The 55,450-nt window shown below is 60.9% G+C and carries 58 protein-coding genes, 1 tRNA gene and 1 pseudogene (2 of these 60 running past the window's edge); 43 read left to right on the plus strand and 17 right to left on the minus strand.

Translation table 11 applies throughout. From position 1 onward, the window contains the following. Positions 1-995, plus strand: the 3' portion of a protein-coding gene (locus ATY75_RS11710) for an LLM class flavin-dependent oxidoreductase (protein WP_088937655.1). 7 nt of this gene lie to the left of the window's left edge; 995 of the gene's 1,002 nt are visible here — the last part of the coding sequence; its start codon lies off the left edge, out of view; its stop codon occupies positions 993-995. Between the two features lie 76 nt (positions 996-1,071). Here ATY75_RS11710 and ATY75_RS11715 read toward each other — a convergent pair whose 3' ends face one another. Both ATY75_RS11715 and ATY75_RS11720 read right to left on the minus strand, forming a co-directional pair. After that, positions 1,072-1,818 carry a YebC/PmpR family DNA-binding transcriptional regulator gene (locus tag ATY75_RS11715; RefSeq protein ID WP_088937656.1) on the minus strand — a complete coding sequence of 249 codons (747 nt, stop codon included), beginning with the start codon at positions 1,816-1,818 and terminating at the stop codon, positions 1,072-1,074. 116 nt (positions 1,819-1,934) lie between these two features. Continuing rightward, on the minus strand, positions 1,935-2,477 hold the full coding sequence (locus ATY75_RS11720; RefSeq protein ID WP_245317557.1) for a DUF6636 domain-containing protein: 543 nt from the start codon (positions 2,475-2,477) through the stop codon (positions 1,935-1,937). A gap of 28 nt (positions 2,478-2,505) precedes the next feature. Here ATY75_RS11720 and ATY75_RS11725 point away from each other — a divergent pair, with 28 nt between their 5' ends. Beyond that, a complete protein-coding gene (locus ATY75_RS11725) occupies positions 2,506-3,009 on the plus strand; it encodes a pyridoxamine 5'-phosphate oxidase family protein (RefSeq protein ID WP_064840614.1) in 504 nt (167 codons plus the stop codon). A 31-nt stretch (positions 3,010-3,040) separates the two neighbouring features. On the opposite strand, the gene ATY75_RS11730 is transcribed toward ATY75_RS11725, so the two are convergent. The 7 genes from ATY75_RS11730 to ATY75_RS11760 form a co-directional block, all read right to left on the minus strand. Next, positions 3,041-3,886: an MBL fold metallo-hydrolase gene (locus ATY75_RS11730; protein ID WP_088937658.1), complete on the minus strand. Its 846-nt coding sequence runs from the start codon at positions 3,884-3,886 to the stop codon at positions 3,041-3,043. Positions 3,887-3,997: 111 nt separating this feature from the next. Beyond that, positions 3,998-4,822: a TIGR00282 family metallophosphoesterase gene (locus ATY75_RS11735; protein WP_088937659.1), complete on the minus strand. Its 825-nt coding sequence runs from the start codon at positions 4,820-4,822 to the stop codon at positions 3,998-4,000. Positions 4,823-4,825: 3 nt separating this feature from the next. Next, positions 4,826-5,413: a 5-formyltetrahydrofolate cyclo-ligase gene (locus tag ATY75_RS11740; RefSeq protein WP_088937660.1), complete on the minus strand. Its 588-nt coding sequence runs from the start codon at positions 5,411-5,413 to the stop codon at positions 4,826-4,828. 116 nt (positions 5,414-5,529) lie between these two features. Continuing rightward, positions 5,530-6,228 carry a hypothetical protein gene (locus tag ATY75_RS11745; protein ID WP_088937661.1) on the minus strand — a complete coding sequence of 233 codons (699 nt, stop codon included), beginning with the start codon at positions 6,226-6,228 and terminating at the stop codon, positions 5,530-5,532. A gap of 55 nt (positions 6,229-6,283) precedes the next feature. Next, the gene (locus tag ATY75_RS11750) at positions 6,284-7,201 is read right to left on the minus strand and encodes an NAD(P)-dependent oxidoreductase (RefSeq protein ID WP_088937662.1); all 918 of its coding nucleotides are present in this window, start codon (positions 7,199-7,201) and stop codon (positions 6,284-6,286) included. Further along, positions 7,198-8,022 carry a glycosyltransferase gene (locus ATY75_RS11755; RefSeq protein ID WP_088937755.1) on the minus strand — a complete coding sequence of 275 codons (825 nt, stop codon included), beginning with the start codon at positions 8,020-8,022 and terminating at the stop codon, positions 7,198-7,200. Before ATY75_RS11755 ends, ATY75_RS11750 begins: the two co-directional genes overlap by 4 nt. A gap of 267 nt (positions 8,023-8,289) precedes the next feature. Then, on the minus strand, positions 8,290-9,510 hold the full coding sequence (locus tag ATY75_RS11760) for an NAD-dependent epimerase/dehydratase family protein (RefSeq protein WP_088937663.1): 1,221 nt from the start codon (positions 9,508-9,510) through the stop codon (positions 8,290-8,292). A 164-nt stretch (positions 9,511-9,674) separates the two neighbouring features. Here ATY75_RS11760 and ybgC point away from each other — a divergent pair, with 164 nt between their 5' ends. The 14 genes from ybgC to serA all read left to right on the plus strand — a co-directional run bounded on the left by ybgC (position 9,675) and on the right by serA (position 26,186). Further along, positions 9,675-10,130 (plus strand): tol-pal system-associated acyl-CoA thioesterase, encoded by a 456-nt coding sequence (ybgC, locus tag ATY75_RS11765; protein ID WP_088937664.1) that lies wholly within the window; start codon positions 9,675-9,677, stop codon positions 10,128-10,130. 375 nt (positions 10,131-10,505) lie between these two features. After that, positions 10,506-11,225: a protein TolQ gene (gene tolQ / locus ATY75_RS11770; protein WP_003582115.1), complete on the plus strand. Its 720-nt coding sequence runs from the start codon at positions 10,506-10,508 to the stop codon at positions 11,223-11,225. A gap of 18 nt (positions 11,226-11,243) precedes the next feature. Next, the gene (tolR, locus tag ATY75_RS11775; protein WP_003566333.1) at positions 11,244-11,699 is read left to right on the plus strand and encodes a protein TolR; all 456 of its coding nucleotides are present in this window, start codon (positions 11,244-11,246) and stop codon (positions 11,697-11,699) included. Between the two features lie 8 nt (positions 11,700-11,707). Next, complete coding sequence (locus ATY75_RS11780) at positions 11,708-12,853, plus strand: hypothetical protein (protein ID WP_088937665.1); 1,146 nt, start codon at positions 11,708-11,710, stop codon at positions 12,851-12,853. After that, entirely contained in the window at positions 12,854-13,300 is a 447-nt protein-coding gene (locus ATY75_RS11785; protein WP_088937666.1) for a cell envelope integrity protein TolA, read from the plus strand. A 21-nt stretch (positions 13,301-13,321) separates the two neighbouring features. After that, entirely contained in the window at positions 13,322-14,629 is a 1,308-nt protein-coding gene (gene tolB / locus ATY75_RS11790; RefSeq protein WP_088937756.1) for a Tol-Pal system beta propeller repeat protein TolB, read from the plus strand. Between the two features lie 152 nt (positions 14,630-14,781). Then, complete coding sequence (gene pal, locus ATY75_RS11795) at positions 14,782-15,318, plus strand: peptidoglycan-associated lipoprotein Pal (RefSeq protein ID WP_064840603.1); 537 nt, start codon at positions 14,782-14,784, stop codon at positions 15,316-15,318. Between the two features lie 160 nt (positions 15,319-15,478). Then, positions 15,479-16,468 carry a tol-pal system protein YbgF gene (ybgF, locus tag ATY75_RS11800; protein WP_088937667.1) on the plus strand — a complete coding sequence of 330 codons (990 nt, stop codon included), beginning with the start codon at positions 15,479-15,481 and terminating at the stop codon, positions 16,466-16,468. 11 nt (positions 16,469-16,479) lie between these two features. Next, complete coding sequence (gene tilS, locus ATY75_RS11805; protein ID WP_088937668.1) at positions 16,480-17,940, plus strand: tRNA lysidine(34) synthetase TilS; 1,461 nt, start codon at positions 16,480-16,482, stop codon at positions 17,938-17,940. Positions 17,941-18,037: 97 nt separating this feature from the next. Further along, on the plus strand, positions 18,038-19,969 hold the full coding sequence (gene ftsH / locus ATY75_RS11810) for an ATP-dependent zinc metalloprotease FtsH (RefSeq protein ID WP_003590353.1): 1,932 nt from the start codon (positions 18,038-18,040) through the stop codon (positions 19,967-19,969). Between the two features lie 242 nt (positions 19,970-20,211). After that, positions 20,212-21,564 (plus strand): phosphoglucosamine mutase, encoded by a 1,353-nt coding sequence (gene glmM, locus ATY75_RS11815; protein WP_003582103.1) that lies wholly within the window; start codon positions 20,212-20,214, stop codon positions 21,562-21,564. A 745-nt stretch (positions 21,565-22,309) separates the two neighbouring features. Continuing rightward, positions 22,310-23,146 carry an outer membrane protein gene (locus ATY75_RS11820; RefSeq protein WP_088937669.1) on the plus strand — a complete coding sequence of 279 codons (837 nt, stop codon included), beginning with the start codon at positions 22,310-22,312 and terminating at the stop codon, positions 23,144-23,146. A 183-nt stretch (positions 23,147-23,329) separates the two neighbouring features. Continuing rightward, positions 23,330-24,508: a phosphoserine transaminase gene (locus ATY75_RS11830; protein ID WP_088937670.1), complete on the plus strand. Its 1,179-nt coding sequence runs from the start codon at positions 23,330-23,332 to the stop codon at positions 24,506-24,508. An 82-nt stretch (positions 24,509-24,590) separates the two neighbouring features. Then, on the plus strand, positions 24,591-26,186 hold the full coding sequence (serA, locus tag ATY75_RS11835) for a phosphoglycerate dehydrogenase (protein WP_088937671.1): 1,596 nt from the start codon (positions 24,591-24,593) through the stop codon (positions 26,184-26,186). 181 nt (positions 26,187-26,367) lie between these two features. On the opposite strand, the gene ATY75_RS11840 is transcribed toward serA, so the two are convergent. Further along, the gene (locus ATY75_RS11840; protein ID WP_088937672.1) at positions 26,368-26,631 is read right to left on the minus strand and encodes a hypothetical protein; all 264 of its coding nucleotides are present in this window, start codon (positions 26,629-26,631) and stop codon (positions 26,368-26,370) included. 510 nt (positions 26,632-27,141) lie between these two features. Here ATY75_RS11840 and mnmA point away from each other — a divergent pair. Both mnmA and ATY75_RS11850 read left to right on the plus strand, forming a co-directional pair. Beyond that, entirely contained in the window at positions 27,142-28,341 is a 1,200-nt protein-coding gene (gene mnmA / locus ATY75_RS11845; protein WP_088937673.1) for a tRNA 2-thiouridine(34) synthase MnmA, read from the plus strand. Between the two features lie 136 nt (positions 28,342-28,477). Continuing rightward, positions 28,478-28,554, plus strand: a tRNA-Met gene (locus tag ATY75_RS11850). On the opposite strand, the gene ATY75_RS11855 is transcribed toward ATY75_RS11850, so the two are convergent. The 5 genes from ATY75_RS11855 to ATY75_RS35450 form a co-directional block, all read right to left on the minus strand. Next, entirely contained in the window at positions 28,511-30,109 is a 1,599-nt protein-coding gene (locus ATY75_RS11855; RefSeq protein WP_088937757.1) for a recombinase family protein, read from the minus strand. The genes ATY75_RS11850 and ATY75_RS11855 overlap by 44 nt on opposite strands. A gap of 128 nt (positions 30,110-30,237) precedes the next feature. Continuing rightward, entirely contained in the window at positions 30,238-30,603 is a 366-nt protein-coding gene (locus tag ATY75_RS11860) for a S24 family peptidase (protein ID WP_088937674.1), read from the minus strand. After that, positions 30,600-31,073, minus strand: a complete 474-nt coding sequence (locus tag ATY75_RS11865) for a hypothetical protein (protein ID WP_088937675.1) — start codon at positions 31,071-31,073, stop codon at positions 30,600-30,602. The genes ATY75_RS11860 and ATY75_RS11865 overlap by 4 nt, the downstream gene beginning before the upstream one ends. Then, on the minus strand, positions 31,073-31,630 hold the full coding sequence (locus tag ATY75_RS11870) for a hypothetical protein (RefSeq protein ID WP_190241349.1): 558 nt from the start codon (positions 31,628-31,630) through the stop codon (positions 31,073-31,075). The genes ATY75_RS11865 and ATY75_RS11870 overlap by 1 nt, the downstream gene beginning before the upstream one ends. Further along, positions 31,593-31,736 carry an Arc family DNA-binding protein gene (locus tag ATY75_RS35450; RefSeq protein WP_088937758.1) on the minus strand — a complete coding sequence of 48 codons (144 nt, stop codon included), beginning with the start codon at positions 31,734-31,736 and terminating at the stop codon, positions 31,593-31,595. Before ATY75_RS35450 ends, ATY75_RS11870 begins: the two co-directional genes overlap by 38 nt. Before the next feature lie 143 nt (positions 31,737-31,879). Here ATY75_RS35450 and ATY75_RS35455 point away from each other — a divergent pair, with 143 nt between their 5' ends. From ATY75_RS35455 to ATY75_RS11915, 8 genes are all read left to right on the plus strand, one after another. Beyond that, positions 31,880-32,215, plus strand: coding sequence for an Arc family DNA-binding protein (locus tag ATY75_RS35455; RefSeq protein ID WP_280950587.1), 336 nt, complete (start codon positions 31,880-31,882; stop codon positions 32,213-32,215). A gap of 163 nt (positions 32,216-32,378) precedes the next feature. Continuing rightward, complete coding sequence (locus tag ATY75_RS11885) at positions 32,379-33,239, plus strand: helix-turn-helix domain-containing protein (protein ID WP_088937677.1); 861 nt, start codon at positions 32,379-32,381, stop codon at positions 33,237-33,239. After that, entirely contained in the window at positions 33,236-33,514 is a 279-nt protein-coding gene (locus ATY75_RS11890) for a DUF6074 family protein (protein ID WP_088937678.1), read from the plus strand. Before ATY75_RS11885 ends, ATY75_RS11890 begins: the two co-directional genes overlap by 4 nt. Beyond that, positions 33,511-33,969, plus strand: coding sequence for a hypothetical protein (locus tag ATY75_RS11895; protein ID WP_088937679.1), 459 nt, complete (start codon positions 33,511-33,513; stop codon positions 33,967-33,969). Before ATY75_RS11890 ends, ATY75_RS11895 begins: the two co-directional genes overlap by 4 nt. Further along, positions 33,966-35,012, plus strand: a complete 1,047-nt coding sequence (locus ATY75_RS11900; RefSeq protein WP_088937680.1) for a hypothetical protein — start codon at positions 33,966-33,968, stop codon at positions 35,010-35,012. Before ATY75_RS11895 ends, ATY75_RS11900 begins: the two co-directional genes overlap by 4 nt. Positions 35,013-35,073: 61 nt before the next feature. Further along, the gene (locus ATY75_RS11905) at positions 35,074-35,991 is read left to right on the plus strand and encodes a ribonuclease H (RefSeq protein ID WP_245317558.1); all 918 of its coding nucleotides are present in this window, start codon (positions 35,074-35,076) and stop codon (positions 35,989-35,991) included. Positions 35,992-35,994: 3 nt separating this feature from the next. Further along, complete coding sequence (locus ATY75_RS11910; protein WP_088937681.1) at positions 35,995-36,417, plus strand: hypothetical protein; 423 nt, start codon at positions 35,995-35,997, stop codon at positions 36,415-36,417. Continuing rightward, positions 36,414-37,028 (plus strand): DUF6362 family protein, encoded by a 615-nt coding sequence (locus ATY75_RS11915; RefSeq protein WP_088937682.1) that lies wholly within the window; start codon positions 36,414-36,416, stop codon positions 37,026-37,028. Before ATY75_RS11910 ends, ATY75_RS11915 begins: the two co-directional genes overlap by 4 nt. 89 nt (positions 37,029-37,117) lie before the next feature. Here the strand turns inward: ATY75_RS11915 and ATY75_RS11920 are convergent, their stop codons facing one another. After that, on the minus strand, positions 37,118-37,471 hold the full coding sequence (locus tag ATY75_RS11920; RefSeq protein ID WP_088937683.1) for a hypothetical protein: 354 nt from the start codon (positions 37,469-37,471) through the stop codon (positions 37,118-37,120). 46 nt (positions 37,472-37,517) lie between these two features. Further along, entirely contained in the window at positions 37,518-37,796 is a 279-nt protein-coding gene (locus tag ATY75_RS11925; protein WP_088937684.1) for a hypothetical protein, read from the minus strand. Positions 37,797-37,972: 176 nt separating this feature from the next. Here ATY75_RS11925 and ATY75_RS11930 point away from each other — a divergent pair, with 176 nt between their 5' ends. The 17 genes and pseudogenes from ATY75_RS11930 to ATY75_RS35040 form a co-directional block, all read left to right on the plus strand. Continuing rightward, the gene (locus ATY75_RS11930) at positions 37,973-38,275 is read left to right on the plus strand and encodes a hypothetical protein (protein ID WP_143535292.1); all 303 of its coding nucleotides are present in this window, start codon (positions 37,973-37,975) and stop codon (positions 38,273-38,275) included. A gap of 1 nt (position 38,276) precedes the next feature. Next, the gene (locus ATY75_RS11935) at positions 38,277-38,513 is read left to right on the plus strand and encodes a hypothetical protein (RefSeq protein ID WP_088937686.1); all 237 of its coding nucleotides are present in this window, start codon (positions 38,277-38,279) and stop codon (positions 38,511-38,513) included. A 42-nt stretch (positions 38,514-38,555) separates the two neighbouring features. After that, positions 38,556-39,029 (plus strand): terminase small subunit protein, encoded by a 474-nt coding sequence (locus ATY75_RS11940; RefSeq protein WP_190241346.1) that lies wholly within the window; start codon positions 38,556-38,558, stop codon positions 39,027-39,029. Next, entirely contained in the window at positions 39,010-40,467 is a 1,458-nt protein-coding gene (locus ATY75_RS11945; RefSeq protein WP_088937687.1) for a terminase, read from the plus strand. The genes ATY75_RS11940 and ATY75_RS11945 overlap by 20 nt, the downstream gene beginning before the upstream one ends. Next, positions 40,467-42,581 (plus strand): hypothetical protein, encoded by a 2,115-nt coding sequence (locus ATY75_RS11950; RefSeq protein WP_088937688.1) that lies wholly within the window; start codon positions 40,467-40,469, stop codon positions 42,579-42,581. Before ATY75_RS11945 ends, ATY75_RS11950 begins: the two co-directional genes overlap by 1 nt. A 121-nt stretch (positions 42,582-42,702) precedes the next feature. Continuing rightward, a complete protein-coding gene (locus ATY75_RS11955; RefSeq protein WP_088937689.1) occupies positions 42,703-43,014 on the plus strand; it encodes a hypothetical protein in 312 nt (103 codons plus the stop codon). A 36-nt stretch (positions 43,015-43,050) separates the two neighbouring features. Continuing rightward, positions 43,051-44,160: a hypothetical protein gene (locus ATY75_RS11960; RefSeq protein WP_088937690.1), complete on the plus strand. Its 1,110-nt coding sequence runs from the start codon at positions 43,051-43,053 to the stop codon at positions 44,158-44,160. 16 nt (positions 44,161-44,176) lie between these two features. After that, positions 44,177-45,151, plus strand: coding sequence for a phage major capsid protein (locus tag ATY75_RS11965; protein WP_088937691.1), 975 nt, complete (start codon positions 44,177-44,179; stop codon positions 45,149-45,151). A 24-nt stretch (positions 45,152-45,175) separates the two neighbouring features. Further along, the gene (locus ATY75_RS11970) at positions 45,176-45,961 is read left to right on the plus strand and encodes a hypothetical protein (RefSeq protein WP_088937692.1); all 786 of its coding nucleotides are present in this window, start codon (positions 45,176-45,178) and stop codon (positions 45,959-45,961) included. Positions 45,962-46,028: 67 nt separating this feature from the next. Beyond that, complete coding sequence (locus tag ATY75_RS11975; RefSeq protein ID WP_088937693.1) at positions 46,029-46,601, plus strand: hypothetical protein; 573 nt, start codon at positions 46,029-46,031, stop codon at positions 46,599-46,601. A gap of 14 nt (positions 46,602-46,615) precedes the next feature. Beyond that, positions 46,616-47,314 carry a hypothetical protein gene (locus ATY75_RS11980; protein WP_088937694.1) on the plus strand — a complete coding sequence of 233 codons (699 nt, stop codon included), beginning with the start codon at positions 46,616-46,618 and terminating at the stop codon, positions 47,312-47,314. Next, entirely contained in the window at positions 47,311-49,134 is a 1,824-nt protein-coding gene (locus ATY75_RS11985) for a hypothetical protein (protein ID WP_088937695.1), read from the plus strand. Before ATY75_RS11980 ends, ATY75_RS11985 begins: the two co-directional genes overlap by 4 nt. After that, positions 49,131-49,523, plus strand: coding sequence for a GNAT family protein (locus tag ATY75_RS11990; protein ID WP_088937696.1), 393 nt, complete (start codon positions 49,131-49,133; stop codon positions 49,521-49,523). Before ATY75_RS11985 ends, ATY75_RS11990 begins: the two co-directional genes overlap by 4 nt. After that, positions 49,513-50,310 (plus strand): annotated as a pseudogene (locus tag ATY75_RS11995) (tail fiber domain-containing protein); the annotation flags it as partial. The gene ATY75_RS11990 and the pseudogene ATY75_RS11995, both read left to right, overlap by 11 nt. Before the next feature lie 155 nt (positions 50,311-50,465). Further along, positions 50,466-52,661 (plus strand): hypothetical protein, encoded by a 2,196-nt coding sequence (locus tag ATY75_RS35035; protein WP_245317560.1) that lies wholly within the window; start codon positions 50,466-50,468, stop codon positions 52,659-52,661. After that, positions 52,649-54,715: a hypothetical protein gene (locus ATY75_RS12005; protein WP_088937697.1), complete on the plus strand. Its 2,067-nt coding sequence runs from the start codon at positions 52,649-52,651 to the stop codon at positions 54,713-54,715. The genes ATY75_RS35035 and ATY75_RS12005 overlap by 13 nt, the downstream gene beginning before the upstream one ends. 242 nt (positions 54,716-54,957) lie before the next feature. After that, positions 54,958-55,450 carry the 5' portion of a hypothetical protein gene (locus ATY75_RS35040; protein WP_245317561.1) on the plus strand. It continues 836 nt past the right edge of the window, so only the first 493 of its 1,329 coding nucleotides appear in the window; it begins with the start codon at positions 54,958-54,960; its stop codon lies off the right edge, out of view.

Consider the following 55,450-nt stretch of genomic DNA (forward strand, 5'->3'; position numbering starts at 1 on the left):
CCTTCTCCATACTCGACCTTTCCCCCGTTGCCGATGGCAGCACCGTCAGCCAGTCTCTCGAGAGCTCGGCGCGGATGGCTCGCAAGGCCGAGGAATTCGGCTACAAGCGCTTCTGGCTCGCCGAGCATCACGGCATGCCGGGGATCGCCAGTGCGGCCACCGCTGTCGTCATCGGTCATGTCGGGGCGGCGACGAAGAGTATCCGCATCGGCTCCGGCGGCGTCATGCTGCCCAATCATTCGCCGCTCGTCATCGCCGAGCAGTTCGGCACGCTGGAAGCGCTCTTTCCGGGCCGCGTCGATCTCGGCCTCGGGCGCGCGCCGGGGACGGATATGCGCACGGCACAGGCGCTACGGCGCAATCTCGAGGCCGGCGCCAATAGCTTTCCGAACGACGTGGTCGAACTGCAGCAGTTGCTCGGCACGCCGGTCGACAACCAGGCGATCCTCGCGGTTCCCGGCAATGGCTCACACATCCCGATCTGGCTGCTCGGCTCAAGCCTCTACAGCGCCCAACTAGCCGCCATGCTCGGGCTTCCCTATGCCTTCGCCTCGCATTTCGCGCCCGACATGCTGCTCGATGCGATTGCGATCTACCGCGACCGCTTCCAGCCCTCGGCAACACTCGATAAGCCCTATGTGATGGTCGGCGTCATGGGCGCGGTGGCGGCGACGGACGAGGAGGCACGCTACCATTTCACCTCGGCCGAGCAGCAATTCGTCAACCTGCGCCGCAATGTCCGCGGCCCGTTCCCGCGCCCGGTGGCCGATATGGAAAATTTCTGGTCGCCGATGGAGAAGATGAACGTCGAGCATACGCTGCGCTACGCAGTGGTCGGGTCGCCGAAGACGGCGGAGGCGAAACTAACGGAGTTTCTCAAGGAAACGCAGGCCGACGAGGTGATCATCTCGATGCCGATCCACGATATCGAAACCCGGCTGAGATCGGTGGAATTGTTTGCCGGCTTGGGAAATTTCACGCGCGCCGCGGCATAGGCTCGCAAAGGCACAGCTCGGCATAAAAAACCCGGCGTCACGGCCGGGTTTTCCATGAATAATCGATTGAGGAGAATCAGGCCGAGAGCTTTGCCAGAACTTCTTCCGAGACCTCGAAGTTGGAATAGACGTTCTGCACGTCGTCATCGTCTTCCAGGCTGTCGATGAGCTTCATCAGCGACTGGGCTTTTTCCTCGTCCACCGGCACATTGTTCTGGGCGCGCCAGACGGCCTTGACGGTTTCGGCTTCGCCGAGGTTTGCTTCCAGCGCTTTCGCCACTTCGCCGAGGGCTTCGAAACCGCAGGTGATGTAGTGGCCTTCGTCGTCGGTCTCGACATCGTCGGCGCCGGCTTCGATTGCGGCTTCCATCATCTTGTCGGCATCGCCGACGGAAAGCTTGTAGGTGATTTCGCCGACATGGTCGAAGGAGAAGGAGACCGAACCGGTTTCGCCAAGCGCTCCGCCGGCCTTGGTGAAGATCGAGCGGACATTGGAGGCGGTGCGGTTGCGGTTGTCGGTCAGGGCTTCGACGATGATCGCCGTGCCGCCTGGGCCGTAACCCTCGTAGCGGACTTCATCGTAGTTTTCGCCGTCGGCGCCGGCTGCCTTCTTGATGGCGCGGTCGATATTGTCCTTCGGCATGGACTGGGCCTTGGCGTTCTGGATCGCCAGGCGAAGACGGGCGTTCATCATCGGGTCGGGCAGGCCGGCCTTGGCGGCTACGGTGATTTCGCGCGCAAGCTTGGAGAACATTTTCGACCGCACGGCATCCTGACGGCCCTTGCGGTGCATGATGTTTTTAAACTGTGAATGGCCAGCCATGGCACCCCTGTTCACGTCTCATTGTTCGGAATGGGCCGCCTTATAAGAGCGAAACGGCACCCGTTCAAGGAAAAAGCGGTGGATTTGCCGTACGATGCGCACACCCGTCGCCCGTCTCAGTCAACCGTCAATCGCTTGCGGCTGGCCAAGAAACCATGTCCGTCCCGGCGTTGGCAACGCAGCCCCTCCGTGTCGGAGGTGCAGGAATAGGGTCCGCCCCTCCAGCTATCGCCATAGTCGAGAATATGGTCATCGCTGCAGCAGGCGGTATCGCCTTCCATCTCGAAGATAAAGGCCTTGCCGCTTGCCGACAGGATAAGGCGGACGTAGAGCGGCTCTTTGCGTTCGCAGGCAAGCTCCGGACCGCCGTCTTCGGGAACATACATTTCAACGCCGCCCTTTGGCGTATAGACGCAGCCGATATTCCTTGTTGGGGTGACGAAGACGACTTGGCCATTCTCGTCGGGCTTGAAGGTCTTTTCTGCCGCAAGGACTGTTGGCGTAAAAGCTGCGCAAAAAACCAAAGCCAGAATCGAATATTTTGTTCGCATGGTGATCTTTTCTCGTTCGGGCGCACTATCGCATATTCCCGCACGCTGAAAAGACCGCGTCGTCCCGCTGCCTCTGCGGGGAACAAAGGCGAGGGGATGACGTTTCAAGAACTCCATTCAACGGAAAGGAACGGTCATGGCAAGTCTCAGCGATGCGCAGGAGCAGCCAGCACGTCAGCTCTGGGATCAGGTCAACGATGTTCATGCCGGCATGCTCGGAATTTCCGGGCTGGATATGCACATGCAACCCATGGCGCCGCATGCCGATCCCACCACCAACACGATCTGGTTCTACACCAAGACCGATGCCGACATCGTGCGCGCCATCAAGCCAGGCAGCCGCGCGCATTTCTGCGTCATCGGCAAGGATCACGACTATCATGCCTGCCTAGCCGGTGTGATCGACGTGCGTCCCGACCCTGCCAAGATCGAGGAATATTGGAGTTCGATCGTCGCGGCCTGGTATGACGGCGGCAAGAAGGACCCCAGGCTCACCATGTTGTCCCTGCATGTCGACGATGCCGCGATCTGGGTTTCCACAGGCAGCACGCTGAAGTTCGGCTGGGAGATCGCCAAGGCCAATCTCGACGACGACAAGACGCCTGACATCGGCATCAGGCGCCATCTGCAGTTCGCTTGATTGCACTGGCCCGGATGCTTCCGGGCCTCTTTTACTGCACACCTTTCAGGACATAGATCAGCGGCTTTTTCGGCAGACTCCGCAGGGAGACGGTGATACTGTCATCGGGCGCGTTGGCGACGTCGAAATCCTTGCCGAACATCGAGATGAAGGCTTCGACCGGCGGGCCGCGCCGATGCATCGGCAAAATCAACGACGAGCGCAGCCGCTTGATGACGCGGCTCATGCTGTCGGCGCCCATGGTCAGGCCGCCATCGACCGGGACCATGACGACGTCGAGGCGGCCGATCTCGGTGTAATGGGCATCCGTCAATTCATAGTGCAGGTGGCCGAGATGGCCGATGCAGAGGCCGGCGATCTCGAAGATGAAAATGGAGTTGCCGTTCTCATGCGCTCCGCCGAGGCCGTAGCTGAAGCGGATATCCGTGGGGACATTGCGGATATAGGCATCGCCGACAACGAGATTGATGTTGGCCTTCTCGCCCGGAATCTCGCTCCAGCCATGCAGTACATGTTTGATGCCTGGATCGGGCGCCAAGGTGAAGTGGGTCGTGTGCGCCTTGTTCATGGTCACGACATCCGGCATCGTCGCCGGCCTGTACCAGCCATTATAGTCTGTCGCGATGACGATGCCGCCAGGGGTGTCGATCTCGAAGGTGGAATGGCCGAGATACGTGAGCTTGACCTCTTCGCCCTCGGAAACGGCAGGCGTCAGCGGCGCGGCGCTGGAAAAGCTGGCGAAAATTACCTTCGGGATAGTCTCGGCGATCGCCTGGCACTGGCTGATGGGCGTTCGCTGTTCCTGCGTCCCGGCAGGACCGGCCGCGGCGAAGACCGCAAGGCATGCGATAGCGAGGACGAGATATTGCGGCTTCATGCCAGCCCTCCGGCGCTCTACCACTTTGAATTGGCGGCGGGAGGATGCGGCATGAGGTCGCAGCGGTCCAGACTAGGAATGCTCACGATTGCGTGTTGGCTACACGAGAGGCTAGCGCCAGAACTCCGGCACCGTCTCGGCCAGCCGCGGTCCGAGCCGGAGCGGCGCGATCTTTTCGGCCAACCCCGTGCTGTCGGAAATCTCCACGCCGACGCCGCAGATCGTCGCCGGCCCGCTCGCCGCTTCCATGCGGCCCTTCGGCATCTTGGAGATGAAGCGGTTGAGCGGCTCTTCCTTATCCATGCCGAGCGAGGAATCATAGTCGCCGCACATGCCGGCATCCGACATATAGGCGGTGCCGCCGTTCAGGATCTGCGCGTCGGCTGTCGGCACATGCGTGTGGGTGCCGACGACGAAACTGGCGCGGCCGTCGACGAAATGGCCAAAGCACTGCTTCTCGCTGGTCGCTTCCGCATGAAAATCGAAGATGATCGCATCGGCCTGCTCCTTCAGCGGGCAGGCGTCGAGAATCACTTCCGCCGATTTGAAGGGGTCGTCGAGTTCCGGATGCATGAAGACCCGGCCCATGACGTTGGCAACGAGCACGCGCGCGCCGTTTCTGGCATAGAACAGCCCGGAGCCGCGGCCGGGCGTGCCTTGCGGATAGTTGGCCGGCCGCAGGAATTGATCGTGCCGCCCGGCAAAAGCGACGGCTTCCTTCTGGTCCCAGACGTGATTACCCGTCGTCACCACATCGGCGCCGGCATTGATCGTTTCCAGAAAGATGTCCTCGGTGATGCCGAAGCCGCCTGCGGCATTCTCGCCGTTGACGACGACGAAATCGAGTTTGAGGTCGGAGATCAGGCCGGGCAGGCGGTCCCAGACCGCCGTGCGTCCCGTCTTGCCGACCATGTCACCCAGAAAAAGCAGCCGCATTCCCTATCCAATCCAAGAGGCAAAAAAGCGAAGGCCGCTTTCTGTCAGGATGGCATCCAGGCTTATGTCATGCGGCTCGTCCGGCACATGTGCCACTTCCTGGCAGTCGAATGCAATGCCGATCAGCTTGGGATGCAAGCCTTTTTGCCTCAGCCGGCTGATGGCGCGGTCGTAATGGCCGGCGCCGTAGCCGATGCGGTGGCCGCGGGCATCGAAGGCTGAAAGCGGCACCAGCATGATTTCCGGATCGAGTATGGCGGCATCGTCGCCCGGGCCGACCGTGCCGAAACCGGTATCGACAAGCGGGGCACCCTCCGCCAGCTCGCGAAAGACGATTGTCTGCCGGTCGAGGATCGCCGGCACGCAGAGCCGCGCACCGCGCAGGGCAAAGCGCGCCATCAGCGGCCGGAGATCAGCTTCCGAACGGATCGGCAGGAAGCCGGAGACGATTGTGCCCAGCGCAAAACCAACCGCCTCGCCGGCATGATCGGCCATCGCAAGGCTTTTGGCGGCGCGCTTCTCAGAAGAAATGGCGTCGCGCGCCGACAGTCGTTCATTGCGCAGCTGCGTTTTCAGTTCTTTCACGGTCATTCGATCCGCCGGATAGGAAAAGTTCAAGCGAGCATAGACGGCTGGATGTCCGATGCAAATGCCGGATGCGACAGCGCTGCGCCCGTTTCACGCCTGTCGGGGGATGCGGCCGAAGATCAGACGACGATGCTTGTCGGTATTGTCGCGGTGGCGATGGAGAAACCTGCCATATCTGGAATGGCGTTCACCCCGGTTTGCCGGTTCTGCTGGCGCAGGTCATGCATTGCCTTTTCGAGCAATTGCTTGAGATCGCGCACGACCGCCTTGAACTCTTTCATCGTGTCTCGATCATCGGCGGAGATGCCCGAGAATCGTGGGGCGTCTTCGGCCACGCTCTGATAGGCCTTGCGGGCGCTGGCGGCGGCGTCCGGTTCCTGTGCGCCGGCCTTTTCAACCGCGGTTTTTCCTGAGGTATCCGTCAGCGCAGCCTCAGTCGTCGCGGCCGTTGCATCCGTGGTTGCGTCCACCGAAGCGACGGCGGCCGGGCTGTCGGCCGCGACTGATGATGCGAATTCGGAGGCGGCGGTACCGACCTTGCGCGCCAGTTCGGCGGCCAGACGGGCAACCACCTCGGGCGGCATGTTGGAGCTGCGCAGCATCGCCAGCTGCTGCTTTGCCTCTTCCAGCTTGCGTTGCGCCTTCGTCTTGGCTTCGTCTTCGGAATTCGCCGAGGTCTGCCGCATCTGTTGCAGCGTCTGGGCGCTGCGCTGCAGCTTCAGCACACCCTGATCGGTCTCGTTTCCGGTGGCAGATATGGCCGCCGTCGAAGACGTGCCGCGCAAGATGATGGAGGCAGACGTGGTTGCGACCTGCATGGACAATCCCCCGATAATTCGGGTCCCCGATTGCAATTGGTCGTATCTTGCAACGTCAGACTTGTGTGGACCTGTGTTCCGGAGGTGTCGGGAGCGCCGCGGCGAGTTGGTGCATCGCCTCCTCGAACAGTGCGGCTCCGCCCGGCGTCCAGCCGAGCGCACCGATTTTCGCCGTGCTCATGGGATTGAGTGCCGTCCTGTCGGCGGGGGGCGGCAGCATGTGCCGACAGCCGGTCTCGCGCCGGATAGGCGAAAGGATATCGCGCGTGTCGACCGATATGTCCGAGACGTTGAAGACCTCGCCGGAGATGCGGGTGCTGTCCGTCTCCAGCATCAGCCGTACCGCACGCCCGAGGTCGCGGCCGTGAACCTCCGTTCCCGCACGCGCAACGACCGGCCGGCCGGCGAGATAGTCGGCGATGAGGCCGTCCCATTTGTTGGGCGAGAGATCGCCGTAGACGCCAGTCGCCCTCAGGCTTACGCCGGCAAAACCCGGCGTCGAGAGGTGGGCCAGCGCGCGTTCGGCATCGAGTTTGACTTGGCCGTAGAGCGTTTCGGGCTTGGCCAGCATCGTTTCCGCAAGCTCGGTTCCGGCAGGATGTTCGCCATAGGCGGCACGGCTTGAGATGAAGACGCAGCGGCGCGTGCCGGCGCGTTTGGCGGCGTCGAAAAGCCGGACGCTGCCGTCGAGATTCAGCCTGTGAAAACTCTTCGGATCGTCGCCCTCGCCGCCGCGGTATTTGCCGGTGATATGGCTGAAAGCGGCATGAACGAAGAAATAGGCGTCGTCGAAGATATCGATCTGATCCTTGTCGGGATCGAGCGAAAGCGCTGCGAACTCGACTGGGCGGGAGAACAGGCGGGGCGGTGGCGCCCGGCGTCCGCCGACGATCACCTGATATCCGGCAGCCAGCAGTTCCTCGACGACATAGCGGCCGACGAGACCCGTTCCGCCAGATACCAATACCTTCATGCTGCCCCTTCCGGATTGTCCAGCGCCGCGATCTCGGGCACATCGCCGTTGTCGTGGAAACGGTGCCACAAATCGATCAAAGGTTGTAGCCGCGCTGCCTTGGGATGATTCTTTTCCCACGGTTTTTCATATTGGTAGTGCAGGATCGAAATGCTCTTCCAGTCCCAAAGCTCCGGCATGGTGAACCATACATATTGCAGCATGTTGAAATAAACCGGCAGGCCGTGCCAATCCGGGAAGAACGTCTGGAGAAAGGTCTGATCGGTGCGCCGCCAGAAGGTGTCCGGCCTGTCGAGGCTTTCGAGCATGTGCCGAAATGTGTCATGCGATGGGGTGGCGACGAAGACGCCGGAATTCATGCGGTGGAAGTCGGTGAGGCTTTCATAGACATTGGGCGCGGCTGAGAATTCCGGATAGAGGAAAAGCCTGTCGATGTTCTTCAGCACCAGGGCATCGGCGTCGATGAAGACGCAGCGTTCGTATTCGATGAGCTGCCACAGCCTGAGCTTGCAGAAATTGTCGAGCGGCGAATGAAAATCCGGCTTGCGGCCCTTGGTGAAGGGGGCTGCCGAATGGAGCTGGCCGCGCGCATGGCGTTCGTTGAAGGCGGCAGACAGCGGCAGGTGCTCGACTTCGATCAGGCGGCAGCCGAGGGTCGCGAGCGGGGCGAGGGCGGTTGCATCGACCCCGCCGGTGTGAAGGACGACGATGTCGGCGGTGGTGTCGGTGCGACGGAGAGAATTCGCCAGGGCGGTGGCGCCCTTGGCGTAGTCGGCGTTGGTGACGAGGGTGACGTAGGCGAATACGGACGAGCGGTTCATCGGGTTCGACTGCCTCGATATGTCTTGCTCCGGCGGAGGAGAGACGGCAAGGCGTTGCTGCATGTCTCTTCTCCCCAGCGGGGAGAAGGTGCCGGCAGGCGGATGAGGGGGTGAGCGCCGACAGGAGCGAGTGCGCCGAGCGCAAGCGAAGGGCAATGAAAGGCGTGCCGTGTGGCCCCCTCATCCGACCCTCCGGGCCACCTTCTCCCCGCTGGGGAGAAGAGGGAGCAAGCCGCGGCCTTTCTAGCCTTCGTCATCGCTCAGCACTCATGACACCGACTTCAGCCGTTTGCCTTCCGGATCGTGGTTGATCGTCGCGGCGATATCCCTGGTCCAGGCGGAGACGGCCGGCACGCGCGAGCGGTCGACGCGATAGGCGAATTTCTTTGCGACATCGACGATCTCGCCGAGCAGGCCTGTTTCCAGCGTGATCGGTTCGAGGCCGAGATTGCGGAATTTCTCGTTGTGAACGATCAGTTCGTTCTCGGCGGCTTCCTTGCGTGGATTGGGCAGCCAGGCGATGTCGGCGCCGCTGATCCCCGCGATCATCTGGGCAAGATCGCGCACCCGATGGATTTCCGTCATCTGGTTGAAAATTTCGACGCGGGCGCCGCGGGCGGGCGGATTTCTCAAAGCCAATTCGATGCAGCGCACCGAATCCTGGATATGGATGAAGGCGCGGGTCTGGCCGCCGGTGCCGTGCACCGTCAGCGGATAGCCGATCGCCGCCTGGATCAGGAAACGGTTCAGCACCGTGCCGTAATCGCCGTCGTAATCGAAGCGGTTGATCAGTTGCGCATGGCGGCGCGTCTGCTCGGTATGGGTGCCCCAGACGATGCCCTGGTGCAGGTCGGTGATCCTCAACCCGTCGTTCTTGGCGTAGAACTGGAAGAGAAGCTGATCCAAGCACTTGGTCATGTGGTAGATTGAGCCGGGATTGGATGGATAGAGGATCTCCTGGCTGACCGTCGCGCCGGCGGCGGTTTCGATGCCGACCGAAAGATAACCTTCGGGGATCGCCGCGCCGACAGTCGAATAGCCGTAGACGCCCATCGTGCCGAGGTGGATGAGATGGGCGTCGAGATTGAGTTCGGTCAGCGCGTTCAAGAGGTTGTGCGTGGCGCTGACGTTGTTGTTGACAGTGTAATTCTTGTGGCGGTCGCTTTTCATCGAATAGGGCGCGGCCCGCTGCTCGGCGAAATGGATGACGGCATCCGGGCGGTGTTCGGAAAGCCAGTTCTTCAGCAGTTCGTAATCCTTGGCGAGATCGATCAGATTGAAGTGGATGCGGCGCCCGGTTTCGGCATGCCAGATGCGGGTGCGCTCCTGGATCGAATCCATCGGCGTCAGCGACTGAACGCCAAGTTCCGTATCGATCCAGCGGCGTGAGAGATTGTCGAGGATATGAATGTCATGCCCGGCATCGGAGAGATGCAGCGACGTTGGCCAGCCAATGAAACCGTCTCCGCCCATAACCGCAATCTTCATCACATCGTCTCCTGATCTGTCGCTCAATACCGGGGATAGTTAGGAATTATGACAGGCATTCAATGCCTGCCGGCGGCACATCCAAAGCCTGCCGGTCGGGGCATTGAATGCTTGCCTGTGGGCAATCGTTGCGCCAAAGAGGGCACTTCAGTTTGGAGAAAATTATGACGGAGCGCCCTTTTTCCATTTCGGGAGAGCTGACCGAGGCCGGACACCGCCTCGTCCAGCGGGTCTATTACGAAGATACGGATTTCTCCGGCCTGGTCTATCACGCCCGCTACCTGCATTTCCTCGAGCGCGGCCGGACCGATTATCTGCGCTGCCTCGGCGTCGAGCAGCGCGAACTGGTCAGCGCCGACGAGGAGGGCCTCGTCTTCGTCGTCCACCGCATGGAGATCGATTTCAAGAGCCCGGCGCGCATGGACGACATGCTGACGATCCTGACCCACACGGAAAAAGCCGGCGGCGCCAAGATGGTGCTCAATCAGCAGATCCGCTCGGGCGGGACGCTGCTGATATCAGCCAAGGTGATCATCGCCGTCATCAACGCCAGGGGGCGGCCAAGGCGGCTGCCGGAAACACTGGCGGCGAAATTCCTGGAAGGCAGCACGCCGCTATAGCCGCGAATCACCCGGAATTCAGGCTTGTCAAAACTTGAGTTTTATGTGAAGGAATTCCCGCGCCGCAGGATGAGCGCTCTTTCGGCAGCCGGATCTTGCTCCGGTCAAGTAAACCATGGAACGAAATCTTCCAGACACAGGCTTACTGTCACAGTTCGTCACTAACGATCTATTAACCATAATAGTGTCTTACTGGGAAAGTCGGAGTTTGTGCGGTGCACGCCTTCCTTTGACCAAATTTGACGGCAAGAAGGCGGAAGATGAGCTTGGAAGCTTGACCAGGGCTTTGGGCGGCGGCCACCGGACACTTCTTGCGAGATCAATTTGTGCCGCCCGGTCCAGCACCGGGCGTTTGGATTCGGGGATTTTGGATCAATGGAACAAGTAGGATTGGCAGCAGCAACGACGGACGTCAGCCTCTGGTCGCTTTTCATGCAGGCCGGTATCGTCGTAAAGCTCGTTATGCTCGGGCTTATCGCAGCCTCGGTATGGACCTGGGCGATCGTCATCGACAAATACCTGGCCTATGGCCGAGCACGGCGCCAGTTCGACAAGTTCGAGCAGGTCTTCTGGTCCGGCCAGTCGCTGGAAGAACTCTACCGCTCACTGTCGGAACGCAACAATACCGGCCTGGCAGCGATTTTCGTGGCCGCCATGCGCGAATGGAAAAAATCCTTCGAGCGCGGCGCCCGTTCGCCGATCGGCCTGCAGATGCGTATCGACCGGGCGATGGATGTGACGCTGTCACGCGAATCGGAATTTCTCGGCGCTCGCCTCGGATCGCTGGCAACGATCGGTTCGGCCGGTCCGTTCATCGGCCTCTTCGGCACCGTCGTCGGTATCATGACATCGTTCCAGGCGATTGCCGGTTCGAAGTCGACGAACCTTGCCGTCGTCGCGCCCGGTATCGCCGAAGCGCTGCTTGCCACCGCAATCGGCCTCGTCGCCGCTATTCCTGCGGTTATCGCCTACAACAAGTTCTCTGCCGATGCCGGCAAGCTCTCGGGCCGCATGGAAGGTTTCGCGGATGAATTCTCCGCCATACTTTCGCGCCAGATCGACGAGAAGCTGCAGCCGCGCGCTGCAGCTCAGTAACCAGCGGAGTATACTGACATGGGTATGGCTGTTGGAGGCAATGGCGGCGGGGGCGGCGGACGCCGCCGTCGCGGCGGTCGGAACAAGGCCGTAATTTCCGAAATCAACGTGACGCCGCTCGTCGACGTCATGCTTGTGCTTTTGATCATCTTCATGGTCGCGGCACCGATGATGACCGTCGGCGTGCCGATCGACCTGCCGGAAACGCAGGCTAAGGCGCTGAATTCCGAGACGCAGCCGATCACCATCTCCGTCAAGAACGACGGCGAAGTGTTCTTGCAGGAAACGCCGATCCCGGCCGCCGAGATCGCCGCCAAGCTCGAGGCGATCGCCACTACCGGTTATAACGAACGGATCTTCGTGCGCGGCGACGCGACGGCGCCCTACGGCGTCATCGCCGACGTCATGGCCCGTATTCAGGGCGCAGGCTTCAAGAATATCGGCCTGGTGACGCAGCAGAAGAAGGACCAATAGCGTTCAAGATGAAGACCAGCGTCGTCACATCTGCTGTTCTGCACTGTCTGGTGCTTACCTGGGCGATGGTATCGCTCAGCGCGCCTGAATCCTTCAAGGTGGAGGATTTCGAGGCGATGCCGGTCGATCTCGTGCCGGTGGAATCCATCACCCAGATGCAGCAGGGCGACAAGAAGGCTCCGAAGAAGGAGACTTCCGCACCGGTGCCGACGACACGGCCGCCGATTGCGCAGCCGGCCGAGAATGCCGGCGACAACAATGTCGACCTGAAGACGCCGCCGGTGCCGAACGCCAAGCCCAGCAATAGCGAGGCTGCCGCGGCGAATTCGAGCGAAAAGCCGCTGCCGAAGATCGATCCCAAGCCGAACGACGTCAAGGAAGTCAACAAGGAAGAGACCGAGGTCGAGCAGCCGAAGGAAGTCGCTTCCATTCCGCCGCCGAAGCCCGTCGAAGTGACGCCGCCGAAGCCGGAGGAAAAGCCGCCGGAAGAACAGGCCAAGCCTGAGGAACCGCCGAAGCCGGATGCGGAAGCATTGCCGGACAAGGTGCCGACGCCGGTTGTCAAGCCGCAGGTGAAGCCGCCGGAACCACAGAAGCCCGCCGAAAAGCCACCGGAAAAGACTGCGGACCAGCCGAAGACCGCCGACACGCCGACCGACAAGAAGAAGGCGGACAAGAAGCAGGAAGTGGCGAAGTCCGCTTCATCGATGAAAAGCGATTTCAACGCCGACGAGGTCGCGGCGCTGCTGAACAAGACCGATCCTTCCGCCGGCGGCGCCAAGCGCTCGACACAGGAGGCCTCGCTGGGTGCAAAGAAGAGCAATAGCGGCTCGAAGCTCAGCCAAAGCGAAGAAGATGCGCTAAAGGGTTTGATCGAGGGCAACTGGCTAGTCACGCCCGGAATGGAAGGCGTTTCCGGCATGGTCATCAAGGTGCACTTCAAGCTCGACAAAGATGGAAACATTATCGGCCAGCCTGAGATCGAGTCTTCCGGCGGAAGCAGCACCGATTCAACGCGTCGTGCGCTGGAGAGTGGCGCTTACCGTGCCGTGATGAAATCTGCTCCCTCGTTCCGCACGACGCTTCCGATGGACAAGTATGACGTGTGGAACGAGGTCGTCCTTAACTTTAATCCCAGCGATATGGGAATTTAAATGCCGAGGAATCCATTCAATGTCGCGAAGTCTTTCGGACTGTACATCGCGCTGACAGGGATCGTCGGCTGCTCCATCTTTCCATTCAACGCGGATGCTGAAACGACCGGTCGAGCGAATGACAGTGCCACTCCGACGCATCTCACTGGGGCGGAGATCGATGCAATGCGGGATGCGATCGAAAATAACTTCTTTGTCGATGGCAGAATGAACGACGACGGCAATGTATATGCGACGATCCATATGAAGCTGGATAGAGACGGCCAGATTGTCGGCGTCCCTGACGTTAAGGCCAGTGGTGGAAGTGAGCGCACGCGGAAAAGCTTTGCCGCTGCCGGCGTTCGGGCAATTCGCCGTGCAGCTCCTTTTACAATGCTTCCAAAAGATAAATACGATGGCTGGAAGGAAGTCATTTTGAACTTCGACACCAGCGGTCCTACCCATTAGATGCTGAAAGGCTTGTTTGATATGGTCAAGTGTTCCCTCATCCGCGCTCTGATGGTCATTGCAGGCCTGATTGGGGCTGCAGCCTTTACGACCCCGGCGAACGCGTTGGTCACCCTTGACCTTCGAAAAGGCAATGTCCAGCCGATGCCGATTGCGGTGACTGACTTCCAGGGCGACATAGGCGCGCAGGTCTCGCAGGTCATCGCCGCTGACCTGCAGCGTTCCGGCCTGTTTGCCCCGATCAACAAGACGGCCTTTATCGAAAAGATCTCCAATCCGGATGCCGCGCCGCGCTTCGAGGACTGGAAGGTTATCAATGCCCAGGCGCTGGTCACCGGCCGGGTTACCAAGGAAGCGGATGGCCGCCTTCGCGCCGAATTCCGGCTCTGGGACCCGTTCGCCGGGCAGCAGATGACCGGTCAGCAGTTCTATACGCAGCCGGAGAACTGGCGCCGTGTGGCCCACATCATCGCCGATGCGATCTACAAGCAGATCACCGGCGAAGAGGGTTATTTCGACACTCGTGTCGTCTTTGTCTCCGAATCCGGCACCAAGCAGCAGCGCAAGCGCCAGCTGGCGATCATGGACCAGGACGGCTTCAACGTGCGGATGCTGACGGATGGCAGCGATCTCGTGCTGACGCCGCGCTTCTCGCCGAGCCGGCAGGAAGTCACTTATATGTCCTTTGCCAACCAGCAGCCGCGGGTCTATCTGCTGCAGCTGGAAACCGGGCAGCGTGAGGTGGTCGGCAATTTTCCCGGCATGACCTTCTCGCCGCGGTTTTCACCGGATGGTCAGAAGGTGATCATGAGCCTGCAGCAGGACGCCAATTCCAACATCTATACGATGGATCTGCGCTCACGCACGACGACGCGCCTGACCTCGACGGCTGCGATCGACACTTCGCCTTCCTATTCGCCTGACGGCGCGCGCGTCAGCTTCGAAAGCGACCGTGGCGGCAAGCCGCAGATCTACGTGATGAACGCCGACGGCTCGGGCCAGACCCGTATTTCCTTCGGTGACGGCTCCTATTCGACCCCAGTCTGGTCGCCGCGCGGCGATCTCATCGCCTTCACCAAGCAGGCTGGCGGCAAGTTTTCGATCGGCGTGATGAAACCGGATGGTTCGGGCGAGCGCATTCTGACGACCGGCTTCCACAATGAGGGCCCGACCTGGGCGCCGAACGGCCGCGTGCTGATGTTCTTCCGCCAGGCGGCAGGCTCAGGCGGTCCGCAGCTCTATTCGATCGATCTTACCGGTTATAACGAGCAGCTTGTGAAGACGCCGAGCTACGGTTCCGACCCGGCCTGGTCGCCGCTTATGGAGTAGGCGATGCGCTGCTGCCTTCATGTCGTCCCAAAGTCATGGAATCGAGCGACCAAGGGACAAATCAGTAATTCGTTAACCATGATTTTTGAGGGGCGGTTAACCGAGTGCGGTTACTGTCCGGAAACCCTGATGAACCCGCAAGGAGACCGGCCATGAGCCGAATTCATACCCCGGCAATGAGCCGCATGCAGAATTTCGCCCGCAACCCCGTCATGATCGCGCTTGTCGCCGGCCTCGCCCTTGCGAGCTGCGCCAAGAAGCCGCCGAACAGCGCCGGCGATCTCGGCCTCGGCGCGGGCGGTGCCGGTGGCTCCGCGACGCCGGGCTCGGCCCAGGACTTCACGGTCAATGTCGGCGACCGCATCTTCTTCGATACCGACTCCTCGTCGATCCGCGCCGATGCTTCGCAGACGCTCGACCGTCAGGCGCAGTGGCTCGCCCGCTACCCGAACTACCAGATCACCGTCGAAGGCCATGCCGACGAACGCGGCACGCGCGAATATAACCTCGCGCTCGGTGCCCGCCGCGCGGCTGCCGCCAAGGATTATCTCGCTTCGCGAGGCGTTCCGGCGCAGCGCCTGAAGACGATTTCCTACGGCAAGGAACGTCCGGTTGCCGTGTGCGACGATATTTCCTGCTGGTCGCAGAACCGCCGCGCCGTCACGGTTCTCGGCGGCGCCGGCATGTAATCTGCCGATTTCGTTTGCTTTCGGAAAGGCGGTCCTCTCGGGGGCCGCCTTTCTTTTTGACCACACTTTGGCCAGACTCCGTTGCTTTTTGACAGCAATTGGAAAAATCTCCTGTTCGTGCCATCGAGGTGCGAAGAATCACTGGGACAGGACGATACATATGAAGAAACTTGTCGTGGCAGGCATGCTGTGCCTCGCGGCTGTGACCGGGAGCGAACGGGCGGCCTATTCTGCCTCGTTCTTTGGGCTGCATCTCGGCGGCCGGTCCGCGGAAAACCAGTCGGCGCCGCCTGTTGTCAAGGTGCAGAGCGGCGATGCCGAGGTTCGCGTGCAGCAGCTCGAAGAGCAGCTGCGGCAGCTGAACGGCCGGATCGAGGAGATGAGCTTCCAGCTGCTGCAGATGCAGGAGACGATCCGCAAGCAACAGGAAGACAATGAATTCCGCTTCCAGCAGCTGGAGAAAACCGGCGGCGGCGGCGGCGGTGCCAAAGCTCCTGTCAAAAAGAGCGAGACCGATACCGCCCCGGCGGCTTCCGGCGGCGACGACGTTGCCAGAGTGATCCAAGCACCGCAGGGAGCCGAAACGGCTCCCTCCACCAATGTGCCCAGCAATAGCGGCCTCGGCCAGCCGCCGAAGGAACTCGGCTCGATCGATTTCGATCAGAACGGCAATCCGGTCGGCGGAACCGTCGATAAAAATGCGGGCGTGGGCTCCGGCCCTGTCCCCGATGCCAATCCCGGCGCGCCGCAACAGACTGCCTCGCTCGGCGGCGAGGCCGATCAGTACAAGGCTGCCTATGGCCACGTCTTGTCAGGCGATTACAGCACGGCCGAACAGGAATTCACCCAGTACATCACCCGCTACCCGAGCAGCGCGCGGGCCGCGGACGCCAATTTCTGGCTCGGCGAAGCACTCTATTCGCAAGGCAAGTACAATGAGGCGGCCAAAACCTTCCTCAATGCACATCAGAAATACGGCACATCGGAAAAGGCGCCCGAGATGCTGCTGAAACTCGGCATGTCGCTTGCCGCGCTCGACAATACCGAGACGGCCTGTGCGACGCTGCGCGAAGTGTCGAAGCGTTATCCGAAGGCATCGCGTGCCGTCATAAGCAAGGTTGCGAGCGAACAGAAGCGCCTCGCCTGCTAAGGTCTTCCGGCATGTCTCCGGAAGGCTTATCGCCGCCAGAGGCGATCCTCCAGTTTCTCACGTCGCTTCAAAGCCCCGCACGCATTCTCGTCGCGATATCGGGCGGCAGCGACTCCACCGGCCTGCTTCTCCTTCTCGATGAAGCCGTGAAGGCCGCGCCGCATCTCAACATCTCCCTATGTGCTGCGACCGTCGACCATGCGTTGCGCGCCGGCTCCGCAGACGAGGCGCGAGACGTCGCAGCCCTCTGCACGTCGCTTGGCATTGCCCACACCATCATGACCTGGCGAGGCGACAAGCCGAAAACCGGCATCATGGCCGCGGCCCGCGAGGCGCGTTACGGCTTGCTCGCCGAAGCGGCGGAAGCGTTTGGCGCCGATCTCATCGTCACCGGACACTCATACGACGACCAGCGCGAAACACTTGCCATGCGCGGCGTGCGAACGGAACAGGTTTCATCAGGTATTGCCGATGGGGTGCTCTTCGACCGGCGTTTCTGGATTTTGCGGCCGCTCCTCTTTTCCAGCCGGGCCGATATCCGGGCTTTCCTCAAAGAGCGGGGCGTGGGGTGGATCGACGATCCGAGCAATGAAGATGTAAAGTACGAGCGTGTGCGGGTGCGCCGGCAGCTTTTGGCCGATGCCGGTGCCGAGAGGAATATTCGCGCTATTTGGAAAGAGCGACAGGCTCTTTCGGCCGAGGGAGCGGAATGGCTGGATCGTCATTTCAGGCTTCACGGCCGCCTGCTCGGGCAAGTGATGCCTGACGGGTTGCGCCAGGATCGCGCCGTTCTCGACTATGCGCTCGGCCGCCTGACAGCGGTTTTCGGCGGACAGCCGTTTGCGCCGGGGAGGGTACAGATGGAGCGCCTTCTCGCATTTGTCACCAGTGGGGAGTTGGGGCGGATGACTGTCGGCAGAGTGGTGTTCGACCTGAGGCGGGATGGGCTTTATCTCACGCGCGAGAGCCGGGGGATCGTGCCTTTGACTCTGCGTCCCGGGGAGACGGGGGTGTGGGACCGGAGATTTGAAGCCGCAAACCGCTCGGGAGTGACTATAAGGATAGAGGCGCAGGCCGCCCGCTCCTCCCTCATTCCTGTGCTTGTCACAGGAATCCAGCCACCGCGCGTCGGCGCGGTGAATGACTCTACAAAACAGGACGAGTCTTCTGCGCCCAAGGCCTTGGGCGCGCTGGATTCCTGTGACGAGCACAGGAATGAGGGAGGAGAGGGCAGGGGCCTGCCCAAGGCGGCATGGAAGCGGGCCGTCGCCTCAGCGCCGGCTTTTGCCGTCGAAGAAGTTCTTCTATCTCCAGAATCCGCCCGTCGGATCGACCTAACGCCCTATTTCGCACCCTTCGACCGCTTTTTGACACGATTTGATTTCATCTTTGCCAACAAGCTTTCGGCGGTTTTCGCGACGGCGCCCTATGCGAGGCCGCCTTTAAGAAGTATTGACGGAAAAACCATCTGACCTGGGGGATCGCCTTGGCAATCGCACGGCGCAACCCTATGTTAGAGAAGAATAAGACGGTCGCCATGAGGCGGCTGTTCCAGTGCTGGGGAGTTCAATGAACCCTAACTTACGTAACTTCGCCTTGTGGGCGATCATAGCGCTTCTGCTGATCGCCCTTTTCAGTATGTTTCAGACGGCGCCGGCGCAGACGGGCTCCCGCGAAATCCCTTATTCGCAGTTCCTGCGTGAGGTCGATGCGGGCCGCGTGAAGGATGTCGTCGTCACCGGCAATCGGCTGAGCGGAACTTATCTGGAGAACAACAACAACTTCCAGACCTATTCGCCCGTCATCGACGACAGCTTGCTCGATCGCCTGCAGGCCAAAAACGTTGCCGTCACTGCGCGTCCGGAGACCGATGGGTCCTCCGGCTTTCTGAGCTACCTCGGAACGCTGCTGCCGATGCTTCTCATCCTCGGTGTCTGGCTGTTCTTCATGCGGCAGATGCAGGGCGGCTCGCGCGGCGCGATGGGCTTCGGCAAGTCGAAGGCCAAGCTTCTCACCGAAGCGCATGGCCGTGTCACCTTCGAAGACGTCGCCGGTGTCGACGAGGCCAAGCAGGATCTCGAAGAAATCGTCGAATTCCTGCGGGATCCGCAGAAGTTCCAGCGTCTCGGCGGCAAGATCCCGCGTGGCGTGCTGCTCGTCGGTCCTCCGGGCACCGGTAAGACGCTGCTCGCCCGCTCGGTTGCCGGCGAAGCCAACGTGCCCTTCTTCACCATTTCCGGTTCCGACTTCGTCGAAATGTTCGTCGGCGTCGGCGCTAGCCGTGTGCGCGATATGTTCGAGCAGGCGAAGAAGAATGCGCCCTGCATCATCTTCATCGACGAAATCGATGCCGTCGGCCGTCATCGCGGCGCCGGTCTCGGCGGCGGCAATGACGAACGTGAGCAGACGCTGAACCAGCTGCTGGTCGAGATGGATGGCTTCGAGGCGAATGAAGGCGTGATCCTGATCGCCGCCACCAACCGCCCCGACGTGCTCGACCCGGCGCTGCTGCGTCCCGGCCGTTTCGACCGTCAGGTCGTCGTGCCGAACCCCGATATCGTCGGCCGCGAGCGCATCCTCAAGGTGCATGCCCGCAACGTTCCGCTGGCGCCGAATGTCGATCTCAAGGTTCTTGCCCGCGGCACGCCCGGCTTCTCCGGCGCCGATCTGATGAACCTCGTCAACGAAGCCGCCCTGATGGCCGCCCGCCGCAACAAGCGCGTCGTCACCATGCAGGAATTCGAAGACGCCAAGGACAAGATCATGATGGGCGCCGAGCGCCGCTCCTCGGCCATGACCGAGGCGGAAAAGAAGCTCACCGCTTACCATGAGGCCGGTCACGCCATCACCGCGCTGAACGTCGCCGTCGCCGATCCGCTGCACAAGGCGACGATCATTCCGCGCGGCCGTGCACTCGGCATGGTCATGCAGCTTCCCGAGGGCGACCGCTACTCGATGAGCTACAAGTGGATGGTTTCGCGCCTCTGCATCATGATGGGCGGCCGTGTCGCTGAAGAACTCACCTTCGGCAAGGAGAACATCACCTCGGGTGCGTCCTCCGACATCGAGCAGGCGACTAAGCTTGCCCGCGCCATGGTGACGCAATGGGGCTTCTCCGACCAGCTCGGTCAGGTTGCCTATGGCGAGAACCAGCAGGAAGTCTTCCTCGGCCACTCGGTTTCGCAGTCGAAGAATGTTTCGGAAGCCACCGCGCAGAAGATCGATAACGAAGTGCGGCGCCTGATCGACGAAGCCTATACGCAGGCGCGCACGATCCTGACTGATAAGCACGACGAATTCGTCGCGCTTGCCGAAGGTCTGCTCGAATACGAGACGCTAACCGGTGAAGAGATCAAGGCGCTGATCCGCGGCGAGAAGCCGTCCCGTGATCTCGGCGATGATTCGCCGCCGAGCCGCGGCTCGGCCGTTCCGAAGGCCGGCGCGCGGCCTGCCGCCAAGGGCGACGAGCCCGAAGCCGGCCTTGAACCGCAGCCGCATTGAGCGGCTGGCATCATCTTGAACAAGGCCGGATTTCCCCAGCGGGAGATCCGGCCTTTTCTATTGGTAACGGGATATAATCATTTTTCTTGCTAATTTACGTGCCGATCGCCGCATTTTGTGGCATTCCGCTGAATTGAGGCAAGCGTGAATCACGCTCCTGGATTGACGACATTCCATGGAAGCCGGATTCGCTTGGAACGGTGCGCTGCCTTGAATGGCGCGCGGAAAGCGCAGGAGTGCAGATGAAGAGACGCTATTTCGGAACCGACGGCATTCGCGGCCAATCCAACGTCTTCCCGATGACGCCGGATCTCGCCATGCGGGTCGGCATTGCCGCCGGCACGATCTTCCGCCGGGGCAACCACCGCCACCGCGTCGTCATCGGCAAGGATACGCGCCTTTCCGGTTATATGCTGGAGAATGCCATGGTCGCGGGCTTTACGGCCGCCGGCCTCGACGCCTTCATTCTCGGCCCGATCCCGACACCTGCCGTCGCCATGCTGACGCGCTCGCTGCGCTGCGATATCGGCGTGATGATCTCGGCTTCGCATAATCCTTACGAGGATAACGGCATCAAGCTTTTCGGTCCCGATGGTTACAAGCTTTCCGACGACCTCGAGGCCGAGATCGAGGATCTGCTCGAAAAGGACCTGAACGCCCAGCTTGCCAAATCCGATGACATCGGCCGCGCCAAGCGCGTCGACGGTGTGCATGACCGCTATATCGAACATGCCAAGCGCACGCTGCCGCGCGACGTGACGCTGCAGGGTCTGAGGATCGCCATCGACTGCGCCAATGGCGCCGCTTACAAAGTGGCGCCGGCCGTGCTCTGGGAGCTCGGCGCCGAGGTCGTTACCATCGGCAACGAGCCGAACGGCACCAACATCAATCTCAATTGCGGCTCCACCAGCCCGGTCGCGCTGCAGAAGAAGGTCGACGAGGTGCGCGCCGATATCGGCATCGCGCTCGATGGCGATGCGGACCGCGTCATCATCGTCGATGAAAATGGCTCGATCGTCGACGGCGACCAGCTGATGGCCGTCATCGCCGAGAGCTGGGCCGAGAGCCAGCAGCTGCGCGGCAACGGCATCGTCGCCACCGTGATGTCCAATCTCGGCCTCGAGCGCTTCCTCGACGAACGCGGCATGGCGCTTGCCCGTACGCGGGTCGGCGACCGCTATGTCGTCGAGCATATGCGCCAGCACAATTACAATGTCGGCGGCGAGCAGTCGGGCCACATCGTGCTTTCGGACTACGGCACGACCGGCGACGGTCTGGTCGCAGCGCTGCAGATCCTGGCCGCGGTCAAGCGAACCGGCCGGACTGTCAGCGAGGTCTGCCGCCGCTTCGAGCCGGTGCCGCAGCTCCTGCGCAACGTCCGCATCAGCGGCGGCAAGCCGCTGGAGGATATCCAGGTGCAGAAGGCGATCGCCGATGCCGAAGCCGAGCTCGCCAAAAACGGCCGCCTCGTCATCCGCCCCTCGGGCACCGAGCCGCTGATCCGCGTCATGGCCGAAGGCGACGACCGCGCCCAGATCGAACGCATCGTCAACGAGCTGATCGGCACGATCTCGAACGTGCGGACTGCTGCCTGATTCTTTGAAGACAGATCGGGCTCGGCGACAAGCTTGGCGGGTCTCGGAGGATGGGCGACGTCCTCTCTCCGTCCTCATCCTGAGGCGCCCCGAAGGGGCCTCTAAGGACGAGGCCGACCACTGGTGTACTATCCAATAATTCGGATGGCTGTGACTGCGCAGCCAACCGCTCCCGTCGTTCGAGGCCCCTACGGGGCGCCTCAGGATGAGGGCTGATCGTGCCGTGTGGCTAATGGGCGTGCTTTGCTCGTGAGGTTTCGTTCGACGCCATGCTCTACGGCAGAAGATCTAGCGCAAGGATCAACCCAGCCCACCTTCATTCCTGTGCTCGTCACAGGAATGAAGGCACGGCGCGTCGGCGCCGTGAATGACTCCCCTGCCAGTAAGGGAGTTTGCCGCGCCCAAGGACTTGGACGCACTGGATTCCTGTAACGAGCACAGGAATGAGGGTGGGGGACACCCTCACCAATTTATCACCCGCCGGATGACGATTGTATGCCGTGCCGCGGCCGGTCGAAGATCACGGGAAGAGCTGGTTCGTTATCCAGCCAAACGGTCTCGTCAGGGCGTCTTCTCAAAGACTTACCGCAGCAATCCATGTTTTCTCTACCTGAAGCTTCAAGATCTACGGTAAATAATCGTGGTTAAGCAGCTTTTAACGTTTCCCATTCATTATCCATCCGAAGCGTATCAGTCCGGCAGCGACTTGAAGCCTGCCGACCCAACGGATTTTGGAGTGGGATCCATGAAAAGAAGCTTGTCCGGCATCTTCGCCGCATTGTTGATCGCGACAAATGCCTATTCCGCGGACCTCGCCCCCGCTGAGCCTATCCCGGAGCAGCCGCCCGAAGTGGCGGTCAGCGAAGCGACCGGCTGGTACCTGCGCGGCGATGTCGGCTATGCCTTCACCGATCTGCGCGGCGCCCGGTATTTCCAGGGCAGCAACGCCACCGAGGTCGATTTCGACGACGCTGACCTCGACGACGCATGGACGATCGGCGGCGGTGTCGGTTATCAGATCAATAGCTATCTGCGCACCGATCTGACCTTCGACTATCTGACGCAGGCCGATTTCAAGGGCTCGACGGTCGGGCAGTGCGGCTTCCCGCTGGTGGATTGCACGTCGAGCGACCGCTCTTCGCTGACGGCTTATACGCTGCTTGCCAACGCCTATGTCGATCTCGGCACCTATGGCTACGTTACGCCTTATGTCGGCGCCGGTATCGGTGGCTCCTACGTCAAGTGGAAGAACCTGCGCAACGTCGCCTGCGCCGATGACGGCAGCTTCTGCGACGATCAGGTCACCCATGGCGGCAAGGGCAACTGGCGCTTCACTTACGCCCTCATGGCCGGCGCCTCGGTCGACGTGACCTGCAACTTCAAGGCCGATGTCGGCTACCGCTACCTGCATATCGACGGCGGCAACATGTTCGGCTATGCCGAAAACGGCGGTCCGGGCCGCGACAAGGGGCTCAGCGCCCATGAAGTCCGCGTCGGTGGCCGCTACCTCTTCGGCGGATGCGCCCAAGCGAGCTACGAACCGCCGCCGGAAATTCCGCTGCAGCCGGCGGTCTACAAGTAAGCTCAATTCGCGCCCATCAGAAAGCCGCCCGCCCGGGCGGCTTTTTGCTGCGTCAAGCGTGCCTGCGTCAAAATATCCTCTCTCTGCGACACTTCGATCTTGACTATGACGCCTGCTATCCATACACACGGCGGCGGGACACCCTTCCCCAACGAAGGGCTTTCTATCTGAGAGGATAGCATCATGGCGAAGACCGCAAAGCCGGACATCCGTCCGAATAATACTCATTTCTCTTCTGGCCCCTGCTCGAAGCGCCCCGGTTGGTCGCTCGAAGCCCTTTCCGACGCGGCCCTTGGCCGTTCGCACCGCGCGAAGGTCGGCAAGAGCAAGCTCAAGCAGGCCATCGACCTTACCCGTGGAATTCTCGACGTGCCGGCGGATTATCGCATCGGCATCGTTCCGGCATCCGATACCGGCGCCGTCGAAATGGCGCTCTGGTCGCTGCTCGGCGAACGCGGCGTCGACATGCTCGCCTGGGAAAGCTTCGGCGCCGGCTGGGTCACCGATGTCGTCAAGCAGCTGAAGCTCAAGGACGTGCGCAGGCTCGAAGCCGGTTACGGCGAGCTTCCCGATCTCTCCGCCGTCGATTTCGACCGCGACGTCGTCTTCACCTGGAACGGCACGACTTCGGGTGTGCGCGTGCCGAACGCCGATTTCATCCCCGCCGACCGCAAGGGCCTGACGATCTGCGATGCCACCTCGGCCGCTTTCGCCCAGGAACTCGATTTCGCCAAGCTCGACGTCGTCACCTTCTCCTGGCAGAAGGTCCTGGGCGGCGAGGGCGCGCATGGCGTCATCATTCTTTCGCCGCGCGCCGTCGAGCGCCTAGTCACCTATACGCCCGCCTGGCCGCTGCCGAAGATCTTCCGCATGACCTCTGGCGGCAAGCTGACGGAAGGCATCTTCCAGGGCGAGACGATCAACACGCCGTCGATGCTCTGCGTCGAGGACTATATCGATGCGCTGGTCTGGGCCAAGGGCCTCGGTGGCCTCAAGGGGCTGATCGCGCGTGCCGATGCCAATGCCAAGGTCATCCACGATTTCGTCGCGGCCAACGACTGGATCGCCAATCTCGCCGTCAAGGCGGAAACGGCCTCCAACACCTCAGTCTGCCTGAAGATCGTCGACAAGGACATCACGGCGCTGGATGACGACGGCCAGGCGGCTTTCGCCAAGGGTCTGGTCGGCCTGCTGGAAAAGGAAGGCGTCGCCTATGACGTCGGCCATTACCGCGATGCGCCGTCCGGCCTGCGCATCTGGGCCGGCGCCACGATCGAGGCATCCGACATGCAGAAGCTGATGCCCTGGCTTTCCTGGGCCTTCGAAACACAGAAGGCGCAGCTCGCTCAGGCGGCAGCCTGACGTGATCGCATCCGGCTCCGCCATAGGGCGGAGCTTCGCATCTCTATTCATTCATCGCTGAACACTTTTGAAGGAGGCCACAATGGCACCTCGCGTTCTCGTATCCGACGAATTGTCGGAAACCGCCGTCCAGATTTTCCGTGACCGCGGCGTCGAAGTCGATTTCGAACCGCAACTCGGCAAGGACAAGGACCGTCTGCTCGACGTCATCGACAAATATGACGGTCTCGCCATCCGCTCCGCCACCAAGGTGACCGAAAAGATCATCGAAGGGGCGAAGAACCTCAAGGTCGTCGGCCGCGCCGGCATCGGCGTCGACAATGTCGATATCCCGGCCGCTTCGCGCCGCGGCATCATCGTCATGAATACGCCCTTCGGCAATTCGATCACCACGGCCGAACACGCGATCGCGTTGATGTTCGCCGTCGCCCGCCAGCTTCCGGCAGCCGATACCTCGACGCAGGCCGGCAAGTGGGAGAAGTCGAAATTCATGGGCGTCGAGATCACCGGCAAGACGCTCGGCGTCATCGGCGCCGGCAATATCGGCTCGATCGTCTGCGCCCGCGCCATCGGCCTGAAGATGCATGTCGTCGCCTACGATCCGTTCCTCTCCAAGGAGCGCGCCGAGGAGATGGGCGTCACCAAGGTCGAGCTGGACGAGCTTTTCGCCCGGGCCGATTTCATCACGCTGCATGTGCCGATGACCGACAAGACGCGCGGCATCCTCAACAAGGAAGCGCTGGCAAAGACCAAGCCGGGCGTGCGCATCATCAACTGCGCCCGCGGCGGCCTGGTCGATGAAGCGGCTCTCGCCGACGCGATCAAGTCCGGCCACGTCGCGGGTGCTGCCTTCGACGTCTTCGAGGTCGAGCCGGCCAAGGAAAGCCCGCTCTTCGGCCTGCCGAACGTCGTCTGCACGCCGCATCTCGGTGCCTCGACCACCGAGGCGCAGGAAAACGTCGCTCTCCAGGTGGCCGAGCAGATGGCGGATTACCTCGTCAAGGGTGCGGTCTCCAACGCCATCAACATGCCGTCGATCACCGCTGAAGAAGCGCCGATCCTGAAGCCTTTCATCCGCCTTGCCGATGTTCTCGGCGCCTTCGTGGGCCAGGTCACCGAGGAGCCGATCAAGGAAATCGAGATCCTCTACGACGGCATCACCGCCAACATGAACACACGGGCGTTGACGAGCGCGGTGCTTGCCGGCCTCATCCGCCCGCAAGTCGCCGACGTCAACATGGTTTCGGCGCCGATCATGGTCAAGGAAAAGGGCGTCGTGCTTTCCGAGGTCAAGCGCGACAAGACGGGCGTGTTCGACGGCTATATCAAGCTGACGGTGACGACCGAGAGCATGACGCGCTCGGTCGCCGGCACGGTGTTTTCGGATGGCAAGCCGCGCTTCATCCAGATCAAGGGCATCAACCTTGATGCCGATGTCGGCTCGCACATGATCTACATCACCAATACCGACGTCCCTGGAATGATCGGCTTCATCGGCACCACGCTTGGTACCGCTGGCGTCAACATCGCCAACTTCCAGCTTGGCCGCGACAAGCAGGGCGGTGACGCCATCGCGCTGCTCTATGTCGACGGCGAGGTGGATGAGGGCGTGCTCGCTCGGTTGACGGCCCACCAGGCGATCCGGCAGGCGAAGCTGCTTACCTTCAATATCGACTAATGCATGTCGCCGGGAAGTGTGCAGCGGTTCCCGGATAACGACATGCATAAACAAAGAGCTAAAGCGCGTCGCATGAATCAAGTTAACCGCGACGCGCTTTAAGTTTCTTCCTTCCAAGGAAAACAGCAAAACCCGGCGCTGGAAACGGCGCCGGGTTTTTGCTGCTAAGAAATGGAAGAACTCAGTGGTGCTTGCGTCGGCGGACGATCCGGCCGAGGCGGGCGGCGTCGTCCTGCGCCTTGGTGCGATGAAGAAAAGCGAGCCGGCTGCCGTCTAACCCCTGGAAGAATTCGTCCCAGGAAATCTCCTCCGTCGGTTTCGAGGAGAAATCGACGCCGACGGTTTCGCTATCCCGGGCATCCTTGATCCGGGCGGGGTGGCCGCCGCGCTCCTCGATCCAGTGTCTGATCCTCGTATAATCCGCTGTCGTTCCGAACCTGGCCATCAAACCCTCCACAGTAATTCGATTGCGACATTCACCACCTGCAACGCATGATCGAGCGAAACGTTCCACAGCGGGTAAAATATCTTATCGAATGATTTCCGGCGAGCCGGTTCCCCGCTCAAGCATTCGTCATTTTGAAAATGGCGGCCGAACCGGCATAATTCACTTGGGCTGGAAAGGAGGATGTTTATGAAACGCTATTCATTCTCGATAATCGGACTGGCGCTCTTGACCGCCATCATCGCCAATCCGGGCATCGCATTCGCCTGCAACAAGCTGATCGGCACCTGAGCCGCACCCCCGCTTCCAAGGCGCGGCTACCGCTGCGCCTTGCTTTGCCAGGGAACTCCAAAAATCCGCTATCCGCCACCGCCTCTTGCGTCCCGATGCAATCCTTTCTATATCGGTTCCTCATCGACAAATGGCGGCCGATCCCGCCTGATATCGGCAAATCCGCCGCAATTGCAGCCCAAGGGCGGATCGTGACCCACGCAGAATTTGGCACCACCGTTGAACACACTGGATTTTGACAAGCAGCCGGAAGAGACCCGTGTCGTCGTTGCCATGTCGGGCGGCGTCGATTCATCCGTCGTCGCCGGCCTTCTCAAACAGCAGGGTTACGACGTGCTCGGCATTACGCTGCAGCTATACGACCATGGCGCCGCTGTTCACCGCGCCGGCTCGTGCTGTGCCGGCCAGGATATCGACGATGCCCGCCGCGTCTGCGAAACGCTCGGCATCCCGCATTACGTGCTCGATTACGAGAAGCGCTTTCGCGAGACGGTGATCAATCCCTTCGCCGAAAGTTATGTTGCCGGCGAAACGCCGATCCCCTGTGTCTCCTGCAATCAGACCGTCAAGTTCGCCGATCTTCTGGCGACCGCCAAGGAACTCGGCGCCGATGCGCTGGCGACCGGCCACTATATCCGCTCGCGGCCGAACCCGTCGCCCGAGCATCCCGGCCGCCGCGCGCTGTATCGCCCGGCCGATGCCGATCGTGACCAGAGCTATTTCCTGTTCGCCACGACACAGGAACAGATCGACTATCTGCGCTTTCCGCTCGGCGGCCTGCCGAAGGCCGAGACCCGCAGGCTGGCCGAAGAGATGGGCCTCGTCGTCGCTAAGAAGGCCGACAGCCAGGACATCTGCTTCGTGCCGCAGGGCAAATATTCTGACATCATCACTAAGCTGAAGCCGAATGCGGCGCTCGCCGGTGAGATCGTCCATCTCGACGGCCGGATCCTTGGAACTCATGAGGGCATCTTACACTTCACCATCGGCCAGCGCCGCGGCATCGGCATCGCCACCGGCGAGCCGCTCTACGTCGTCTTTCTCGACGCCCGCTCGCGCCGCGTCATTGTCGGACCGAAGGAGGCGCTGGAAACGCACCGCGTTTATCTGCGTGACGTCAATTGGCTGGGCGACGAGACCCTTGCTCAGGCTGCCGCCGGTGACGGGTTTGCCTGCTACGCCAAGGTCCGCTCGACACGGGCGCCGGCACCCGCCGTGCTGCATGTCGACGCCACGGGCGCCTATGTCGATCTGACGGTCGGCGAGGCGGGCATCGCCCCCGGCCAGGCCTGCGCGCTTTATTCCGCACCCGGCGACGACGCCCGGGTCTTCGGCGGCGGCTTCATCGAGCGCTCCGAGCGCGAACCCTCGGCCGAGGCCTCGCTAAAGGCCCTGCTGGCCAGCCCCGTCGCCGCCTGAATCCAATAGGAGAGGGCGGGCGGCAAAGCGCACCGTTTTTCTCGATCATGCGCTTGACACAAAGCCGAAGCGCACCTTATAAGCCGCTCATCCCACGAGCCCGCAGCGCTTCGCGAGCAGGTATCGTTTGACCAGTGGCGGAGTAGCTCAGCAGGTCAGAGCAGAGGAATCATAATCCTTGTGTCGGGGGTTCAAATCCCTCCTCCGCTACCAACAAAACAGACGACAAGTCTGGGCCGGTAATTCCTTCCAGCCAACCCCTGATTTCATAGTGGTATGCCTCCCCCGGTTTCCGTCGGGAAACGATGATGCCCGAAATCACCTCCCTGAAAGACCGTGCCATCTCCGGCGTTGGCTCCGCTCCTCGCTGCTTGAGGATTTCAGCCAGGCTTTCCACATCTTCCCGAAATTTTGTGACGGCTTTCGGCTTGATCTCGATGACGTTCGTCGGGGGCTCCTGTGCATCGAGTTCCGCCTTCAGCCTGGCTCGCTCGGCCTTCATCGGCGGCAGCATCGACAACACATCCTCTTCCTCGATCGTCCCGCGCGCCACCTGATCAAGAAGCCGGTTTATCCGCTCCTGGACGTCCGCCAGGGCGCGTTCAGTGCTGCCGCGGCTATTGCGCCGCTCGGCAGCCAATCGCTTGCTCTCGGCCTGATATTCGGTGACGTAGGCGTCGATATAGGATGTGTCGGCAAACATCTCCCGCAATCGATCCATAACATCGCGCTCGATCTTCTCGACGTAATAGCGGGCGTCGTTCGGGCAACTGCCCGATTCTTTGTTCACTGTGCACTGGACCCGCGGGCCGCTACGGTCAGTGCCGATAATCGATAGCGAACCTCCGCACTCGCAGCGCAGAAGTCCGGACAGCAGGCGCTTGTTCTTCGGCGCCGATCGTGCTGCCGCGCCGGTCCGCTCCGTCTTGCTGTCCCTCACGAGCCGGAAAAGTTTGTCATCGATGATGCGCAGATGCGGCGCATCGATCGTCTCCACTGCCGAATCGTCATTGACACGCGACACCCGCTTTCCGGTCGACGGATCCTTGACCATGTGGACGCGGTTCCAGACGATCTGGCCGGCATAGATCGGATTTCGAAGGATGCCGTTCCCTCGATTGCTATTCCCATTGATGGTCGAGGCATTCCACTGCTTGCCCCGCGGCGCTGGCACGCCTTCATCATTCAGAGCCTTTGCGATGGTGCGCGCGCTTAGGCCGGCGGCGTACATGTCAAAGATCCGGCGGATGATAGCCGCTTCCTCCTCGACAATCTCCAGTTCGCCCTTCTGGCCCTGTATCGGCCGGTACCCGTAAGCCTTGCCGCCAGGATTGCGCCCAGAGCGCACAACGCCGGTCATGCCGCGCTTTACCTTGCGGGCGCCTTCCTCACGCTGCATCTGGCCCACGATGCCGTAAAGCCCGATCTGAGCGGTATCCATCAAGCCGCCGTTGACGCACTGCATTTCGATGTTTCGGAACTTCAGGCGCTTATGGATGTCGGCAAGGTCGGCAATATCGCGGGAGACGCGGTCGGTGTGTTCGGTGATGAGGATTTCATATTCCCCGCGTTCGGCAGCCATCATCAGATCGGCAAGCCCCGGCCGTCCAAACATCGACGCTCCGGATTTTGCCCGATCGGAATACTGCTTTACGATGGTGACGCCCAGCCGCGCCGCAAAGTCCTGGCACAAGCTGAACTGGTCCTCGACCGACTTGTCGTTTTGCAAATCGGTCGAGAAGCGACCGTAGAACACTGCGCGTTTCATTGCTTTGTGGCCTGCTTTTCCTCTGAGATGTTCTCATTAGCGGGGGTGGGCGGAATGGCGTCAAGCCGCGCCCGCCGCCTGGCGAGCGCCTTGACAAGCGTGACTAAGGGGTTTTCGCTCTCCATCGGCTACTTTCCCCCGTTATCCACAAGAAAGCGTTCGTCTCGAACCTTGATGTCGGCGACGACTATTCCGAGCACGATCTCCTCGAACTGCTCACGGGTGAAGGTGAACCTGCCCGTATAAAGCGGGTTGTCCATGAAAAGGCGCAGCTGGCCACCGAGCATGTTCTGAACCCGGTAAAGCGTGGACCCGCCGTAGAGGTCGATCAGGTAGATTCCATCACCATGATAGCTCTGGATGGGCGCGATAAGCACATAATCGCGCATGGGCAGGAGGGCCGGCGCCATTCCGTCGCTTTCGACCATGCGGATGCGCAGGCGATCGGACATGATAGTTTCGGCCGGGATTGCTGGGGCGAAGAGGTCGTTCATGCCGTTGCCCTCCCTGTGCCGGTATCCGCGGGCAGGCGCAGCGAATCCAGGAGCAGCGTTTGGTATGGCGTGCCATTCGCATCGACTTCTCCATGGATGGAGTCCGCCATGGATCGGCATTCAGCTACATAAGCGAGCTTCATCTGTACCTCATGGGCGCTGCGGCACTTGTGGGTGATGAATTCAAGTTCGGCGCATTCGAGGCGCTTGAAAGCCTCGGCTTCGGCAACGAGATCACCGGCGAGGCCAACATTGGCTGTCCATGCCGCAAAGGCTTCGGAGTGACCCCGAATGAGGGCGGGAAGCACATCCGAGAAGCCTGGGATCTGGTAGATGGTGTGAACACCGTGTTCGTAGATCGAGACGCGCTCGATCGCGAGTTCGGGGTTCTCGTTGAGAATGTGGGCGACTTCCTTCGAAAGCGCATCCAGGCGCTGCAAGGCGGTTTGGGCTTTGACTGAGCGGTTCATCAAAACATCTCCCCTTTGGCAAACTGGATGCATGCATCGAGCAGGGCTATGCCCATCCCGCCGGCGACGAAATGTTCAGACTTCAGAAGCTCGAGGGCGGCGACGACGGCTTCTCGCGACCGGGCCGGCTGTTCCCATTCCGTCAGGACTTGCATCGGTGCGCCATAGGTGGCTTCGATGGCGGCTTCTTCGGCCACTGGATCATCGTCGGGAAGCTCGCGGTAGTCGGCGCAGCCCTTCTTGTAGGCGTCGATCGCCAACAGCAGCGGGTCTTCCTGGGGCGCGTTGCCGAAAGCTATCGGGCACATGGTGCCAGCGGGGCGGATGTGAGCGAACTCCGCATCGCCGGCGGCCGCAAGGGCTCGGGAAAGCTCTTTGGCGAGTCCGCGAGCGCGTTTCCAGGCTTCATGGTACTCAGGCGACATGGCAGCGGGCATAGCTTCGCCGGCTGCAGGAACTGCATTCTGCATTGTCTTGCTCCGATTTGAAAGGTTGTCGCGGATCAGCCGCGACGCTGCATCAGCCTGCCCTGCTCTCTGCGGAGCTTCGAACGGCATCCATCCGCTCCCGTATGCAGCGAATTATTTCGCTATTCTGAGAGCTGCCGTTTCGCTCTGCCTGGTTGGCAATGAACGCTTGAATTTCTTCAGGCAGGCGAACCATTTTTTTCGTCTGGTTTGGCGAATTAACCACGTTGCTTCTCCTTTCGTTAAAAGTATGTATGTCACGGTGACATCATTCAGTCAACGAAAAGTGTCACCGTGACACTATTTATTTTATGTCACCGTGACAGTATGGATTGTGTGATGACCGACGATAAGCCAGTTAGAGAACAAGATAAGTTCATGCTTCGCCTGCCAGACGGTATGAGGGAGCGGATTGCTGACGCCGCCAAGTCCAACAAGCGAAGCATGAATGCTGAAATCGTAGCTGCGCTGGAAGATGCCTATCCCGATCCTGCTCGCTTCCGAGAAGAGCTCGCCTTCATTGATGAGATTGACGAGATCCAGGCTCGCCTTGACAAGATCCGCGCCGCCCGCATCGCTGAGGCATCGAGTGGCTTCAGTGATGATTTCATCATAGAAAATGCCGAAAAGCTTCGTCCCAAACGGACAAGCCGAAAGAAAAAAACTGGCGAATAGGTGTCACTGTGACATCTTTTTATTGACGAGATAGTGTCACGGTGACATATTGGCTCCTTCAAGAGGAGCCGACACCCTTGCAACACTCACCCGACAAAATTGCCAGAGTGGCCATGCCATTCTCCTGGCCACCGCTTACTCCTTCTGCAGGAGGGGCGTTCGTATGAAGTCTTCTCGCAATTGGAAAGACCGGTTCCGCGATGCGATGTTCGAAAGCGTCGAGTTGCAGAAGCATAAGATCCACCGCGATCTGCTGCACTTCTTGATCCACAAGGCGAATGCAAAGTCTCGCTCCTGCTGGGTCAGCCGTCGCGAGATGGCGCGCGTGCAGGGCTGCTCCGTCCGAAACATCAAGGATATCATCAAGGAACTGCGCGACATCGGCGCTCTTATGCAGGTTCGATTCTCCGAACTGCCGATGAAGGACCAGGAGGATATCAACGCGATATCGCCGTGGCCCATGAAGGGTACGGCCAGCGTTTACTTCATTTGCGTCGGTTGGGCAGAGGAAATTTTGGCCGGCGAGCGTTCTGAAAACCCACGCCCGGGAAAGATCGGCATATCGCCGACGGACCGCAGGAAAGGCACCGTGACCGCCAATGATCGGCGCCGGCGGTACGGGCCTCCGGCTGATATTTCCGACATCGATATCTCAACGACGCCGGAGCACGACGACTGGCTTTCGCTCAATGCGATCGGTGAAAAAGGGGACGTTCCCACCACCCCTATCGAAATACAAAAAGGGGACGTTCCCACTACCGATATATCAATTGAATATAACCAAGCCGCAAACTCGACGCCAAATAATGATCGAGCGGCTTCCATCGAACTTCCATCTTCAAAAGCAGAGCCGGCTGAGGCCTCGCAATCTCCACGGCAGGTTCAGCATCCGCACACGCCTCGGCCTGGTTGCGGCGATGGCGAAGCCAGCGCACCGGTTCCAAGGGCCGTGCCTTTGGCCCGCCCGGAGGGCACTGAGTATGACGCCGCGGGCGCGCGCGCGAACGAAAGGAGAGCATCATGAGCGAGTGCCAGATGATCCCGTTTCCTCTGAAAGCCCGCGTTGCAAAGGTGCGGCGCGTGGCGGAAGTCTACCAGCGAAAGGATGGCAACGACCGAAAAGCCTACTGGAGATCGGAAATCAACCGGCTTGGCGATCAGCTCGAGGTGCTTGGCATCGACGAAGCTCACATCGATGCGCAGCTCGATGAGTTCAAGCGCGCTGTTCAGGCTGAAATTAATCGCCGTTACCTCGTCGGCTCCAACAATAAGGGTGACAACCCGAAGGGGGCAGCATGACCGTGTTCGTCGACATCAAACCTGGTCAGTGGGTGCTGGCCTTCAACGAGCCCTACGGGCCACAAATGCGGGATATGCCGGAGCATCTGGAGATGTTCAGCAATCGCGGCGGCGGATGGGAATCCCACCTCGTGGATGAGATCTTCCACGTCTATGAGGTGGCCGACGTCAAGCCAAAGCCCTATCACCCTCGGACCTACACGATCGGCCAGTCGATTACGCGCCCTCGCGCCTATCTCAGGGAGCGGCAGTACCGGGGAAACGTCGTCGCGGTCGGCACGAAGGAAAAGATGATCGCCCTTCGGGACCGTCTGTTCGCGATCGGTGAAGAAACCGACGATCGGATCGAAGCGGAGATGTACCGGCGCATCGAGAAGTTCGCGGCTCGCAAACGCGCGGCGGCCGAACGCAAGATCCACCGCCTCCTTCCTCATCACTTCAGGAGCGAGCCATGAACGCCCTAGAGATCGCAAAATTCCTGCTGGACGAAGCGGCAAAGAAGACCGGCCGCAAGGGCACCACGCAGGACATCAACGACATCATCGCGAGGATCATCGCGGCCGAATTCCCCGACACCTCGCCGGATCTGCTGCGCGAGTCCATGCGGATCGTCAACGACGTGCTTTCGAAAGACGAGCTGTTCAAACTCCGAAAGATCGATCCCGTCAACATCACGGGCCTGGATATAGACACGCCGGAGAATGGGGAGCCGATCTGTGAACGCGTCAACCCGGCGGCGCTGTATGTGGACCCGGCATATCAGCGGCAGATCGGGGCGCGCGGTCTCCGGCAGATCCGCAAGATCGTCGAGGCTTGGGACTGGAATAAGTTCAAGCCGCCGATCTGCGCTTATGCCGAACATGATGGCGTGACGGTTCTGAAGGTGCTCGACGGGCAGCATACGGCAATCGCCGCGGCAAGCCATCCGGAGATTGACTTCATTCCGATCATGATCGTCGAGGCGTCGGCGACGTCACAACAGGCGGCAGCTTTCGTCGGACAGAACACTGAGCGCCTGCAGGTGACGGCGCTGCAACTCCACCAATCGGCGTTGGTCGCTCACGACCTCGACGCGATGACGATCGACATGATTTGTCAGCAGGCGGGCGTAACGATTCTGCGGCATCCTGGAGCCGGCGGAGCTACCAAGCCGGGGCAGACGGTGGCCATCAATGCCATCGCCGCCCTGATCAACAAGCGGGGCAACGTCCAGTCCCGTGCAATTCTTGAGGTGCTGGCCCAGGCCGGCTTCGCCCCGATTTTGAAGGATCAGATCAAGGCTGTCGAATTGCTCCTGACCAGCGAAGAGTACTGCACGATTCTGAAAACGGATGACCTGGTCGCGGCAATCAGGGGCACTTGGATCGCCGATCTCGACGCCGCGAAGCAAATGGCGCTGGCACAGAAATGGCCGCTTTGGCGCTCGCTGGCGATCGTCTGGAATCGGAAGTGCAAGAAGAGCCGGCCGACTTCAATCAAAGCGATGAGGGCAGCATGATCATCTTCAGGATCCTCGCCATCAAATGGAAACTGCGCCGCCGGCTTAAGGAGATGCGCCGATGACGTACACCTTCCCACCCTCGCTGCACCCGCTGCGGGATTATCTCCGCGGCCTCGGCGCCGACACTCTCGCCTTCGCTTCGGCCAGGCAGGCGGCGTTCATGGCTCAGCAGCTCCTTGGCACTCGCGTCAAGTTCCCGGCGAAGGGCTCGGACATGACGTCGACGCTGTTCCTGATCCAGAAGGGCGTGACTGAAAAAGGTATGGTTATCATGCCCACACCTTCGCGAGAGGCCAAGAGTAAAGCCATCTCGGCTGCCGCCGATCAGATCCTCCGTGACGTCAAGGCGCCGAAGGGCAAGACGGCGAAAATGAAACCGCCCTACGCCAACCTGAAAAAGCCGGCGCATGATTTCAGTCCGAAGGTCTTTGCTGAAGGCGTACACATCTTCTGCGACGGTGCGGCAATCCCGAACCCCGGCGCTGGCGGCTGGGGCGTGGTGGTCTACCGCGACGGAGTCGAGACCAGTTCGGCGTTCGGCGGCGCGGTCGAGACAACAAACAACCAGATGGAGCTGACAGGTCTTCTCAAGGCGATTGAGGCGGCGGCTGATCATTCCGCAAATTTGCGGAATGTTACCATCTGGTGTGACAGCCAGTATTGCGTCGAGGGCGCCAACGTCTGGCTGAAGACATGGAAGGCTCGAGGCTGGAACAAGCGGAAGCTCAACAGCCCGAAACGTGATGACGGTGGGATCAAGAACCTCGACCTGTGGAAGGCGATCGACGAGGCGCTTCAACCCGCACAGTCGAGCGGCTTGAAAATCCAGTGGGTGAAGGGTCACTGCGGCATTGTCGGCAATGAGCGCGCCGATGAACTGGCGGAAGAGGGCAGGTTAGCCGTTCAGGAGGCAAATTTGCCCGCTGGCCCAGTCGACGACCTCGACGCTCAATATCGCGCGATCATGGCGGGGTGACTATTGGGCCAATCCGTCAATATCCACAAGGTCGCTCGGGAATGTGGTGTTGTCCTCCGGGACTGGCAGCACCACAGCCCGACGAGCCGCCGCGCGCGGGAATGTTTCTGTAAGCCGACAGTCCGGGAGATCGGGCGCCGGCACGGCGAATCCCACCTTCGCCTGGTCCTGATGCTGGTCACGGGAAATCCCGACAATGCGGGGGAGCTCTATGCCGACGTCCTGAAAGCTGTTTCTCGTCTTCTCGCAGGCAATCCCGATCTGGTACGCCGGCCGTCCCTGGTCGACGACTTCAACGCGATCGATCTTGGCGCGCTCCGCCGAGGTGCCCGAACCATGAAATACGGAATGGCCACGAGTGACGAAATCCTCGTGGCCCTCAGAATGCAATTCGGCCTTTGGCCCTATCGAGGAGAAGCGGCATGACGATGGTTTTCGCGGAATGGACTTTCGAGCAGGTGAGAGCGCAGATCATCGAGGGAGCATTGACCCTCAGATCGTCCCCAGCAGCGTTGGGGCCGCGGATGGGGCTCGGGGCTATGTCGGACATCGTTCGTGATCTGATGGAGGGCTACGGCTACAACGAGGCGACGGTCAAGCGCATCCCATCGGCCGGCGCCATCAGCAGGATGCACGAAACCTGGCACTGGATTAACACCTACCTGGACGAGGAGCAGCGCAAGCTTGTTTACGATTTTGCGTTCATCAAAACTCGCAAGGGCGTCTACTTCGAGGCCTATTTGAAGAAAATCGACATGTCCCGAAGCACTTTCGAACGGCGAATTCAATCGCATTGTCAACAGATTGCAGACAACCTCAACCAAAAGTGCCGCGTCCGGTTGACAGTGACCTTTGACGACGTGACGCAAAACGCCGTAGAAGACACGTCAATAACGGTAGCTTCGAAAAAATGCGCCACGGACTGGCGCGATATCGAGGTGGCCGGCCAGAAGGAGCAGGTGAGGGCGGAAGTCCTGGCACAAGCCCACTGGCGCAACGAACGCCGCCGGCAGCTCCTTGAGCGCGCCGAGCGGTGACGCCGCAATCGACCCTTTCCATTTAGGAAATTCGAACACCGGGGCACCGGGCGCGGCAGGTTTGAGGGGCTCACGCCTGCATCAGCTTATCATGAGGAGTAGGAGAAGAACCCGCTGTCGCCATAATCGTAAATTTCGGCATTCTTGCCGTTGACGGTCACTTCAAAGTGGCATCGGTCGCCATAATCATAGCCGCCATATTTACCGCCTCCATTGCTCTTCAACTCGATGTGTGCTCCCTCGCCATAGTGATAGGCGCTTGGCAATGTGCCGCCAAAGTGGCAGCTATTTTCGTAATCGTAACCATCGAGCCTATCTCCGTGGACAGTCACGCTTACGTTGACATGTCGCCCAGCTTTGTAGTCGTAAACAGACGAAATATTTCTTTTGCCAGCGTGTCCGATTGCCATCGCAGCGACGGCCGCGCGAACGTTTTGCTTCATTGGCTAGTTCCTTTCAGGTGTTCATCGCCGCAGTAGCAGCGTGCATTCAAGGTCCGACATACTTCCGAAGCCAATCCGCGAACGACTCATTAGCTTTGAAGATCGCCCAGTCTGAGGTCGGTTTAACTTCGATCACCACAAGGCCATCGTCCGCATCGATGTGCTTCATCAAGCCATCGCGTATCGCCGCAGCCGGACCATTGAGATATCCGAACCAAAGAGACTCCAGAGGTGAGACGCAGCCCCAGTCTCGAAGCTGCTTGATCAATGTGTCGTAGCTTCTCGCCTTTCTCAGATCGTAACTGATCACGTATGCCGCAGCCATTTCGCCTCTCCTTTTCTGGTTGCACCATCAGGAGGACACACAATGGCGAGTCGGGAAATAGGGCCTGCTATCTGAGCGCGAAAAAGAGCGGATTCATTCGCAACTTGTGCACATTGTTCGACTTCTCCACAGCCCTGGCTGTCTTCGCCTTTCTCATCCAACAAAGGGAAATGACCATGCTCGATAGCGCAAACAATGTCAGCAAGCCTTACTTCACGGGAGAAGGTATCTCGGCGCGCACGGAACCGAGTGCGGTCAACGCCGCCAGCAACGCACTCGAAGAAGCTCGTCAGCTTGCCTTTCGTGTCGACGAGATGGTCAACCGTCTTTGCGGCGCCACTCCTCAGGCTGTTGGTCAAACTGACCAAGGGAAAGCCGGCTCAATCCTCCTCGCATTGCGCCAGGACGCAGAGCGTACCGTCGATGTGGTTCGCAATGCTCAGGGCCAGCTCAACCGCCTTGAGCGCGAGGTGATCTGACATGGACCCTTCAATTGCTCCGGCCTCTCGGGCCGCTGCTGTCACTCCAAACGATAGCGCGCTGGTTGGCGCCCGCGCCCTCTATGTCGGCACTGCCGGCAATATCGCTATTGCCCCGCGCCGCGATATGGACCCGGTGATCTTCAAAAACGTCCCCGCCGGAACGATCCTGCCTGTGCATGCTGCCATCGTGGCGCTGACAGGCACGACGGCGGCAGACATCATCGCGCTCTTCTAAGCACACCCAACACAAGCCGCACCGATCAGAAGGTGAGGGGATATGACAGGCAGACCATCAGATTATTCACCAGAGATCGCGGACACCATCTGCGAGCAGCTTGCCGAAGGGAAAAGTCTACGAAGGATTTGTGAACCGGAGAGCATGCCGTCCAAATCTGCGGTGTTCAGATGGTTAGCCGCACATGACAGCTTCCGTGACCAGTACGCGCGTGCGCGCGAGGCTCAAGCTGACGCGCTCTTTGATGAGACGTTGGATATTGCCGATACCCCGGTCTCAGGAGAGAAGACAAAGGTCGACAAGGACGGCAACGTTCTGGAGCTGACCAAAGCCGACATGATTGAGCACCGCCGGCTGCAAATCGAAACGCGCAAATGGGTAGCCGCGAAACTTCGCCCGAAGGTCTACGGCGACAAGCTCGATGTTGATTTGACCGGCGCGCTCGATTTCGTCGTCAGCGCCAAGCCTGTATCCGAAGATCAATGGCTGAAGGATCATGGTGGATCTGACACGTAGGGTTATCTGGGCGCCGCAGGAAGGCCCTCAGAAAGCTCTGGTGGATTGCCCGTTCCGTGAGGTGTTCTTCGGTGGTGCGCGCGGTGGCGGCAAGACTGATGGCGTGCTGGGCAAGTATGCGATCAAGGCGGCCATGTATGGATCAGCCTTCAATGCGCTGTTCTGCCGTCGCGAGCTGCCGATGCTTGATGATGCGATCGAGCGCAGCAAGGAGATTTACGGCAAGATCGGTGCTGGCTGGAATGACCAGAAGAAGACATGGGTCTTTCCCGGTGGTGGCCGCTTGAGGTTTCGTCCGCTCGAGCGAGTGCAGGATGCGGACAAATACCAGGGGCAGAACGTCTCTGACGCGTGCGTCGAGGAAGCTGGTCTCTACCCCGACAGCAAGCCCATAGATCGCTTGTTCGCTGTTCTTCGGTCTGCGAGAGGCATCCCGACGCAACTGCTGCTGACGGGCAATCCTGGCGGCGCTGGACAGCACTGGATCAAGCAGAGGTATATCGACCCCGAGCCGCAGGGGATGCGCCCACTGTCTCGCCTGCTCCCGAACGGCAAGACCCATCGCTTCGTCTTCATCCCGAGCCGGATCGAGGACAACAAGCTGCTGATGCAGAATGACCCGGATTACGTGAATAACCTGTACCTGGTCGGCTCCGATCAGTTGGTCAAAGCGTGGCTCTCCGGCGACTGGAACGCGATCGAGGGCGCCTTCTTCGATTGCTGGAGCACATCGAAACAGATCATTCGGCCCTTTGAGATCCCACTGTCGTGGACTCGCTTCCGGTCGATGGACTGGGGATCTGCAAGGCCGTTCTCCGTTGGCTGGTGGGCCGTTGTCGGCGATGATCACCAGACGGAGAATGGATGGCTCCCACGCGGCGCGATCGTCCGTTATCGGGAATGGTACGGCTGCAAGGAAGGCGAGGCGAACGTCGGCTTGAAGCTCACGGCTGAAGAGGTTGGACGAGGAATCGCCGAGCGCGAGAATAGCGCGCTGATCTCCTATGGCGTTCTCGATCCTGCTGCATTCTCCGAGGATGGCGGCCCTTCGATCGCAGAGCGCATGGCAAGAGCGACGGCCTATAAGGTGACGTTCCGGCGCGCAGACAATGCCCGCGTCTCTCAGCGGGGCGCTATGGGCGGATGGGACCAGATGAGAGCACGCATGAAAGGGGACGGTGAAATCCCAGGCATGTTCGTGTTCTCGACGTGCAAGGATTTCATCCGAACGGTTCCGCTGCTCCAGCATGACCCGGATAGGCCGGAAGACTTGGACACGGATGCTGAAGACCACGTAGCCGACGAGGTGCGTTACGCCTGCATGTCGCGGCCATATGTGAAGCCGACGGCTGAAGCAGCAGCGGCGCCCAAGTCGCTCCACACAATGTCGTTCAACGACTTCATCGATTCCACCCCGACCTATAGCGAGCACGTTTAATGGACTATGAAGCAGAGGGCTCGCCTGATGGTGGCTTTGATCTGAACAAGGTCGGCGCGCACTGGCAGCAGGAGATCGAGCGTGCGCAGCGCTATTTCAAGTCGTGGGTGGACCGCTGCACGAAGATCGAGAAGATCTATCTGCAGCAGCAATCGGACCAGACGAGCGCAGCCAAGCGCCGTTTCCCGATGCTGTGGGCGAACACCTCGGTTCTGCAGCCAGCAGTTTATGCTCGGGTTCCGCAGCCCGTCGTCGAGCGTCGTTTCAAGGACTCTCAGCCGGTAGCGCGCATGGCGTCCGAACTGGTCGAGCGCAATCTGTCATTCACTGCCGATGACACGGATATGGATTCGGTCATGCGGGCGGTTCGGGATGACTTCCTGCTTTGCGCCCGCGGCACTGTCTGGCTGCGCTATGAGGCGGACTTCGAACCGCTCGATATGGGCGTTGAGCCGTCCGAAGCTGAAGACGGCATGGGCGGCGAGCCAGTCTCTCCCATGGAGGCGATCACCGACGAGCGGATCTGCATCGACTATGTGCACTGGTCGGATTTCCTGCATTCGCCGGCCCGTCGCTGGAAAGACGTGACGTGGGTTGCCCGCCGTGTGCCGATGACCGATGAGGAATTCGACAAGCGCTTCCCGAATGGTCGGGCAAGCCTTGACGCCAACGGCGCCGGATCGAGCCGCGGCACCAATTCGACAGAACGCGCCCAAGACGAGGGAAAGATCTACGTCTGGGAGATCTGGTGCAAGACGGAAAACTACACCGTCTGGATCGCTGATGGCTCGCCCGCTGCGCTCGAGGTGTCTGAGCCGCCGCTGAAGCTCACACGCTTCTTCCCATGCCCACGGCCGGCATTCGGCACGCTGTCCACCGGATCGCTCATCCCTGTCCCGGATTACGTCTACTATCAGCAGCAGTGCGATGAGATCGACACGCTCACCCGGCGCATCAACAAGCTCACGGACCAACTGCGTCTGAAGGTGTTCTATCCCTCGGGAGATGGTTCGGTATCGCCGGCCATTGAGAAGGCCATGCGCCCCGAGAACGACACCGTCATGGTGCCGATCCCCGAGTGGGCGGCCTTCACGGATAAGGGCGGCTCCAACGCCATCGTGACGCTCCCGATCGATCAGGTGCAGAAGGTGATCGTGGCCTGCATCGAGGTCCGCAAGCAGCTCGTCGAGGACGTTTATCAGATCACTGGCATCTCTGACATCGTCCGCGGCGATACGCAGGCTTCGGAGACGGCGACGGCGCAGCGCATCAAAAGCCAATGGGGCTCCATTCGCATCCGTGATCGCCAGGCCGAGCTTGCTCGATTTGCCCGTGACGTTGTCAATATCGCTGGCGAGATCATCTGCGATCAATTCCAGCCCGAGACACTGATGCTCGTCAGCGGCATTCAACTCCCGACGGCGGCGCAGAAGCAGCAGTTCCAGATGCAGATGCAACAGCAGCAGATGATGGCGCAGCAGACAGCGGCCCGCGCCCAACAGATGGGCCAGCCCGCACCGCCGCAGCAACCGCCTCAGGTTCCCCCTGAGATGCAGCAGATGATGCAGCAGCCGACCATCGATGAAGTCGTGCAGTTGCTGCGCAATGACAGCGTGCGCGGCTTCCGCATCGACATCGAGACGGATTCGACGATCGAGCCCGACGAGGACGCCGAGAAGCAGCGCCGCATGGAATTTGTGCAGATGATCGGCGGGTTCATGCAACAGGCTGGCGCCATCGCTCAGCAGACGCCGATGCTCGTCCCTGTGATGGTGGAGACGCTACTGTTTGCCGCTCGTGGGTTCAGAGCGGGCCGCCAACTCGAAAACACGCTTGAGCAGGTAGGTGCGCAGCTTTCGCAGGCCGCAACCGCTCCCAAGGCTCCTCCTGAGCCGACGCCGGAACAAATGATCGATCTGCAGACGACGAAGATCAAGGCGGAGTCGGAGCAGCGCAAAGCTCAGTTGGGTGTGGCTCAGGCTGAGATCGAGCACCGCACCACCGTCGAGAAGGTGAGGGGCGATATGGCTTCGCAAGCCATGCAGCAGCACCATCAGGCAATGCAGATGGCGCAGCAATACGTCCCGCAAAACCAATCGGTGCCAGTCCAATGAAATTCATGATGATCTCGCACGAGTATTACCACATCTATCTCAAGGAAATGATGGCCCCTTCCGTCTACCTGCTCCATTCGGCGGCTTGGAAGGCTGGCTACACCGTCAATGGGGTGAAGCCATGAGAGAGCGTTTCTGTCGATCCTGCCGCGGCTGGCACCAGCTTGACCAGTGGCCGCACAACTGCATGCCAGCGCAGAACACCGCCCGCTCGGATCTCCCGGTCCCGCATTACGTCAGCGACAACATCGAAATCCGCTCGATGCACGATGGCAACATCTACACCTCGAAGCGGCAATTGCGTGCTGAGTACCGCGCCCATGGCGTCGAGGAGATCGGCAACGAAAAGCCGAAGCCGATCGAGAAGCCCAAGTCGGATCGCGAAGGAATCCGCAAGGAACTGCGGCGGGTCCACGCCGAATACAATGCCTGAACCGGGCATCAATCCCCGAACAAGGAAAATCCCAACATGACAGACCTGATGAACGAGGCCGGCAACGGCAGCGAAGACCTTGACGCATCCCTGGACAAAGGCGGCAACGACAAGCCGGTGAGCATCCGCGACAGCCTCAGGGCAGCGATCAGCAAGCCGGATGGAGATGCGACGGCAAAGGACAATAGCGGCGATCGGCAGCGTGATGAGCATGGCCGGTTTGCCCCGAAGGATGGAGCAGTCGAGAAGCCCACAGCAGCCACACAGACGGGCACCGAAGCGCCGAAGGCCGATCAGCAGCCCGCAGGAGCCAACGCCGCTCCTGCGGCTCCTCAGGCCGCGCAGACGCAGGCTCCAGCCGTCGACCAGCAGCAGGCAACACAGCACCGCGTCCCGCCTGGCTGGTCCGCTGAAGCCAAGGCTCAATTCGCAACCCTGCCGCCCGAAGTGCAGGCCGCCGTTGCCAAACGGGAACAGGAGATCGACAACGGCTTCCGTGTTCTCCAGGACTATAAGGGTCTCGAAGAATTCACGCCGATCGTAAGGCAGGCGGGCACGACGCACGCCGATGTCATGCGCAAGGCGATCGATTGGGAAACGTCGCTCCAGCGCGATCCCGTCAACACCGTCATCCACGTCGCCAAAATCGCGGGGGTCAATCTCCAGGCCCTCGTCAATGGCCAGACGGATCAGATCCTGCAGCGCCAGCCGCAGCAGGTACAGCAACAGCCGCGCCCTCAGCCCGTCAATGTCGAGGCCACGGTTGAACACGTTCTTCGGAAGCGAGACACTGAAACTCAGGTCAGCGCCTTCATTTCCGACCCGGCAAACGCTCATGCCGAAGCCGTCCTTGACGACATGGTCACCCTCATCAGCACGGGGCGAGCATCAAACCTCAAGGATGCCTACGACACCGCATGCTGGATGCGTCCGGACATTCGCCAGCAGTTGATCAACCAGACTGCACAGCCGGCGCCCGATCCGAACGCTCAGAGAGCCGCCGCGGCCGATCAAGCCCGCAAGGCATCTCGCTCCATTTCTGGCTCATCTGCGCCCGGGCCTTCCCGCGACGCAACAGCGGGCCAATCCACCTCCATCCGTGAATCGCTTCGCACCGCATTGCACGCTGCGCGCGGTCAGGTTTGATCAAAGGAATTGATCCATGGCAGTTTCGCCGAATCTCTCTGAAATCGTGACGACTACCCTGCGGAACCGCAGCGGTACCGTCGCCGACGACGTGACGAAGAACAATGGTCTTCTCTCTCGTCTCAACGCCCGTGGTCGCAAGAAGCCTGTTTCTGGCGGCCGCACCATCGTTCAGGAACTGCAGTACCAGGAGAACAGCACCTTCAAGCGCTATTCCGGTTACGACATCCTGAATGTCCAGCCCTCCGACGTCATCACCGCCGCCGAATACGACCTCAAGCAGGCCGCGGTCGCTGTGTCCATGTCGGGCCTCGAACAGCTGCAGAACTCGGGCGAGGATGCGGTCCTCGATCTGCTCGAGCAGCGTATCGAAAATGCCGAAACGACGCTGAAAAACAACATCGCGCTCGATTGCTATTCCGATGGCACGGCCGACGGCGGGCGTCAGATCGGCGGCCTGCAGCTGCTGATATCGACCTCGCCGACCTCCGGCACAGTCGGCGGCATCTCGCGCGCTACCTGGGGCTTCTGGCGTAATCAGAAGTTCTCCGCAACCGCAGACGGCGGCGCGGCTGCGACGAACGCTAACATCCAGTCCTATATGAACCGCCTCTACATGAGCTGTGTTCGTGGATCGGATGCTCCCGACCTCGTCGTCGCCGATAACAACTTCTTCCGTCTCTACTGGGAATCGCTGCAGGCAATCCAGCGCATCACCTCGGCGGACAAGGGAATGGCCGGCTTCCAGTCGCTGCAATACATGGGCGCCGACGTGATCTTCGACGGCGGCTTCGGCGGTGGCGCGCCGCTCAATCAGATGTTCTTCCTCAACACCAAATACCTGTTCTACCGCCCGCACCGCGACCGCGACATGGCGCCGATCGGTGACGAGCGCATGAACACCAACCAGGATGCCTTCGTCCAGCTCATGGGCTTTGCCGGCAACCTCACCATGAACAACGCCTTCCTGCAGGGCGTGCTGTTCGCCTGATCGTCAACGAAAGGAACAACTCCAATGACTATCGCAACTTCTCAGACCGATCGTCTTGGCGCGAACCCGTTCGTCGTCGAAGGTCCGATCGTTGCCGGCTCCGGTATTCCCGGGCCGAACTTTGCCCTCGGTTCCGTCTCTGGCGGCGCCAAGGAATCCGAATGGGTCTATTGCCAGTTGGTACTGGCCTCGCAGACGACCCTTCAGCCTGGCCAGTGGTTTCAGTGGACCAGGGATTATGTCGCTTCGCTGCTGACCACGGCGGCTGCCGTCGTCGGCCAGCGCTGCGGAGTTTTCGCCGGGGCAAATCAAGCCCCGACCCAGTCTGGCGGCCCTGCACAGGCGATCACCCTTGCCGCCGGCACCTATTACATCTGGCTGCAGCGCAACGGGCAAGCTCCTGCGCTGGTGTCGACCGCGACCGCGGCTCTCGTCGTCGCCGAAACCACGGCAACCGCCGGCCTCGCCAATGCGCCGGCTTCTGCCACGGCTACGTCCAAGGCAATCGCGAATGTCAACTTCGCGGCGGCCAACCAGACCTTCACAGCAACCACCGTCAACGGTTCCGCTGTGCTCACGGCTCTCGGCAGTGTCAGCCCGGAAGGTGGCCCGTTTATCGGTGCTGCCATCGCCGGCACCGGCATTCCCGGCGCTACCACCATCAGCGGGATCACCTACACCCCCTCGGGTACGGTCCAGAGCATCACTATGTCCGCCAACGCGACCGCCAATGGCACCGCCATCACGGTCACGGCAACGGGCGTGCTTGAGGCGACGCTGATGCGCCCCTTCCTGTCGAAGGTGAACTAACCCTGATCAACGGCGGGCGCTTCGGCGCCCGTTTCCCTTCCCCGCCATCAACCGCGAGACAATCACCATGGCCGATACCAACACCGGAATTTATGCCTCCTTCAGCCTCGAGCCTGTCGAACAGACCTTTCTGACGGAGAAGGAAGGGCGCCCGATTTTCGCCGACAAGGAATTCGTGCGGATCTTCATCGCTGGCGACAAGCACACCGAGGTTTACCGCGAGGTGACCGAGAACGATAAGCTCCGTTTCTCCGACGCCTACAAGCGCTTCAAGGAAGGTGCAGCGGCCCGCGAGCAGCTTGTCGGAACGCCGCTGGCGCAATGGCCATATCTGAAGCCCAGCCAGATCAAAGAGCTTGAGGCGATCAACATCTACACTGTCGAGCAGCTGGCGGTCCTGTCGGATACTGCGAAGCAGAAGCTCGGCATGGGGGCAAACGAACTGGTTGCCGCTGCCCAGGCCTTTCTGGCCACCGCTGAAAACTCGAGCGCTGCCTCGGCCTTCGCCGCCGAGAACGAGCGGCTGAAAGACGAAGTCACCCGCCTGCAGGAGCAGATGAAGCAGATGGCGTCTCGCTTCGAAGCACTCGAAATCGAACGTCAGGGCGGCGGCAAGGGCCGCGGTCGCGAAGCGGCCTGATTGGAGATCCGCGCATGTCGCTCCTGTCCATCATCCAGAACGTATGCGCAGAAATCGACCTCGATCCGCCGACGGCCGTCATGTCCTCGGCGGATCCGCAGATCATGCAGTTGCGCATCCTTTCCACCCGCGCCGGCCGCGACCTGATGCGCGAGCATGATTGGTCGGCGCTGATGGTGCAGCGACAGTTCATCGCGACCGGCGTCATCCCCGAGCCGGCAGAGCCGCCCTCCGACTGGAACCGCTTTCTTGACAACGCGACCATCTGGAATAATTCGCGCCTCTGGCAGCTGAATGGCCCCGTGGATGGGCAGACCTGGCAGCGCGAGACGATCCTCAACTCCAATCCGGTGCCGCAGCTCTGGCGCAGGATCAACGGCAAGCTCGCTATCTATCCGAACGTTGCCGGCGAGACCATGAGCTATGAATACGTTTCGGCGAACTGGGTGGCCGTCAATGGCGGCACGACCTATGCCGCGACCTGGGCAAACGACACGGACATGGCGCGCTTTCCGGAAGAGCTGCTCGAGCTGTCGACCATCTGGCGCTGGAAGCGGGCGAAGGGCCTCGACTACGGCGAAGAGCTCGAAAACTTCGAGCGCGCCAAAGAGTCCGCCGTCGGTTCCGATCGCGCCGCCGCGCCAACCGACCTGTCTCTGCCGAACCGCGGGCAGGTTCCAGAGAACTATTGGCCGGGAACGATTAGCCTATGACGCGACAAGTTGCCCGAGTTACGGCCCGCACGGCGCGCGTCTCGCCCAGCAAGGACTGGGTGGCGCCGACCGGCGGATGGCGCACCGACGTTGAGATGGCAGACATGCCTGCAGACGCAGCGTTTCAGCTCGACAATTTCTTTCCCGAGGCGAACCGCGTCCGGGCCCGGTACGGCTTTCTTGCCTTCGCAACGGGCCTTGGCGCCGACGTCAAGACGATCATCCCATATGCGGGGGTGAGCAATAGGCTCTTCGCCGCGGCAGGGGATAAAATATTCGACATTACCGCCGGCGGGGCGGTGGGGACTGCGGCTGTCTCCGGCATGGCAAGCGCTCACTGGTCAGTCCAGCAATACACCAACCCCGCCGGCCAGGAGTATCTACGCCTCGTCAACGGGCTCGATACCCCGCTGCTCTACAACGGCACGACTTGGACGAACAACTTGCTGGTCGGGACAGCAACGCTCGCCACACAGAATGTTGCCGTCAAGAACGTGCCTTACACGCTGAGCTTCTTCGGCACGGGATCTGTCACCCTGTCCGGTGCCTTTGCCGGCGTGTTGAACGGGACCGGCGTCGGCAACCGGGTGACGCTTACCTTCACCCCGGCCGCCGGCACGCTCACCCTCACCGTGGCGGGCTCGGTGACCAATGCGCAGTTGGAGACGGGCTCCGTCGCCACGCCATATGTCTCGTCGACGATGATCACCGGGATCTCGGATCCATCCTTGCTGATCGCGGTGACCGCGTATCGGTCCCGGCTATGGTTCATCGAAAAGAACTCGACGAACGTTTGGTACCTCGCCACCGACGCCGTCAGCGGTGCGGCCACGGTGCTGCCGGTCGGCGGCAACATGAAATACGGAGGCACGCTCGTCTCCATCAACGTCTGGACCATCCCCGTTTCGACGGGTCTGCAGCAATGCCTCGTCCTGATGTCCTCGGAAGGCGAGATCATCGTGTTTCAGGGCTCGGACCCGTCGAGCTCCACGAATTGGGGATTGATCGGCACGTTCAAGCTCGGCCGGCCGCTCGGCACTGACAGGTGCATGCTTTCCGTCGGCGCCGACCTCGCGATAATGACGACAGATGGCATTGTGCCAATCACCAAGGCCGTCCAGCTCGACCGCGGCGCAACGAGCCTCGGCGCCATCACCGCAAAGATCGGCCCGACCTGGCGCGAGACGGTTGCGACGATCGGAACGACTTCTGATCAATGGCAGCTTTCGAGCTTCCCGGCGCGGCAGATGGCAATCGTCAACCTGCCTTCGTCGTTCGGCCCTTACCAGTATGTGATGAACACGGAAACCGGTGCCTGGTGCCGTTTCGTTGGCATGGGGGCGTCTTGCTGGGGTACCTGGCAAGACCGGCTATTCTTCGGCTCGAGCGATGGCACGGTCTGCGAAGCAGAGGTTGGCGCGACTGATAACGGCGTGGCGATCGACGCTCTGATGGTCGGCGCTTGGAACCGCTACGGCGACGGCCTGTCGACCAAGTTTTCCAAGCTGATCGGTGTGACGGCTCAAATCGGGGTTTCGACGCTGATGTATGCCGGCATTTCCGTCGACTATGAGACGAAGGTTCCGACTGCACTGCTGTCGTCTGTGGAAAACAGCGGAGCGGCCAAGTGGGGAACCGCGATCTGGGGCGTTTCGAAGTTCCCAGGCGTGTCGCTGGTGCGGAAATTCGCTTCGGCCGGCGGCGCGGGCTCCGCTCTGGCGCCGACGATCCGCGCTTTGATCTCCGGCACATCTGGCTCGGTTTCCGAAGCGGCTGTCGTAGGTGGTTCCGTCCTTTATGAAAAAGGCGCTCCGATTTGATCGTCACCGAACCGCGCGAGGATATCGCGGCATGGGTCGGCGGGAAGATTGGGGTGGTTTTCCATCCGCCATTTACGGCCATCGCTCAGATCCAGGGCGGCCGGATCATTGCCGGCTACGTGTTCAACGTGTGGACTGAACATGATGTCGAGGTTTCGCTCGCCGCCGACCGGCTCAGCAAGACGCTGATGCGAGCGGCATTCGGCTATGTGGTCGATCAACTCGGCTGCCGGCGAGCCACGTTCAGGACGCGCGCCGACAACGTTTCGGCCCAGCGGGCGCTTGCAAGGCTCGGCGCTCGTCTGGAGGGCCGGCAGACGGCTTATTTCGGCGACTGTGATGCGCTGCTCTACGGAATTTTGAAAGAGGACTTTCCCTATGGTCTCTAGCCCGAAACCGCCCAAGGCACCGGATCCGACGCAGACCGCGGCGGCACAGACGGCCACCAACGTCGACACCGCGATTGCGAACGCTGGCCTGAGCCACACGAACCAGTACACGCCTGACGGCTCGCTTGAATACAAGCAGACCGGCAGCACGACGATGACGGACCAGAACGGCAAGACCTACCAACTGCCAACCTATTCCGCGTATCAGAAATATTCCCCGCAAAATCAGGCGATCTACGATCAGTCGCAACAGACGCAACTCGGGCTGGCGAAACTTGCGAACGAGCAAACGCAGAAGGTCTCCGGTATCCTCGGCACCAACGTCGATCTCAGTTCGGGCAACGTCGACAAATACGTCAACGACCATTGGCAGGGCGGGTTCAACAACCAGTGGGATCGCGACCAGGCGAGCTTGGAACAGAACCTTGCCGACAAGGGCATCTCGATGGGTTCCGCAGCCTACGACAACTCCATGCGGGACTTCTCGACAAGGAAGCAGGCGGCGGCCGATCAATACTTGGGTGACATGTATTCCAACGCCCAGAATTCGATCCTGACCGAGCGCAACCAGCCGCTGAACGAGATTTCGGCGCTCACGTCCGGGTCTCAAATCAACCAGCCCAATTATGTGAACACGCCGACGACGCAGCTTCCGACTGTCGACCAGGCGGGGCTGATCAATGAGAACTTCAATCAAAAAATGAACATCTACGGTCAGCAGGTCGCACAAAAGAACGCCGCGATGGGCGGGCTCTTCGGCCTCGGTGGATCGCTGCTTGGCGGCTGGGCGATGGGAGGTCTGTGATGGGTTTCATCTTTGGCGCCGGCACCGGCCAATCGCAGGAAGACGTTACCGACGCGCGCAAGCGCCTTGCTGCGGCGATGCTTCAGCAAGGCGTCGACACGAGCCCCGTCCAGTCTGGGTGGGAAGGTGCCGCCCGCATGGCGCAGGCGCTGATGGGTGGCCTTGCCATGAGAAAACAGGCGAATGCCGAACAGGCTGCGATGGCAAAATATATGCCGGGGCTCACTGGCCTGCCCTACACCCCGCCTGAGCAGCCCAAGGGCTTCCTGTCGTCGCTGTTCGGCGGCAACAAGTCCGACAATCCCGGCGCCACCGGTTCCAGCATGCCGAAGGTGGATTCGACGGGCAATGTCGCGGTGACCTCCACCGTGACGCCTGGCGGCCTACCCGAGGTCTCTGGCTATATCCGGCAGGCGGCAATAGACCGTGGCATCGATCCGAACATCGCGCTGCGCGTGGCCGGCCATGAGGGCATGAATGTCTTCGACCCATCGAAACCTGATAACGGCGGTGATGAGGGCTCGTCGTTCGGCCCATTCCAGCTGCATTACGCCGGTATGTCTAAATCTATGCCGAACTCGGGCCTCGGAAACGAGTTCACGAACGCCACAGGCCTGCATGCGCGCGATCCGTCGACGTGGAAGCAGCAGGTTGACTTTGCTCTTGACTGGGCGCGAAAGCACGGCTGGGGCCCATGGATGGGCGCGAAAGCCGAGGGCATCACCGGCATGATGGGGATTGGCGCTATGCCGCCCCAGCAGGCCGCGCAAGCTGCTGCCATGCCGCCGACCGCGCCGGTTCAGCCGCCGGCAATTCCTCCGCCCGCAGCACCGGTGCCCGGTTATGTCGATCCGATGGTAACAACGGCCGGCCGGGATGCGCCGCCCCAAGCCGCCGCCCCGAGCGAAGTCGCCAGCCTTGACCCGTCGATCGGCATCCCCATGCCAGGAGCAGCAGGCCAGATGCGCGCATCCGATCCGGCACAGGTCATGCCGCCTCAGGCAGGCCCGCAGGCTGCGTTGCCGCCTCTGCCGACCACCAATGTCGGCCCGACGCCGAACGTCGCTGGCGTGCCGCCTGAGATGGCTCAAGCTTTCCCGAATGGTGACCGGTCTGGTGTCGGCATGGGTGGCGATGCACCGGGGGCAGGGTACTTCCCGCCGGCACCAAGCCCTGTCGACAATCCCGCAGCATCGCCGACGCAGATTGCTCAGGCTCAGTCACTCGGCAATCAGCAGCCCGCATCCGCTCGCTTGACTGATGCGCTGGCGAACTCCCCGCAAGCCGCCGGAAACCCGATGGCAAACCCGCGCGCGCAAATGCTGGTGCAGGCGATGATGGACCCGAACGCGCCGCCGCAGATCAAAGCCATGGCGGCGCAGCAATTGCAGATCCTGACGCGTCCGCCGGAATACGGGTTTCAGGTGCTGCCGGATGGGACCGTCCTTCGCTCCGACCCGCGCACTGGCACGCTCACTCCCGTATATCGCTCGGAAATGTCGCAGGCCGATCGGGCGAAGCTTGATTTCGATCGGGAGAAATTCCGCCAGGAGCAAGCCAATCGGGGCACAATGACGGCGACCGATCAAGCGCGCATCGATTTCGACAGGCGGAAGCTGGAGCAGGATCAGGCAAACCGCGGCACGATGACAGCCGCTGAACAGGCGAATGCCGATCTTGAGCGCAGCAAGGTCGATTTCGAGAGAAACAAGCCGGTGATCGTCCAGCCAGGCGAAACGCTCGTCAATCCGCAAATGAAAGAGCCGATATTCCAGGGTACCGGATTCAAGCCCGAGGATGTGACGAACCTCCGCAAGGAAATTCAAGGCCTGCCGACCTACAAGAGCTATCAGCAGGCGCTCCCGCCCTACCAGTCGATGATCGACACGGCGAAGACGGACTCCAAGGCGTCTGACCTCAACCTTGTCTATGGCCTCGGCAAAATCATGGACCCGAACTCGGTTGTCCGTGAGGGCGAAATGGTCATGGTCAACAACACCTCGAGCCTTTCGGATTGGCTGCAGGGCGCTATCAACAGCGTCAACGGCGGGTCTCGTCTCGAGCCGGCAACCCGCACGGCGATCCTTAATGAGGCTCGCAGCCGAATGATGGCGTACCGCGGGGCGCTGGACAACGACATATCGCAGTATCGTGGCATCATAGGCCGGCGCGGGATGAACGAGGCCGATGTCTTGCCGACGCTTGGGGACATCCCGGAAATGCCGAACCTAACGCCGCCGCCGGCGGCTGACATCGGTGCGCCGCCAGAAGATGTCCCGGCCGATGTATGGGGCGCAATGACGCCCGCGGAGCGTAAGCTATGGCAGAAATGACACCCGAGCAGCAGAAAGCTATGGCGATTGCCGCCGCGCGTCTGCGTCTGAGCCGAACCCAGCAGACGCAGCCGCCTTCGGCGGTAGACCCGGTGGCAGCGCCGCCACAGACCGGCGAAGAGCTGCGAGCCCGCATCTATGCTGATCTCGCTGCCAAACGCGAGGCCGCGCGACCTCAGGGGCCGGCGGTTGATCGGTATGGCCTGCCGGCCGACGACGCCCTTTCAGTTGCCAGGACTGGCGTCGGCGGCCTCATCGAGGGTATTCCGATCATTGGCTCGCCCATCCGCTACGGTACAGAGAAGGCCGCAGCAGCGACAGTCGCTGCGTTCACGGACGAAACTTACGACCAGGTCATGGATCGTATGAACGAAGCGACCAGAGCTGAAAAAGCAGCGAACCCAAAAGTCGATAAGGGGGCTCAAATAACTGGAGCCGTTGCCGGGACCATCCCGGCGGTCATGGCCGCCCCCGCTCTATTTGGAGCGGGCAGCGGAAGCTTGCTCGTCCGTTCGGGCATCTCTGGGGTGACGGGAGCGACAATTGGCGGGGCTGACGCTGGCGTTCGCTCTGGGGGTGACCTGGAGAAGATCAGGGACGGGGTGCTATTAGGTGGCCTGTTTGGTTTGGGCGGTCCCGTAGCAGGCAAGGTAATTGGGGCTGGAGCCAGATCGATCGTCGACGCACTCCGCATGCGCACGGCGGCGCAAACCGCCGGCATGGACCCGCAGGCGTTCGGTTATTTCCGGCGCGCAGTGACCGACGACGGGCTGGACGCGGTGACGCTCCCTCAGAGGCTGCAGGAGATGGGGTCTAAGGCTATTCCGGCGGACCTTGGGCCGAACCTTCAGAAACAGGCAGGTGCGCTTGCGGCAACGCCCGGTGCGGCGCAGACGACGATCAGGACCACGCTTGCCGATCGTGCTGCGGGCGCCAACGCCCGAATTGGTCAAACCATCGACGAAACGACTGGGCGGAACGTTGTCCCGTCGGAGATCCAGGCAGATATCGCCGCAAACCAGAATGCTCATTCGCCGCTCTATCGCGAGGCATTTCGGGATGCCAGGCCGTACAATACCGAGCCGATTGCGTCCGCGATCGAAGCTGACATCAGCCGGCTTCGTGGCCCCGCGCAAGCCCGGCTGCGTCAGGTGCGCGGCATGCTGAACATCGCAGACTCCAATGTCCTGTCTACCGACCCGAATGTCATGTTTCAGACGCGGCAGGCGATCGATGGCCTTTTGAAGACGGAAGTTGATCCGAAAGTGATCTCCGCATTGGTGGAAGCTCGCCAGATGCTCGACGACGGGCTCACGCGCGCCGTCCCTCGTATCAAGGAAGTCGACGCGGGATATGCCGAACTTGCCCGTCAGGATGAGGCCGTTACACGCGGTCAGCAGGTTTTGGACAGCGGTCGCACGGCGCCGCGACCGTCCGAGCTTGCCGCAGAGGTCGAGCAGGGCGTCCAGCCGCAGGGGATGCAAATCGGGCCTTCGGCGGTACCGTTGCGGCTGTCTCAGGGCGCCAGGGCCGAGATTGACCGTATAGTCGGCACGAACTCAAACGATATCGCCGCCATGAATAGGCTGATCAAGGGGGAGGGCGATTGGAACCGCGCTCGTCTCGCAACCCTCGTCGGCCCAGAGAAAGCGGAGCGGCTGTTCAAAGTGCTCGATAACGAGAGCATCTGGGCCGACACCGCCAACACAGTGACCCGCAACAGCGAAACCGCGGCGCGCATTGCAGCTCAGAACGAGTTGGGTGGTGGCGCTGGTGGAAATTTTGGCGTGAAGGAAGCATTCAAGGCCGGCGGATTCCTCGGCGCAGCTCGATCGGCCGCTATCGATAAGGTCGACGACATCGTCAAAGCTCTGATGTCGGGCGAGACCGGCAATGCAACGCGCGAAAGCCTCGCCCGGGCTCTTATCGGGGAGCAGCGTGAAAAGCTGGTCGAAGGGCTGATTAAAGCTCAGGGAATGGGAACGACGCCCGCGCTAGTCGATCCGGTTGTCAAAGCGCTGCTTATGAACGCCGGAGCCGCGCGGACGCGATGACGGGTCGATCCAACAAATGAGCAAATAGAGGGCGATCACGAACAGGATGCCGACGATAACTCCGCCTCTGAAATCGTCACCAACGACATATCTAAGCGCGTCCACGCCCGACACGACAGCATAGAGCAATGCCGTCGTCGCGATGATACAGCCGATTTGCAGAAGTCGGATCATAACGCAACCAATACTACACCATTGATGGCCTCGCAATTCGCGGGGCCTCTTCTTTTTGGAGAAGGTGAATGCCCAGAAACCCATCCACCGGCGTCTATTCGAAACCCGCCGGCACGACGCCCTCTGTCGGCCAGATCATCGATCCGGTGCCGTGGAACGCGCTGACCACCGATCTCGGCAACGAGATCACAAACTCGCTGCCGCGCGACGGGTCGGCGCCGATGGTCGCGCCTCTGAAGCTCGCAAGCGGGACGGTCTCGGCGCCGGGTATCGGCTTCGCAACAACCCCGCAGACCGGCCTTTACCTCAAGGGCGGCGGGCTGCTGGGCTTTGCGCAGAACGGTGTCGATATCGCTTTCGACAACGATATGGTCTATGCGGCCAAATCTGGCGATTACACTGCCCTCGCAGTAGACGACAACGCGGTTCACAGGTTTACGGCAATCGCTACGCTCACGCTGACCGCAGCGGCGACGCTTGGCGCCAACTGGCACTACACCATCATCGCCGATGGCGGAGACGTGACGATCGATCCGAACGCGTCGGAAACAATAAATGGCA

Origin of the sequence: Rhizobium sp. N122 (genome assembly GCF_002211295.1) — a bacterium.
Classification (GTDB): domain Bacteria; phylum Pseudomonadota; class Alphaproteobacteria; order Rhizobiales; family Rhizobiaceae; genus Rhizobium.

What these genes read in the sequence shown, in the direction of transcription:
- ATY75_RS11715 (WP_088937656.1), bottom strand. Translation starts at nt 1,818, where the DNA reads ATGGCTGGCCATTCACAGTTTAAAAACATCATGCACCGCAAGGGCCGT.
- ATY75_RS11725 (WP_064840614.1), top strand. Translation starts at nt 2,506, where the DNA reads ATGGCAAGTCTCAGCGATGCGCAGGAGCAGCCAGCACGTCAGCTCTGG.
- ATY75_RS11730 (WP_088937658.1), bottom strand. Translation starts at nt 3,886, where the DNA reads ATGAAGCCGCAATATCTCGTCCTCGCTATCGCATGCCTTGCGGTCTTC.
- ATY75_RS11735 (WP_088937659.1), bottom strand. Translation starts at nt 4,822, where the DNA reads ATGCGGCTGCTTTTTCTGGGTGACATGGTCGGCAAGACGGGACGCACG.
- ATY75_RS11740 (WP_088937660.1), bottom strand. Translation starts at nt 5,413, where the DNA reads ATGACCGTGAAAGAACTGAAAACGCAGCTGCGCAATGAACGACTGTCG.
- ATY75_RS11745 (WP_088937661.1), bottom strand. Translation starts at nt 6,228, where the DNA reads ATGCAGGTCGCAACCACGTCTGCCTCCATCATCTTGCGCGGCACGTCT.
- ATY75_RS11750 (WP_088937662.1), bottom strand. Translation starts at nt 7,201, where the DNA reads ATGAAGGTATTGGTATCTGGCGGAACGGGTCTCGTCGGCCGCTATGTC.
- ATY75_RS11755 (WP_088937755.1), bottom strand. Translation starts at nt 8,022, where the DNA reads ATGAACCGCTCGTCCGTATTCGCCTACGTCACCCTCGTCACCAACGCC.
- ATY75_RS11760 (WP_088937663.1), bottom strand. Translation starts at nt 9,510, where the DNA reads ATGAAGATTGCGGTTATGGGCGGAGACGGTTTCATTGGCTGGCCAACG.
- ybgC (WP_088937664.1), top strand. Translation starts at nt 9,675, where the DNA reads ATGACGGAGCGCCCTTTTTCCATTTCGGGAGAGCTGACCGAGGCCGGA.
- tolQ (WP_003582115.1), top strand. Translation starts at nt 10,506, where the DNA reads ATGGAACAAGTAGGATTGGCAGCAGCAACGACGGACGTCAGCCTCTGG.
- tolR (WP_003566333.1), top strand. Translation starts at nt 11,244, where the DNA reads ATGGGTATGGCTGTTGGAGGCAATGGCGGCGGGGGCGGCGGACGCCGC.
- ATY75_RS11780 (WP_088937665.1), top strand. Translation starts at nt 11,708, where the DNA reads ATGAAGACCAGCGTCGTCACATCTGCTGTTCTGCACTGTCTGGTGCTT.
- ATY75_RS11785 (WP_088937666.1), top strand. Translation starts at nt 12,854, where the DNA reads ATGCCGAGGAATCCATTCAATGTCGCGAAGTCTTTCGGACTGTACATC.
- tolB (WP_088937756.1), top strand. Translation starts at nt 13,322, where the DNA reads ATGGTCAAGTGTTCCCTCATCCGCGCTCTGATGGTCATTGCAGGCCTG.
- pal (WP_064840603.1), top strand. Translation starts at nt 14,782, where the DNA reads ATGAGCCGAATTCATACCCCGGCAATGAGCCGCATGCAGAATTTCGCC.
- ybgF (WP_088937667.1), top strand. Translation starts at nt 15,479, where the DNA reads ATGAAGAAACTTGTCGTGGCAGGCATGCTGTGCCTCGCGGCTGTGACC.
- tilS (WP_088937668.1), top strand. Translation starts at nt 16,480, where the DNA reads ATGTCTCCGGAAGGCTTATCGCCGCCAGAGGCGATCCTCCAGTTTCTC.
- ftsH (WP_003590353.1), top strand. Translation starts at nt 18,038, where the DNA reads ATGAACCCTAACTTACGTAACTTCGCCTTGTGGGCGATCATAGCGCTT.
- glmM (WP_003582103.1), top strand. Translation starts at nt 20,212, where the DNA reads ATGAAGAGACGCTATTTCGGAACCGACGGCATTCGCGGCCAATCCAAC.
- ATY75_RS11820 (WP_088937669.1), top strand. Translation starts at nt 22,310, where the DNA reads ATGAAAAGAAGCTTGTCCGGCATCTTCGCCGCATTGTTGATCGCGACA.
- ATY75_RS11830 (WP_088937670.1), top strand. Translation starts at nt 23,330, where the DNA reads ATGGCGAAGACCGCAAAGCCGGACATCCGTCCGAATAATACTCATTTC.
- serA (WP_088937671.1), top strand. Translation starts at nt 24,591, where the DNA reads ATGGCACCTCGCGTTCTCGTATCCGACGAATTGTCGGAAACCGCCGTC.
- ATY75_RS11840 (WP_088937672.1), bottom strand. Translation starts at nt 26,631, where the DNA reads ATGGCCAGGTTCGGAACGACAGCGGATTATACGAGGATCAGACACTGG.
- ATY75_RS11855 (WP_088937757.1), bottom strand. Translation starts at nt 30,109, where the DNA reads ATGAAACGCGCAGTGTTCTACGGTCGCTTCTCGACCGATTTGCAAAAC.
- ATY75_RS11860 (WP_088937674.1), bottom strand. Translation starts at nt 30,603, where the DNA reads ATGAACGACCTCTTCGCCCCAGCAATCCCGGCCGAAACTATCATGTCC.
- ATY75_RS11865 (WP_088937675.1), bottom strand. Translation starts at nt 31,073, where the DNA reads ATGAACCGCTCAGTCAAAGCCCAAACCGCCTTGCAGCGCCTGGATGCG.
- ATY75_RS11870 (WP_190241349.1), bottom strand. Translation starts at nt 31,630, where the DNA reads ATGCCGTTCGAAGCTCCGCAGAGAGCAGGGCAGGCTGATGCAGCGTCG.
- ATY75_RS35450 (WP_088937758.1), bottom strand. Translation starts at nt 31,736, where the DNA reads ATGGTTCGCCTGCCTGAAGAAATTCAAGCGTTCATTGCCAACCAGGCA.
- ATY75_RS35455 (WP_280950587.1), top strand. Translation starts at nt 31,880, where the DNA reads ATGACCGACGATAAGCCAGTTAGAGAACAAGATAAGTTCATGCTTCGC.
- ATY75_RS11885 (WP_088937677.1), top strand. Translation starts at nt 32,379, where the DNA reads ATGAAGTCTTCTCGCAATTGGAAAGACCGGTTCCGCGATGCGATGTTC.
- ATY75_RS11890 (WP_088937678.1), top strand. Translation starts at nt 33,236, where the DNA reads ATGAGCGAGTGCCAGATGATCCCGTTTCCTCTGAAAGCCCGCGTTGCA.
- ATY75_RS11895 (WP_088937679.1), top strand. Translation starts at nt 33,511, where the DNA reads ATGACCGTGTTCGTCGACATCAAACCTGGTCAGTGGGTGCTGGCCTTC.
- ATY75_RS11900 (WP_088937680.1), top strand. Translation starts at nt 33,966, where the DNA reads ATGAACGCCCTAGAGATCGCAAAATTCCTGCTGGACGAAGCGGCAAAG.
- ATY75_RS11905 (WP_245317558.1), top strand. Translation starts at nt 35,074, where the DNA reads ATGACGTACACCTTCCCACCCTCGCTGCACCCGCTGCGGGATTATCTC.
- ATY75_RS11915 (WP_088937682.1), top strand. Translation starts at nt 36,414, where the DNA reads ATGACGATGGTTTTCGCGGAATGGACTTTCGAGCAGGTGAGAGCGCAG.
- ATY75_RS11920 (WP_088937683.1), bottom strand. Translation starts at nt 37,471, where the DNA reads ATGAAGCAAAACGTTCGCGCGGCCGTCGCTGCGATGGCAATCGGACAC.
- ATY75_RS11925 (WP_088937684.1), bottom strand. Translation starts at nt 37,796, where the DNA reads ATGGCTGCGGCATACGTGATCAGTTACGATCTGAGAAAGGCGAGAAGC.
- ATY75_RS11930 (WP_143535292.1), top strand. Translation starts at nt 37,973, where the DNA reads ATGCTCGATAGCGCAAACAATGTCAGCAAGCCTTACTTCACGGGAGAA.
- ATY75_RS11935 (WP_088937686.1), top strand. Translation starts at nt 38,277, where the DNA reads ATGGACCCTTCAATTGCTCCGGCCTCTCGGGCCGCTGCTGTCACTCCA.
- ATY75_RS11940 (WP_190241346.1), top strand. Translation starts at nt 38,556, where the DNA reads ATGACAGGCAGACCATCAGATTATTCACCAGAGATCGCGGACACCATC.
- ATY75_RS11945 (WP_088937687.1), top strand. Translation starts at nt 39,010, where the DNA reads ATGGTGGATCTGACACGTAGGGTTATCTGGGCGCCGCAGGAAGGCCCT.
- ATY75_RS11950 (WP_088937688.1), top strand. Translation starts at nt 40,467, where the DNA reads ATGGACTATGAAGCAGAGGGCTCGCCTGATGGTGGCTTTGATCTGAAC.
- ATY75_RS11955 (WP_088937689.1), top strand. Translation starts at nt 42,703, where the DNA reads ATGAGAGAGCGTTTCTGTCGATCCTGCCGCGGCTGGCACCAGCTTGAC.
- ATY75_RS11960 (WP_088937690.1), top strand. Translation starts at nt 43,051, where the DNA reads ATGACAGACCTGATGAACGAGGCCGGCAACGGCAGCGAAGACCTTGAC.
- ATY75_RS11965 (WP_088937691.1), top strand. Translation starts at nt 44,177, where the DNA reads ATGGCAGTTTCGCCGAATCTCTCTGAAATCGTGACGACTACCCTGCGG.
- ATY75_RS11970 (WP_088937692.1), top strand. Translation starts at nt 45,176, where the DNA reads ATGACTATCGCAACTTCTCAGACCGATCGTCTTGGCGCGAACCCGTTC.
- ATY75_RS11975 (WP_088937693.1), top strand. Translation starts at nt 46,029, where the DNA reads ATGGCCGATACCAACACCGGAATTTATGCCTCCTTCAGCCTCGAGCCT.
- ATY75_RS11980 (WP_088937694.1), top strand. Translation starts at nt 46,616, where the DNA reads ATGTCGCTCCTGTCCATCATCCAGAACGTATGCGCAGAAATCGACCTC.
- ATY75_RS11985 (WP_088937695.1), top strand. Translation starts at nt 47,311, where the DNA reads ATGACGCGACAAGTTGCCCGAGTTACGGCCCGCACGGCGCGCGTCTCG.
- ATY75_RS35035 (WP_245317560.1), top strand. Translation starts at nt 50,466, where the DNA reads ATGGCGCAGGCGCTGATGGGTGGCCTTGCCATGAGAAAACAGGCGAAT.
- ATY75_RS12005 (WP_088937697.1), top strand. Translation starts at nt 52,649, where the DNA reads ATGGCAGAAATGACACCCGAGCAGCAGAAAGCTATGGCGATTGCCGCC.